This window comes from Brevundimonas sp. ZS04, from assembly GCF_001956865.1.
Classification (GTDB): Bacteria; Pseudomonadota; Alphaproteobacteria; order Caulobacterales; family Caulobacteraceae; genus Brevundimonas; species Brevundimonas diminuta.
In genome coordinates this window covers 1-56,203 of sequence record NZ_MTHE01000008.1, presented here as the reverse complement: position 1 = coordinate 56,203, position 56,203 = coordinate 1, and the positions used below count along the sequence as shown (strand labels likewise).

At 65.4% G+C, this 56,203-nt stretch carries 54 protein-coding genes and 1 tRNA gene (1 of these 55 cut by a window edge); 21 read left to right on the top strand and 34 right to left on the bottom strand.

The window, feature by feature from the left end; translation table 11 throughout:
• From BJP32_RS11455 to BJP32_RS11435, 5 genes are all read right to left on the bottom strand, one after another.
• Positions 1-498 carry the 5' portion of an SDR family NAD(P)-dependent oxidoreductase gene (locus tag BJP32_RS11455; protein ID WP_076224144.1) on the bottom strand. It extends 255 nt beyond the left edge of the window, so only the first 498 of its 753 coding nucleotides appear in the window; the start codon lies at positions 496-498; its stop codon lies off the left edge, out of view.
• 43 nt (positions 499-541) lie between these two features.
• Entirely contained in the window at positions 542-1,828 is a 1,287-nt protein-coding gene (locus BJP32_RS11450; protein ID WP_076224143.1) for an MFS transporter, read from the bottom strand.
• A gap of 47 nt (positions 1,829-1,875) precedes the next feature.
• Positions 1,876-4,083, bottom strand: a complete 2,208-nt coding sequence (locus BJP32_RS11445) for an alginate lyase family protein (protein WP_083673973.1) — start codon at positions 4,081-4,083, stop codon at positions 1,876-1,878.
• The gene (locus tag BJP32_RS11440) at positions 4,083-6,242 is read right to left on the bottom strand and encodes a polysaccharide lyase 6 family protein (protein ID WP_076224140.1); all 2,160 of its coding nucleotides are present in this window, start codon (positions 6,240-6,242) and stop codon (positions 4,083-4,085) included. Before BJP32_RS11440 ends, BJP32_RS11445 begins: the two co-directional genes overlap by 1 nt.
• A 135-nt stretch (positions 6,243-6,377) precedes the next feature.
• Positions 6,378-7,118 carry a FadR/GntR family transcriptional regulator gene (locus BJP32_RS11435; protein ID WP_076224138.1) on the bottom strand — a complete coding sequence of 247 codons (741 nt, stop codon included), beginning with the start codon at positions 7,116-7,118 and terminating at the stop codon, positions 6,378-6,380.
• 303 nt (positions 7,119-7,421) lie between these two features.
• Here BJP32_RS11435 and BJP32_RS11430 point away from each other — a divergent pair, with 303 nt between their 5' ends.
• Positions 7,422-7,742 (top strand): hypothetical protein, encoded by a 321-nt coding sequence (locus BJP32_RS11430; protein WP_076224137.1) that lies wholly within the window; start codon positions 7,422-7,424, stop codon positions 7,740-7,742.
• Between the two features lie 416 nt (positions 7,743-8,158).
• On the opposite strand, the gene BJP32_RS11425 is transcribed toward BJP32_RS11430, so the two are convergent.
• The 6 genes from BJP32_RS11425 to BJP32_RS11400 all read right to left on the bottom strand — a co-directional run bounded on the left by BJP32_RS11425 (position 8,159) and on the right by BJP32_RS11400 (position 14,886).
• A complete protein-coding gene (locus BJP32_RS11425; protein ID WP_076224135.1) occupies positions 8,159-9,478 on the bottom strand; it encodes a sorbosone dehydrogenase family protein in 1,320 nt (439 codons plus the stop codon).
• A complete protein-coding gene (locus BJP32_RS11420) occupies positions 9,475-9,891 on the bottom strand; it encodes a DUF2231 domain-containing protein (protein WP_076224134.1) in 417 nt (138 codons plus the stop codon). Before BJP32_RS11420 ends, BJP32_RS11425 begins: the two co-directional genes overlap by 4 nt.
• Positions 9,888-10,112: a hypothetical protein gene (locus BJP32_RS11415; RefSeq protein ID WP_076224132.1), complete on the bottom strand. Its 225-nt coding sequence runs from the start codon at positions 10,110-10,112 to the stop codon at positions 9,888-9,890. Before BJP32_RS11415 ends, BJP32_RS11420 begins: the two co-directional genes overlap by 4 nt.
• Positions 10,113-10,235: 123 nt before the next feature.
• On the bottom strand, positions 10,236-11,357 hold the full coding sequence (locus BJP32_RS11410) for an osmoprotectant NAGGN system M42 family peptidase (protein ID WP_198398644.1): 1,122 nt from the start codon (positions 11,355-11,357) through the stop codon (positions 10,236-10,238).
• 18 nt (positions 11,358-11,375) lie between these two features.
• Positions 11,376-13,121: an N-acetylglutaminylglutamine synthetase gene (gene ngg / locus BJP32_RS11405; RefSeq protein ID WP_076224129.1), complete on the bottom strand. Its 1,746-nt coding sequence runs from the start codon at positions 13,119-13,121 to the stop codon at positions 11,376-11,378.
• A complete protein-coding gene (locus tag BJP32_RS11400; RefSeq protein WP_076224128.1) occupies positions 13,111-14,886 on the bottom strand; it encodes an N-acetylglutaminylglutamine amidotransferase in 1,776 nt (591 codons plus the stop codon). Before BJP32_RS11400 ends, ngg begins: the two co-directional genes overlap by 11 nt.
• Positions 14,887-14,950: 64 nt before the next feature.
• Between BJP32_RS11400 and BJP32_RS11395 the strand changes: the two genes are divergently transcribed.
• Positions 14,951-15,433, top strand: coding sequence for a MarR family winged helix-turn-helix transcriptional regulator (locus BJP32_RS11395; RefSeq protein ID WP_076224127.1), 483 nt, complete (start codon positions 14,951-14,953; stop codon positions 15,431-15,433).
• A 307-nt stretch (positions 15,434-15,740) separates the two neighbouring features.
• On the opposite strand, the gene BJP32_RS11390 is transcribed toward BJP32_RS11395, so the two are convergent.
• The 10 genes from BJP32_RS11390 to BJP32_RS11340 form a co-directional block, all read right to left on the bottom strand.
• The gene (locus BJP32_RS11390) at positions 15,741-17,375 is read right to left on the bottom strand and encodes an alkaline phosphatase (RefSeq protein WP_076224126.1); all 1,635 of its coding nucleotides are present in this window, start codon (positions 17,373-17,375) and stop codon (positions 15,741-15,743) included.
• An 83-nt stretch (positions 17,376-17,458) separates the two neighbouring features.
• Complete coding sequence (locus tag BJP32_RS11385) at positions 17,459-20,512, bottom strand: TonB-dependent receptor (protein WP_083673972.1); 3,054 nt, start codon at positions 20,510-20,512, stop codon at positions 17,459-17,461.
• 92 nt (positions 20,513-20,604) lie between these two features.
• Positions 20,605-21,693: a hypothetical protein gene (locus BJP32_RS11380; protein ID WP_143255460.1), complete on the bottom strand. Its 1,089-nt coding sequence runs from the start codon at positions 21,691-21,693 to the stop codon at positions 20,605-20,607.
• Positions 21,694-22,037: 344 nt separating this feature from the next.
• Positions 22,038-22,427, bottom strand: coding sequence for a hypothetical protein (locus tag BJP32_RS11375; RefSeq protein ID WP_083673971.1), 390 nt, complete (start codon positions 22,425-22,427; stop codon positions 22,038-22,040).
• A gap of 2 nt (positions 22,428-22,429) precedes the next feature.
• Positions 22,430-23,257 carry a TIGR02587 family membrane protein gene (locus tag BJP32_RS11370; protein WP_076224122.1) on the bottom strand — a complete coding sequence of 276 codons (828 nt, stop codon included), beginning with the start codon at positions 23,255-23,257 and terminating at the stop codon, positions 22,430-22,432.
• A 44-nt stretch (positions 23,258-23,301) separates the two neighbouring features.
• Positions 23,302-24,102, bottom strand: a complete 801-nt coding sequence (locus BJP32_RS11365; protein ID WP_076224120.1) for a Crp/Fnr family transcriptional regulator — start codon at positions 24,100-24,102, stop codon at positions 23,302-23,304.
• Between the two features lie 88 nt (positions 24,103-24,190).
• Positions 24,191-24,511: a general stress protein gene (locus BJP32_RS11360; protein WP_076224119.1), complete on the bottom strand. Its 321-nt coding sequence runs from the start codon at positions 24,509-24,511 to the stop codon at positions 24,191-24,193.
• Between the two features lie 520 nt (positions 24,512-25,031).
• A complete protein-coding gene (locus tag BJP32_RS11350) occupies positions 25,032-26,300 on the bottom strand; it encodes an NAD(P)/FAD-dependent oxidoreductase (protein WP_076224115.1) in 1,269 nt (422 codons plus the stop codon).
• 155 nt (positions 26,301-26,455) lie between these two features.
• Complete coding sequence (locus tag BJP32_RS11345) at positions 26,456-27,367, bottom strand: manganese catalase family protein (protein ID WP_076224113.1); 912 nt, start codon at positions 27,365-27,367, stop codon at positions 26,456-26,458.
• A 23-nt stretch (positions 27,368-27,390) separates the two neighbouring features.
• Complete coding sequence (locus tag BJP32_RS11340; RefSeq protein WP_076224112.1) at positions 27,391-27,909, bottom strand: ferritin-like domain-containing protein; 519 nt, start codon at positions 27,907-27,909, stop codon at positions 27,391-27,393.
• Positions 27,910-28,088: 179 nt separating this feature from the next.
• On the opposite strand from BJP32_RS11340, the gene BJP32_RS11335 reads away from it, so the two are divergent.
• Positions 28,089-28,787, top strand: coding sequence for a hypothetical protein (locus BJP32_RS11335; protein ID WP_128719703.1), 699 nt, complete (start codon positions 28,089-28,091; stop codon positions 28,785-28,787).
• Here the strand turns inward: BJP32_RS11335 and BJP32_RS11330 are convergent.
• From BJP32_RS11330 to BJP32_RS11305, 6 genes are read right to left on the bottom strand one after another with little or no spacing between them, the layout of a single operon-like run.
• Positions 28,784-30,211, bottom strand: coding sequence for a UdgX family uracil-DNA binding protein (locus BJP32_RS11330; RefSeq protein ID WP_076224108.1), 1,428 nt, complete (start codon positions 30,209-30,211; stop codon positions 28,784-28,786). The two genes, BJP32_RS11335 and BJP32_RS11330, sit on opposite strands and share 4 nt — an antisense overlap.
• Positions 30,211-31,452, bottom strand: a complete 1,242-nt coding sequence (locus BJP32_RS11325; protein WP_076224106.1) for a putative DNA modification/repair radical SAM protein — start codon at positions 31,450-31,452, stop codon at positions 30,211-30,213. The genes BJP32_RS11330 and BJP32_RS11325 overlap by 1 nt, the downstream gene beginning before the upstream one ends.
• Before the next feature lie 54 nt (positions 31,453-31,506).
• Positions 31,507-31,803: a hypothetical protein gene (locus tag BJP32_RS11320; protein ID WP_076224105.1), complete on the bottom strand. Its 297-nt coding sequence runs from the start codon at positions 31,801-31,803 to the stop codon at positions 31,507-31,509.
• Positions 31,800-34,346 (bottom strand): cbb3-type cytochrome c oxidase subunit I, encoded by a 2,547-nt coding sequence (locus BJP32_RS11315; protein ID WP_076224103.1) that lies wholly within the window; start codon positions 34,344-34,346, stop codon positions 31,800-31,802. The genes BJP32_RS11320 and BJP32_RS11315 overlap by 4 nt, the downstream gene beginning before the upstream one ends.
• Positions 34,343-35,293: a cytochrome c oxidase subunit II gene (gene coxB / locus BJP32_RS11310; protein ID WP_076224102.1), complete on the bottom strand. Its 951-nt coding sequence runs from the start codon at positions 35,291-35,293 to the stop codon at positions 34,343-34,345. Before coxB ends, BJP32_RS11315 begins: the two co-directional genes overlap by 4 nt.
• Positions 35,283-35,642 (bottom strand): cytochrome c family protein, encoded by a 360-nt coding sequence (locus BJP32_RS11305; RefSeq protein ID WP_233126817.1) that lies wholly within the window; start codon positions 35,640-35,642, stop codon positions 35,283-35,285. Before BJP32_RS11305 ends, coxB begins: the two co-directional genes overlap by 11 nt.
• A 137-nt stretch (positions 35,643-35,779) precedes the next feature.
• Here BJP32_RS11305 and BJP32_RS11300 point away from each other — a divergent pair, with 137 nt between their 5' ends.
• Together BJP32_RS11300 and BJP32_RS11295 are read left to right on the top strand one after the other, a co-directional pair.
• Positions 35,780-36,511, top strand: a complete 732-nt coding sequence (locus tag BJP32_RS11300) for a c-type cytochrome (protein ID WP_143255459.1) — start codon at positions 35,780-35,782, stop codon at positions 36,509-36,511.
• Positions 36,512-36,583: 72 nt separating this feature from the next.
• Positions 36,584-37,030, top strand: a complete 447-nt coding sequence (locus BJP32_RS11295) for a DUF305 domain-containing protein (RefSeq protein WP_003164271.1) — start codon at positions 36,584-36,586, stop codon at positions 37,028-37,030.
• On the opposite strand, the gene BJP32_RS11290 is transcribed toward BJP32_RS11295, so the two are convergent.
• Positions 37,027-37,743 (bottom strand): cytochrome b, encoded by a 717-nt coding sequence (locus tag BJP32_RS11290; RefSeq protein WP_046654582.1) that lies wholly within the window; start codon positions 37,741-37,743, stop codon positions 37,027-37,029. The two genes, BJP32_RS11295 and BJP32_RS11290, sit on opposite strands and share 4 nt — an antisense overlap.
• On the bottom strand, positions 37,740-38,462 hold the full coding sequence (locus tag BJP32_RS11285) for a cytochrome c oxidase assembly protein (protein ID WP_076224096.1): 723 nt from the start codon (positions 38,460-38,462) through the stop codon (positions 37,740-37,742). Before BJP32_RS11285 ends, BJP32_RS11290 begins: the two co-directional genes overlap by 4 nt.
• Before the next feature lie 110 nt (positions 38,463-38,572).
• Here BJP32_RS11285 and BJP32_RS11280 point away from each other — a divergent pair, with 110 nt between their 5' ends.
• Both BJP32_RS11280 and BJP32_RS11275 read left to right on the top strand, forming a co-directional pair.
• A complete protein-coding gene (locus tag BJP32_RS11280; protein ID WP_076224271.1) occupies positions 38,573-39,352 on the top strand; it encodes a nucleotidyltransferase family protein in 780 nt (259 codons plus the stop codon).
• Positions 39,336-40,127 carry a metallophosphoesterase gene (locus BJP32_RS11275; RefSeq protein ID WP_198398627.1) on the top strand — a complete coding sequence of 264 codons (792 nt, stop codon included), beginning with the start codon at positions 39,336-39,338 and terminating at the stop codon, positions 40,125-40,127. The genes BJP32_RS11280 and BJP32_RS11275 overlap by 17 nt, the downstream gene beginning before the upstream one ends.
• 2 nt (positions 40,128-40,129) lie before the next feature.
• On the opposite strand, the gene BJP32_RS11270 is transcribed toward BJP32_RS11275, so the two are convergent.
• Positions 40,130-41,023: an SDR family oxidoreductase gene (locus tag BJP32_RS11270; protein WP_076224095.1), complete on the bottom strand. Its 894-nt coding sequence runs from the start codon at positions 41,021-41,023 to the stop codon at positions 40,130-40,132.
• 127 nt (positions 41,024-41,150) lie between these two features.
• Between BJP32_RS11270 and BJP32_RS11265 the strand changes: the two genes are divergently transcribed.
• The 5 genes from BJP32_RS11265 to BJP32_RS11245 all read left to right on the top strand — a co-directional run bounded on the left by BJP32_RS11265 (position 41,151) and on the right by BJP32_RS11245 (position 44,208).
• Complete coding sequence (locus BJP32_RS11265) at positions 41,151-42,248, top strand: flavodoxin family protein (protein ID WP_076224093.1); 1,098 nt, start codon at positions 41,151-41,153, stop codon at positions 42,246-42,248.
• A gap of 71 nt (positions 42,249-42,319) precedes the next feature.
• A complete protein-coding gene (locus tag BJP32_RS11260) occupies positions 42,320-42,514 on the top strand; it encodes a hypothetical protein (protein ID WP_233126816.1) in 195 nt (64 codons plus the stop codon).
• A gap of 130 nt (positions 42,515-42,644) precedes the next feature.
• Positions 42,645-42,884 (top strand): hypothetical protein, encoded by a 240-nt coding sequence (locus BJP32_RS11255; RefSeq protein ID WP_003164263.1) that lies wholly within the window; start codon positions 42,645-42,647, stop codon positions 42,882-42,884.
• Positions 42,885-42,902: 18 nt separating this feature from the next.
• Positions 42,903-43,499, top strand: coding sequence for a DUF4142 domain-containing protein (locus BJP32_RS11250; protein WP_233126815.1), 597 nt, complete (start codon positions 42,903-42,905; stop codon positions 43,497-43,499).
• 208 nt (positions 43,500-43,707) lie between these two features.
• Complete coding sequence (locus BJP32_RS11245) at positions 43,708-44,208, top strand: ferritin-like domain-containing protein (RefSeq protein WP_046654575.1); 501 nt, start codon at positions 43,708-43,710, stop codon at positions 44,206-44,208.
• Between the two features lie 47 nt (positions 44,209-44,255).
• Here the strand turns inward: BJP32_RS11245 and BJP32_RS11240 are convergent, their stop codons facing one another.
• Entirely contained in the window at positions 44,256-44,984 is a 729-nt protein-coding gene (locus BJP32_RS11240) for a Crp/Fnr family transcriptional regulator (RefSeq protein WP_046654573.1), read from the bottom strand.
• Positions 44,985-45,425: 441 nt separating this feature from the next.
• Between BJP32_RS11240 and BJP32_RS11235 the strand changes: the two genes are divergently transcribed.
• Genes BJP32_RS11235 through BJP32_RS11225 form a run of 3 tightly spaced genes read left to right on the top strand, consistent with a single transcriptional unit; the run spans position 45,426 to position 48,017 of the window.
• Entirely contained in the window at positions 45,426-46,187 is a 762-nt protein-coding gene (locus BJP32_RS11235) for a Crp/Fnr family transcriptional regulator (RefSeq protein WP_076224091.1), read from the top strand.
• A gap of 56 nt (positions 46,188-46,243) precedes the next feature.
• Positions 46,244-46,945, top strand: a complete 702-nt coding sequence (locus BJP32_RS11230) for a Crp/Fnr family transcriptional regulator (protein WP_052748118.1) — start codon at positions 46,244-46,246, stop codon at positions 46,943-46,945.
• Between the two features lie 58 nt (positions 46,946-47,003).
• On the top strand, positions 47,004-48,017 hold the full coding sequence (locus tag BJP32_RS11225) for a DNA topoisomerase IB (RefSeq protein ID WP_046654570.1): 1,014 nt from the start codon (positions 47,004-47,006) through the stop codon (positions 48,015-48,017).
• Here BJP32_RS11225 and BJP32_RS11220 read toward each other — a convergent pair.
• Positions 48,014-48,619 (bottom strand): cysteine hydrolase family protein, encoded by a 606-nt coding sequence (locus BJP32_RS11220; RefSeq protein ID WP_046654600.1) that lies wholly within the window; start codon positions 48,617-48,619, stop codon positions 48,014-48,016. The genes BJP32_RS11225 and BJP32_RS11220 overlap by 4 nt on opposite strands.
• Before the next feature lie 215 nt (positions 48,620-48,834).
• Here BJP32_RS11220 and BJP32_RS11215 point away from each other — a divergent pair, with 215 nt between their 5' ends.
• From BJP32_RS11215 to BJP32_RS11200, 4 genes are read left to right on the top strand one after another with little or no spacing between them, the layout of a single operon-like run.
• On the top strand, positions 48,835-52,218 hold the full coding sequence (locus tag BJP32_RS11215) for a response regulator (protein ID WP_076224089.1): 3,384 nt from the start codon (positions 48,835-48,837) through the stop codon (positions 52,216-52,218).
• 8 nt (positions 52,219-52,226) lie between these two features.
• Positions 52,227-53,051: a protein-glutamate O-methyltransferase CheR gene (locus tag BJP32_RS11210; RefSeq protein ID WP_076224088.1), complete on the top strand. Its 825-nt coding sequence runs from the start codon at positions 52,227-52,229 to the stop codon at positions 53,049-53,051.
• The gene (locus BJP32_RS11205) at positions 53,048-53,623 is read left to right on the top strand and encodes a chemotaxis protein CheB (protein WP_046654565.1); all 576 of its coding nucleotides are present in this window, start codon (positions 53,048-53,050) and stop codon (positions 53,621-53,623) included. Before BJP32_RS11210 ends, BJP32_RS11205 begins: the two co-directional genes overlap by 4 nt.
• Positions 53,620-54,759 (top strand): hybrid sensor histidine kinase/response regulator, encoded by a 1,140-nt coding sequence (locus BJP32_RS11200; RefSeq protein ID WP_076224086.1) that lies wholly within the window; start codon positions 53,620-53,622, stop codon positions 54,757-54,759. Before BJP32_RS11205 ends, BJP32_RS11200 begins: the two co-directional genes overlap by 4 nt.
• A 3-nt stretch (positions 54,760-54,762) precedes the next feature.
• On the opposite strand, the gene BJP32_RS11195 is transcribed toward BJP32_RS11200, so the two are convergent.
• Complete coding sequence (locus tag BJP32_RS11195; protein ID WP_076224084.1) at positions 54,763-55,050, bottom strand: SemiSWEET family sugar transporter; 288 nt, start codon at positions 55,048-55,050, stop codon at positions 54,763-54,765.
• A gap of 211 nt (positions 55,051-55,261) precedes the next feature.
• On the opposite strand from BJP32_RS11195, the gene BJP32_RS11190 reads away from it, so the two are divergent.
• Both BJP32_RS11190 and BJP32_RS11185 read left to right on the top strand, forming a co-directional pair.
• A complete protein-coding gene (locus BJP32_RS11190) occupies positions 55,262-55,501 on the top strand; it encodes a hypothetical protein (protein ID WP_046654561.1) in 240 nt (79 codons plus the stop codon).
• Between the two features lie 207 nt (positions 55,502-55,708).
• Positions 55,709-55,927 carry a hypothetical protein gene (locus tag BJP32_RS11185; protein ID WP_003164248.1) on the top strand — a complete coding sequence of 73 codons (219 nt, stop codon included), beginning with the start codon at positions 55,709-55,711 and terminating at the stop codon, positions 55,925-55,927.
• 194 nt (positions 55,928-56,121) lie between these two features.
• Here the strand turns inward: BJP32_RS11185 and BJP32_RS11180 are convergent.
• Positions 56,122-56,198 (bottom strand) — tRNA-Met (locus BJP32_RS11180).
• Between the last annotated feature and the right edge of the window lie 5 nt (positions 56,199-56,203).

Sequence of the window (56,203 nt, the reverse complement as noted above, 5' to 3'; positions counted from 1 at the left end):
GAAGGTCATGACCGCCGCCTTGGACGCCGCATAGAGCGACGCGCCGGGGCCGCCGCCGTCACGCCCAGCCTGAGAAGCGAAGTTCACGATGGCCGCGCCTGAAGACATGTGCGGCACGACCGCCCGCGTCGTCAGGAAGGTCGAGCGGAAGTTCACATCCATGACGGCGTCGTAGAAGGCGTCGTCGATCTCCAGCAGCGGCTTGCGCGCCACCATGCCGCCGGCCGTGTTGACCAGGATGTCCACGCCGGGGCCGAACGCAGCCTGGGCGGCCGACACAAGGCCGTCGACGCCCTCGGGCGTGGTGACGTCGGCGCGGTGCAGCACCGCGGTTCCGCCCGCCGCCTCGATCATGTGCAGCGTCTCTTCCGCGCTGGCGGCGTCGTTGGCGTAGTTGACCACGACCTTGGCGCCTTCGGCGGCCAGCTTCAGCGACACCTCGCGTCCGATGTCGCGCCCGCCGCCCGTGACGATGGCCACCTTGTTGTTGAGTTTCATCTCGCTCTTAATCCTTGAAAGCAAAGTGATGAGTGAAGGGGGATCAGCCGCGCGCCGACGGGACGTCGACCTTCTCGATCCGGCCGGTCACGACCCAGATCGCGACCAGGCACAGCGGCACGAGCGCGGCCACGAGGATGAAGATCGGGGCGTAAGAGACCTTGGTCATGACCGGCACCAGCCAGGTGGTGATCAGGGTTCCGGCCACGGCGGCCATGCCGCCGACGCCCGCCAAAGAGCCGACCGACTTGCCGTGGAAGACGTCGCCCGGCAGCGTCTGGATGTTGCCGATGGCGACCTGGAAGCCGAACAGGACGGCGGCGATGGTCAGCACGGCCACGGTGGGATCATTGGCGAGAACGGCGCCCAGCAGGGCCGGCGCCATGATCACGCAACCCAGGGTGATGACCCATTTGCGAGCGCGGTCGACCGAGCGGCCCGAAGCGATCAGACGCCCCGACAGCCAGCCGCCGAACAGGCTGCCCAGCATGGCCCCGACGAAGGGCACCCAAGCGAAGATGCCGATCTGCTTGATGTCGAAGGAGAAGGTCTCAGCCAGATAGATCGGCAGCCAGGAGACGAACAGCCACCAGATCGGATCGAGGAAGAAGCGGGCCAGGACGATGCCCCAGCTCTGCCGGTGCGACATCATCTGCTTCAGGCTGGGGGCCTTGGCCGGTTCGGCCTCAAGCGTCGCAACCGTTTCAGCCGGAGCATCCAGGATCAAGGCGCGCTCGGCGGCATTGACCCAAGGGTGCTTGTCCGGCCCCGCGCGATAGATCACCAGCCAGGGCAGCACCCAGATGAAGCCCAGGGCGCCGATCAGCAGGAAGGTGCCCTTCCAACCCAGCGACAGGAAGAGCAAGGCGATCAGCGGCGCCGAGACGATAGCCCCGATCGAGGCCCCGGCGTTAAAGATGCCCTGGGCGAAGGCGCGCTCCTTGGGCGGGAACCACTCGGCGTTGGCCTTGACCGCACCGGGCCAGGCGCCGGCCTCGCTGACGCCCAGCATGGCGCGGAAGATGCCGAAGGAGGCGATGCTGCTGGCGGTGGCGTGCAGGGCGATCGAAATCGACCACAGGCCGATCGACCAGGCAAAACCCAGGCGCGTGCCGATGCGGTCGAACAGCCGCCCGAAGGCGAACTGGCCCGCCGCATAGAAGAGCATGAAGATGGTGACCAGGAGGGCGTAATCCTCCTTGGTCGCGCCGATCTCGCCGGCGATCTCGGGCCACATCACCGCCAGGGCGTTGCGATCGATGTAGTTGATCACCGTGGCCACGGCGATCATGGCGATGATGGCCCACCGGACGGCGGATCTCTTTTGCATGTCTGGTCCTCCCCTTGTCGGGCCGGTCGCGCGCGGCGCCGGCCTCTCTATTGATCCAGTCGCGCCCAGGCCCCGGTCCACCGCCAGGTCCGGCCGTTCGCTGTGACGGCGTGGGCGGCGCGGGGCGACGGATCGTCGGCGACGCCCAGAACCACCGTCTTGCCCGAGGCGAGCGTCACGACGACCACCTCGGCGTCGGCGCCCCGCACGCTGCTCAGGTCACGGATGGCGCTGTCGGCGCCGACCACGGTCTCGGCCCGGCCGTCGTAGCGGCCGTGCGGCTCCAGCACGCCGACGAAGGTCGCGTCCTTCTGGCCATCGGCCCGCAGGATCAGAGCCGGCTCGCGGCGCAGGTTGAAGTTCGGGTCGTTGGCGCCGCTCTCGGCCAGGATGGCCTGGGCCGGGACGCTCGTGGCGAAACGCCAGGTATAGAAGCGGCCGTCCAACAACCAGGTCAGGCTGCGGCTGTCCCTCGACGGCTGGGAGACGGCGTCGACCCACAGGTGCTGATAGCCGTCGGCCGCGCCGAGGACGGGGCGGTCCGCCACCATGCGTTCGGCCTCGAAGCCCAGCTTCATGATGTGGCCGTTATAGTGCAGCGGCAGGTCGTAGCGCGCCGGGCGCTCGCCGGAGACGCGCAGCAGGTCGATGACGACCGGCCGCTCCAGTTCAGGATGCTCGACCAGGGCCTGGGTGCGCGTGAAGGTCACCCCGTCATAGGCCTCTGTCTGGCGCGCCGAGACGATCTGCGTCCCCTCGGCCCTGTCGAAGAAGAGGACTTGAGGCGGGTGATCCTCGCCCGTCTGCCACTGGCCGCCGAACTGGTTGCGCTCGTTCACCACCAGGGTGTTGTGGGCCACCGTAGCCTTGGCCCAGCTGTTGTTCTCGGGCAGGTAGATGCCGCCCGCCTTGGCCTCGATATTGAGGAAGCGCGCGGCGCCGTAGTCGGTCACCACCGTCTGGCCGTTGTCGTAGAAGAGCCAGTTCAGCTTGTCGAAATGTCCGTGGCCCATGCCCATGGCGGTCGCCTTCTGGACCAAGGCCTGACCGTCTTCGCCGCCAGCACGGATAATGGCCAGCCCGCCCCGCGTCCCGTCGGGGCCGTCGCTCAGCAACACCGAACGGAAGGCGTAAGGTCGCGCCGCGCCCGAGGCCGCCGCCTCGGCCACCTTCAGACCTTCGGGCGACAGGAGGGTGCGCCCCTGCCGCTGCGCGATGGACAACAGCCCCGCGTCCTGAGTGCGCGCATAGACGGAGGCCACGCCCGTCACGAGCTCCTCGGTGTCCAGCCCCTTGTCGAGGATGGCGTCGTTGATCGGGATGAAATAGCCGCCGTAGCTGGACTGGATCAGCGTATCCACGGCCTTGAGCAGCACCCCGTCACGACGCTGGAAGATGCCGCGTCCCGGCTCGTTCCGATCGATTGCCCCCGCGAAGATAATGAAGGGCGCCAGAGCGTAGCGCTGATAATAGGGCCCCTCTTCGTAATAGCCGTCGGGCGAGAAGAGCTGGTCGATCTGGGTCAGGAAGCCGGCCGAGCCGTCCTTCTTCAGCCCGTTCAGCGCCTGGTCGGACAGGTCGCGGTCGCGCAGCACATAGCCGGTCATGCCGACGCCGGCGACGGCCCAGGTGGCGTGGTTGTGGATGCGCTCGAAGTTCTCGGGCGTCTCCGAGGACAGGAAGCTAGCCATGCGACGGAAGACGTCGTCGTCGATGCGGCGGCGCTCCTCGGGCGTCAGGGCCTCGCGGATCGCGTCATAGCCCTGGATCGAATAGACCAGCCAGACCGAATCGTTCAGCGTCTGCCAGAACAGACGGCCCGGAATCTGCCCTCGCCCCGCCGGGTGGGCGCCCAGCGTCGGGTACAGTTTGGCGTATTCCAGCAGCAGGTCGCGGGCGAAGTCGGCGTAGGCCTTGTCGCCAGTCAGGCGATACAGGGCCCCGGCGTTGTAGATGGCCTGATAGTTCCGCTTGTGCTGCTCGTGGGTGTAGCCGCCGCCGGGATCGCGCGGCGTGGGCACGTTCACGCCCTGGGCCATGGCGGCGCGGACCAGGCCTTCGACCCGCTCGCGCTCGACGGCGAACAGCGGATAGGCGGACCCCGCCTCGGCCATCCGCCGCCACTCCTGAGACGTGGTCAGCACCGGCGCGGTCTCGGCCGACGCCGAGACTTGCGCGACAGGCGCGGTCGCCGCCTGGGCGCTCAGGGCGCTGCTGGCGAGAAGAAGAGCGGTCAGAGGCAGGGCGCGCAGCATCAGTATTCCTCCGTCGCCGCGGTGGGCGCGATGTCGGTTTGCATCTCGGGCGTGCGGACCAGGCGGTTCCCGGCCACCGCCAGCACGGGCTCGCCGACGCGGTGGGAGAAGCCGATCGCGCCGCTGTCGGTGAGGGTGTTGTCGACCAGTTCGGCGTGCTGGACGCCTCGCATCAGGATCGACGGCCGTTCGGCCGAGCCGACCCGCTCGAAGCTCGCCCCCTTGATCACCAGGCGCGGCCCGAAGGTGCTCTCGTCCGTGCCGCCGCGATAGAGGTCGACGACCGGACCGCCGATGCGGCTGAAGGCGCCGCCTTCGATCTGCACCAGTTCGGCGTTGTAGGTGCCCCGGTCGTCCGTCTCGGCGGCGGCCGAGATCACCGAGCCGGTGATGTTGTCCACCCGCACGTCGCGCAGCAGCACGCGATCGGCCATGACGCCCTTGCCCAGGGCGATCACGCTGAAGCCGCGATTGACCGTCAGGTCGCGGACCTCGACGCCTTCCAGCACCAGGTCGAAGTTGGCCGCGCTGGAGCCCGGCGCGACGCGGATCACGGCGTTGCCGGTCTCGTCCGGCGCGTCGGCGCCCGTTATCGTCAGACCGGCCAGCTTCAGCGAACCGCCCTTGACCACCTCGAACAGCGAAGGTCGAGAGAAGGCGATCTCGACCCGCCCCTGACCCGACCCGCGCACCGTCAGCGGCGCTCTGATCGTCAGCGTCCGGTCGACTGAATAGCGGCCCGGCGCCAGCACCAGCACATCGCCCGGACGGGCCGCAGCAACGGCGGCCTCCAGCGCGCCTTCAGTCGGTTCGACCGCGATCTCGGCGCCCTGGTCCAGGCGTACGGCCTGTACATCCTTGGGGTACCAAGCCACGCCCGTCTCGGCGCGAGGGGTCATGACGAGATCAGGCGAGGCGCCGGCGCCTTGAGGAGTCACGGGGATCAGCAAGCCGTTGACGCCGCGCACCATGGCGACATCACGCGCCTGGACGTTGTCCGTAAACGCGACGCCCGACAGGTCGCCCAGCATGCGCATCGGCTCGCGCCCGTCCGGGTTGACGATCAGGTTGCGCGCAAAGCGGCTGCCGATCGGCGGGGCCGAGCGCTCGGTGTCCATACCCGCGCCCAGGAAGAGGCTGCGCGCGTCGATGATGGTGTTGTTCTCGATCACCGCGCCCACGACCTGGTGGTAGCGGTTGATGGGGGAATCCGGAACGCCGTGCATCACGCTCAGCGCGGCGGTGAAGCCGTCTCCGGTGATCCCCTCCATGTAATTGTTCCGCACCGTCTGATTGCGGTTGATGACGCGGATTCCGCCGGTGTGAGGCTTGCCTCCGCCGATGAAGACATTGTTCTCGACCAGGTTTCCATCGCCATGGCGCAGAACCATCGACCCACGCGAGTGGTAGAAGACGTTGCCGCGATAGGTGTTGCCGCCCGACTTGTTCGAGACGATCTCGACCTCGCCGTCTGCCCCCTCGAACCAGTTGTTCTCGACCACGGTGTTGGAGGCCGACAGGGAGTCGGCGCTGGTGCCGACGCGAAGGGTCTCGCCGCCGTTAGACCCCAGGTTAGGGCGCGGGCCGAAGTAGTTGTGGTCGATACGGTGGCGGTTATCGAGCCCCTGCTGCTCGTCACGAACGACGACCAGGGTGGTCCCGACATTGTTCTTGCCGGTCAGATGGTTGTGATCGAACCGGTTGTCGCGCCCATACAGCGCCACCCAGTTGTCTGACGTAGCCCGATCGGGCTTGTTGTAGCCGTCGATCACCAGTCCGGTGACTCGGCTTTCGACAGCGCGATGTTCCTTGGAGCGACGGAAGGACACCACCTCCCCCGTCGGCGACCAGCCGTCGCGAAAGACCAGGTCGGACACCACCAGTTGGCGCCCCGCCAGCCTGAGGTTGGACTGGCCCGACAGCACCACCCCGCCCGGCGTCTGAGCAGTCAAGGTGATCGGTTGGCCAGCCTGTCCCTCAGCCTCGAACAGTATCTGAAAGTCGCGCCACACCCCGTCTTTCAGGACAATCACGTCGCCAGGCTTAACGTCGCGCAGAACCCTCTGATATTCCGCCGGGGTCGCCACCAGAGTCGTTGTCTGGGCGGTCGCCGCCCCCGCCCACAGCAGGGCGGCCGCAAGCGCCAATCTCGACAGCATGATCGCCTCCCCCTCCGGCCCGCTTTGGCGCAGACTTGTTCGCGGTTTCGCATCCGCAGGAGAAAGCTATCAGTCAGGCCGCCAATGGCAACCTCTTGGTCGCAAGAAAAAGAACTAAAATCTAGACCAATTGGTCTAAACTGAATGCGTGCTAATCAGGAACCGTTCTCGGCTAGCCGCCATCTGACGCTCCAGGGCCTCAAGCGCCGAGGCGGCGCTGGCGTCCAGCATGGCCGCCAGCAGACGGTTGAAGTGGGTCCGCATGGCGCGCCGCGCCCCCGCCGGATCACGCGCCTTCAGGGCATTGAGAATGGCGGCATGCTCCTCCACCCGCGACGAAGCATCGATCTCGCACACCGCCTGATGCGCAGCGCTGACCTCTGGGACCTCCGTCCGCATCCGCCACAGCGTCTCAATGGTGTGCAACACAGCTGCGTTATTGGCCGAAGCCGCAATCACACGATGAAACTCGCGGTCAGCGGCGTCGGGATCCAGTTCAGGATCGGTCCCGCCCATGGCCGCGACCAGTTCGTCCAGCCGCGCCAGAGCCTCCTCCGTAATAACCGACGCCGCCAAGGCGGCGGCCTCCGACTCGAACAGAGAGCGCGCCTCGGTGACTTCAAAAGGACTGACCGCAGGCAAAACGCCGGCTGGTTGCGGCGCCGAACAGACGAAGACGCCTGACCCTGTCTTGATCGCCAGCTTGCCCTGCGCTTGCAGCGCCACCTCCGCCTCACGCACAGTGACGCGACTAACGCCGAAACGTTCGGCCAATTCGCGCTCGCCGGGCAGCTTGGAGCCAGGCCCATACCCCTCGTCGGCGATGAGCTGGAGAATCTGGTCGGCGACCGCGTGGAAGAGGCGTTTTTGACTCATGATATCCAGTCTAGAGGAACCGAAGCGTCAGGCCAATCGGTCTAACGTGTCCGCCGCGCTCTCCCCCTTCCGACACGCCTCAGATCACATGTCGTTTGTTCGATTGCTTCGAAGCCATAAAATCCATGCGCTTTAAACGCCGCTTTTGCACGAATTGGTGGTTAACGATCTTTCGCGAAGCGACGCACAAATCAAAGCGCAGAGCCCCGGCTGCCTCACAAACAGACTGAGACGATCAGCGCCTCGCTAGAAAGCCCGCCGAAGCAAAATTCGAGTCCTCTTGGTGATCGACGCGCCCCATCCTTGATCCAACTCCACCCGAGTAGCCTGGGAATTCACCACGCCATTGAGGACGATGACGGCGAAGAGGTGCGCACCGAACTGCGTCAGTTGATCGACCGGCAGACCTCATTCCGCTGGAAGGCCCGAGCCAATTCCAAGTGGCACGACAATCTGGCGCTGCTGTTGGCGCTGGATCAGGCGCAGACAGCAGAAAGCCCCGAAGCGTATGCCGTCGGGGCTTTTAAGCTTGGGCTACGGAAGCTCGCAACGCGAGCCATAGCATCAGCAGCACAATGGACATACCTGCATAGCCCGAAGGCGCTGAATCTCGGCACCCTATGACGACCGCCTAGGAACGGTCAGCAATGCTGCCATGTCTGGACGGCTCCCCGTTGGCAAGGGTTGATCTGACGTTCTGCTGAGCCTGGTTGGTGCGGCCATGTGTGCAACCTGGTGGTGCGGTACCGCATGATCGCTGGTTATATTGCCTTCCGCGAAGCTGGATCCCGACCATACAGGGGATAGCTTTCGAAGAACTTCAGCAGCCGCGCTCGCGTCAGCTTCTGTCGAATGACGACGCCGCGCTCAGCATCGACGCCGTGCATCTGAAACACCGACTTCGCGATGTCCAAACCAATCGTGGCTACCTGTGCCGCGAGGCGGAACTGCAGACAATCCGTAGCCGGTGTGAGGATGCGCGCCGCATGTGCTGAAGCGACTCGAAACCGCCGAGGCCCAGCTAGAATGTCCAGGCGCATCTATCGCCCGGGAGCGGCTCCGGTTGGAGCGACGCGCCAAACCGTATTGGACAGGTCGTCGGCCACTAGCAGAATTCGACGTTGGGGATCGAACCAGACGCCCACGGGACGGCCACGGGCTTCGCCCTCGTCCGTCAAAAAGCCTGTCAGGAAGTCGACCGGCGCACCGGCCGGTTGACCGCCTGAGAACGGCACCCAGGCCACCTTGTAGCCCGCCAGATCCTGGCGATTCCAGCTCCCATGCTGTCCGATGAAGGCGCCTTCGGCGAAGGCGCCGCCGAAGCCGCCGTCGCGAGCGAACGAGAGACCGAGAGCCGCCACATGGGCCCCCAGGGCGTAATCCGGCTTCACCGCCGCGGCCACCAGTTCGGGCTTCTGAGGCCGTACGCGCGGGTCGATATTCTGTCCCCAATAGCTGTATGGCCAGCCGTAGAAGGCGCCGTCGCGGACTGAGGTCAGATAATCCGGAACGAGCTGAGGTCCGATTTCATCTCTTTCGTTCACTACGGCCCAGAGGGCGGCGCTCGACGGCTCGATCGCCAGGGCGGTGGGATTGCGGATGCCGCGGGCGATGGTCCGGCGCGCGCCCGTGGCCCGATCGACAGCCCAGACGACCGCCCGCTCCTCCTCCACGGCCATACCACGCTCGCCCGCATTGCTGTTGGAGCCGATGCCGACGTAGAGGGTAGATCCATCCGCGTTGGCGGTCAGGGCCTTGGTCCAGTGATGATTGAGGGCGGACGGCAGGCGCGTCACCTCTTCAGGGGAGGCCGCGATCCGGGTCTGCCCTTCGACATAGGGGAAGCTGACCAGGGCGTCCTGCTCGGCCACATAGATGCGGCCGTCGACATGGGCCAGGCCATAGGGCGCATTGAGACCGTCGATGAAGACCGTGCGGACTTCGGCGCGGCCGTCGTTATCGGCGTCGCGCAACAGCGTGACACGATCCCCGCCCTCGACCTTCGTGTTGCCCTGCCTCTTGATGACCCCTGCGATAACGTCCTTCGGCCTCAAGGCCGGCGCGCCGCCTCCCCGCCCCTCGGCCACGAGGATGTCGCCGTTAGGCAAGACCAGCATCTGACGCGGAATACGCAGGTCCGTAGCGAGGGCCGTCACCACGAAGCCTTCGGGGGCGCGCGGCGTCTCATCGCCCCATCCTACGGGCCGGGCGATACGCATTGGGGGCAGCAGGGTTTCCCTGATCTCCGGCAAGTCGGGCGCCGGCCCGACTTCATTGATTCCTTTTTCGCTTCGACCGCATGCAGCCAAAGCCACGGCGCCGCCCAAGGCTCCGTACAGAAGAAGGTTGCTGCGGATCATCGGCTAGCCTCCTCGTCCAGCATCCCGGAATAGCGCAGCCAGCCTGCAAGCAGGGCCAGAGCGCAGCACAGGCCGGACAGGGTGACGCCGAGCGCGCCCACGGAGCTCCATCCGTCCTGACTATGCTTGAACGCGTTCGCAAGGCTGATCAGGGACAGCGCGCCTAGGACGCCGCTGTACCAAAGCCGCAAGGCGCCACGACGGCCCCAGGCCAAGTCGATCAGGCTCCATACGAAAGCCGCCCCGCCGAAGACCAGACCGCCGACGATCGCCCATGAAGAGAAGTTGCTCCACTGCATCTGCGCGGTCCGGAGATAGGCTGCATCCGTCGCGGTCCCGAGGCTGAACAGGGCGACCGGAAAACTCAGGATCAGTCCCTGGATGGCCCGGCCCAAGCCAGCTGTTCCGATCACGGCTGGCTCTCAGCCAGTTCGACGCGACGGACCGCGACGGCGCCGCGCGCCCTTATTCGCCCTCTCAGCTGTTCACGGATGCTCCAGCCTTCGAGATGCATCAGGTCGCTGATCGTATAGCCTTCCCGGGCAAGCGCCTCACGCACGTCGCTGACCTTAAGACACGCCTGGTCTTGCTCGGCGATTTCGAAAGCTCGTTCGATGACATGGGTCTGATTCATGGCTCCTCCTTGGCCTGACCCAATCGGCCCCAACCCATGCGGTTCCAAGCCTGCACGATATGACGCAGGCGGGGGACGGATTCACAGCAGGCACGAAACCTCGGTCATGCGTCCGACGCAACGTCAGCTCGTCGAGACGACGGGCTGATGCGTGAAACCCCTGACCCCGGTCAGCGGACGCGAGTCCCGTTCGATTTCCACCTCGCTCTGGGCATAGGCGATCAGAAGGCAAGCCAGATCGACCAGAGCGCTGTGATGTATGCGTTCATAGCCGTGGCTGGCGTCCACGCCGAACGTCACCAAGGCCGTGCGAATGTCGGCGCCGGATTCCAGCGCAGAAGCGGAATCGGACCGATAGTAGCGGAACACGTCTTTCTGATGCGGAATGCGGTGATCTCGCGCCAGTTGAACCAGCTTCCGGGTAAGGTGCCAATCAAAGGGTCCGGTCTGATCCGCCATGGCGATGGTGACGCCGAACTCGGACGAGTTCTGACCTGGTGCGGTCGTGCCGTTGTCGACCGTGACCATCGACGCCACATCCGGCACAAGCACGGAGGACGCCCCCACACCCACCTCCTCGGCGATGGTGAACAGCCACCAGGTGTCGACCGTCGGGGTGCGTTTCTCGCGCAAGAGGCATTCCAGCGCCGCCAACATCACCGCCACCCCCGCCTTGTCGTCCAGATGGCGGGAGACGATGAAGCCGCTGTCGGTGAACTCGGGCTGGGCGTCGATAGAGATGATGTCGCCGACGTCCACGCCCAAGGCCAGGGTGTCGGCCCGACCATGGGTCACGGCGTCGATCCGCAACTCGACCTGACGCCAGTTGACCGGCTGAGCATCCACCTCCTCGTTGAACGTGTGGCCCGACGCCTTCAGAGGCAGGATCGTTCCGCGATAGGCGCCGCCTTCCGAGAAGACGGTGCAACGCGCGCCCTCGGCGAAGCGTGACGACCAGTGGCCGATCGGAACAAGCTCAAGCCGGCCGTTCTCCTTCACCGCCTTCACCTGGGCGCCGAGGGTGTCGACATGGGCGACGACAGCGCGCGCCGGACGCGCCTCGCGCCCTGACAGGCGCGCGCGGATCGCGCCGCGTCGCGTCAGTTCGTACTCGAGACCCAGCCGCTCCAACTCGCGACACAGGGCCCAGACGGCTTCGTCCGTGTATCCTGTCGGACTGGGCAGGTTCAGCAGTTCTTCCAGACGGGTGTTCAAATAATCGAGGTCGATTTTCGGAGGGGGCACGGTCGCTCCTGACATGGTTCAGACGTCGGTCCGCGCCGACAGCGGGAACAGCAGGTCGATGAACCGTTCGGCCGTGGGCCGCGGTTCGTGATTGGCCAGTCCCGGACGCTCATTGGCTTCGATAAAGGCGTACTCCGGCTGATCCGGCGCGCGAACCATAAGGTCGATCCCCGTCACCGGCACGCCGATGGCGCGCGCCGCCGAGACGGCGGCTTCGACCAGGACGGGATGCACCTCGTCCGTCACGTCATGGATGGTGCCGCCGAGATGCAGGTTCGCCGCCTTGCGGACGAGGATCTCCTCGCCCTCCCCCGCGACATCGTCCAGGCCATAACCGGCCTCCGCCACGGTGCGCTCCGTTTCTGCGTCGATGGGAATGCTGGATTCCCCTCCTGTGGCCGCGGCGCGCCGACGGCTCTGATGCTCGATGAGGGCGCGCAAGGTCGAGCGCCCGTCGCCGATGACGCGAGGCGGACGCCGCACGGCGCAGGCCACGACCTCATAGTCGATCACGACTAGGCGCAGATCCTCGCCCTCCACCTGCTCCTCGACAAGGACTTCCGGGCAGATACGCCGCGCGCGCAGCAGCGCCGCCTGGATGTCGGCCATCGTCTTGAGGCCCACGGCCACGCCCTTGCCCTGCTCTCCCCGTGCGGGCTTGACCACCAGCTGACCATAGGTCTCCAGCGCGTCGTCGATTGCGCTCAGATCGTTCGGATCGATCCGGCGCGGGACGCGTACGCCGGCGGCCTCCACAATCCTGCGCGTCACCCGCTTGTCGTCGCAGATGCTGAGAGCCACAGCCGAGGTCAGCTCAGAAAGACTCTCGCGGCAGCGCACGGCGCGCCCGCCCCAGGACAGCCGGAACAGCCCCCCTTCGGCGTCTATGATGTCGGCCTGAATGCCCCGGCGCCGCGCTTCGTCCACAATGATCCGCGCATAGGGATTGAGCATGTGATCATCGTTGGGACCGACGAACAAGGCTTCATTGATCGGGTTCTTGCGCTTCACGCCGAAAAAATGGACACGCCGGAAACCCAACTTCTCATAAAGAGCGATGGCCTGGACGTTGTCGTGCATGACCGACAGATCCATGTGGGCTAGGCCGTGCGTCTTGAAGTGCTCGGCCAGGCGGCGGACCAGAGCCTCCCCGATCCCCGGCTGGGTCGCCTGAGGATCGACCGCCAGGCACCAGAGAGACGAGCCGTTCTCGGGATCCTCAAAGGCGCGCACATGGTTCACCCCCGTCACAGTGCCGATCACCGCTCCGGTCGCGAGATCCTCTGCAACAAAATAAGAGAGCGTCCGGTCGTCGCGACGCGACCAGAAGAAGTCCGGCGACACCTGGACCATCCGACGCTTGGCGTAGATGTCATTGACGGCATGAGCGTCCGCTTCCGACGTCAGGCGGCGGATGGTGAAACCGCGCGGCTGACGGCGGCTGGCGCGATAGGTCGCCAGGTCCAGCCGATAGGTATGCGACGGGTCCAGGAACACTTCCTGAGGCGCAGCGGCCAGCAGGACGTGAGGGTTGCGAACATAGAAGGCGATGTCGCGCCGGTCGGGTCCTTCCGCGCGCAGGGCCTCGACGAGCGGCGCAGCGGTCTCGAAGGTCTGGGCGAACAGAAGCCGGCCCCATCCGCAGTCCAGCACGGCGTCGCGCATCGGCTCTTGTCCGGACTGCACCAGGGGCTTCAGTCCTTCATGGCGCAGGCGTTTCAGCCGGTGCGCCTTGGGGCGCGTGACACGAAGATCAGACGCCATGTTGCTGCATCCACATTTCAAGGACCGCGACCTGCCACAGCTCCGAACCCTGCAGCGGGGTGATATGTCCCGTGGGGTCGGCGAACAGCCTGTCCAGATAGGCCCTGTCGAACAGGCCGCGATCGCGCGCCGCCTGATTGGTCAGGGTTTCGCGCACGAGATCGAGATAGGGGCCCTGGATGTATTTGAGCGCAGGCACCGGGAAATAGCCCTTCTTGCGGTCAATCACCTCTGAAGGAACGACGAGGCGCGCCGCCTCCTTGAGCACGCCCTTGCCGCCCTGAGCGAGCTTGTGTTCCGGCGGGATCCGGCCGGCCAGTTCGACGAGCTCGTGGTCCAGGAAGGGCACGCGCGCCTCAAGTCCCCAGGCCATGGTCATGTTGTCGACCCGCTTCACCGGATCATCGACCAGCATCACCTGGCTATCCAGCCGCAGCGCCTTGTCGACAGCCGTCTCCGCCCCGGCTTGCGCGAAATGCGCCTCGACTAGAGCCCGGCTGACGTCGACGTCAGCAAAATAGGCGCCGTTCAGCTGGGTTTTCAGAGTTTCGTGGCTGCGGTCGAAGAAGGCTTGGGCGTAAGCATCGACCGGATCGGCGGCGTCGACCATGGGCGGGTACCAGTGATAGCCGCCGAAGACTTCGTCCGCCCCCTGCCCGGATTGGACGACCTTGATGTGTTTCGAGACTTCCTGGCTCAGCAGGTAGAAGCCGACATTGTCATAGCTGACCATCGGTTCGGACATGGCGCCGATCGTGCCCGGCAGCGCCTCCATCAGCCGCTGGTGCGGCACGAAGATCTGGTGGTGCTGCGTCCCATAGTGTCGGGCGATCAGGTCGGAATAGACGAACTCGTCTCCCTTCTCTCCGTTGGCCTCCTCAAAGCCGACCGAAAAGGTCATCAGATCCTTCTGGCCCAACTCCGCCAGCAGGCCGACGATCAAACTGGAATCCACCCCGCCCGACAGCAGCACGCCGACCGGCACATCGGCGACCATGCGACGTTTCACCGCCGTGCGCAGGCTGTCCAGCACCCGGTCGCGCCAGTCCTCGGCGGTCAGGCCCGCATCTTCGGCATGGCGCGTCATGTCGGGACGCCAGTAGACTCGTTCGCGCGACGCGCCGTCCGCCTCCATCACCCGTATCGTCGCTGGGGGAAACTTCTTTACGCCCTTCAGGATAGTGTGCGGCGGCGGCACGACGGCGTGGAAGGTCATGTAATGGTGCAGGCCCACCGGATCGATCGTCTTGTCGACATCGCCCGCCGCCAGAAGCGCCGGCAGGGTCGAGGCGAAGCGCAACCGCTTGCCGCGTTCGGCCAGATACAGGGGCTTGATGCCGAAACGGTCGCGGGCGATCACGGTCCGACCGCTATCGCGCTCGTGCAAGACAAAAGCGAACATTCCCTTGAACCGTTCGACGCAAGCCTCGCCCCAGGCCTTCCAGGCCTTGATGATCACCTCTGTGTCGCCGTGCGAGAAGAAGCGGAACCCCAGCCCCTGAAGCTCTTCGCGCAATTCCGGATAGTTGTAGATGCAGCCATTGAAAGCCAGGGTGACGCCCAGATCGGCGTCCACCATCGGCTGCTGCGCCTTCTCGGACAGATCAATGACCTTGAGACGCCGATGACCCAGCCCCACGGCCCCCCGCATCACGATGCCGGACCCATCAGGTCCTCGAGGCGAGAGAGCGTCCGTCATCCGCTGAACCGCGCCGGCGTCGGCAGGGCGCCCGTCGAAGTTGATCTCGCCGCTAAGACCGCACATAGGGCCTCCTTAATTTGTGGATGCAGCGCGTACAAATGGTTAGTTTACGAATGAGTTCAACCCGATGAGCGAAATTCCCCTGCCTTCAGCGGCCGACGCTACGGCGTCTTTGGTCCGCTCAGTCCGCCGCATCGCCCAGGCGATCGACGTTCGCTCCCGCGAAATCGCCCGCTTGACCGGCCTGACACTGCCGCAGCTGCTGGTGCTGCAGTCCATCCGCCATCTCGGCGAGGTCAGCACGCGCGCCATTTCCCGGGACGTCTCCATGTCGCCGCCGACCGTCGTGGCCGTACTGGACCGCCTGGAAGCGCGCGGGCTCATCGTGCGGTACAGATCCACCACGGATCGCCGCATCGTCCACGCGCGCCTGACGGAACCAGGGCACAAGGCTCTGGCTGAGTCGCCGGACCTCCTTCACGCGGATGTTCTGGCGAGGCTCGCCCTGCTGTCGCCCCAAAAGCGACGCCAGATCGCCGGCGCAGTCGCCGCCCTCGCCGATCTCATGGCGCCTCCGGACGCAGGGCTAGAGACGCACCGAGGCGCTTGAATGTCCGGCAGCGCCCGGGATCATGAACTTGACGCCCAGTCACGGCGGGCCCGGAGATCGTCCAGAGGATAGAAGCGACTCAAGCGATGGGTTGGCTCGGGCCTTCGGCGTCCTGCTTGCAGCCGGACGACCTCATTCGCGCAAACCCTCACACGCCCCTTAGGTCTCGGAAGCGCCAGCAGCGACTATGCGGAGTTCCGCCCCTAAGCTCGACATCTCCGGCGCCAGGCTCTTCGAAAGCAGCAGAAAGCCGTCGTGCGGAAATATCTTGTAGTCCGCTCTTTGGGGGCTGAGTGGCGGCAAACCATCAGACCAGAAAACGTCGCCGACCCTTCTCGACCGCCATCCGATGCACTCCAGCGACGGCAGCGCTGCGCGCCTTGATCGTCTCCATGAATATCCACTCGCCGTCGACGCGCTCGGGCGTGATGTCGATCATCATATAGCCGCGTCCACTGGCCTGGGCCCAGTTCATCTCGGGGTTGGCGGCGACGAAGGAGCGGGCGGCGATCGAGGGGGCAACGCCCAACTGTTTTTCGATGCCGTTGGAGGTCACAGCCTGACCGGCGAACTCCACCCCCGCGGGGCGGCCGTCCTCGGAAAGGGAATAGGCCCAGGCGTTGTGGCTGTCGCCCGCCAGCAAGACCAGATCGGCGTCCGCCGCCTGCGCCGCCCTTAGGAAGCGGGAGCGCGCCGCCGGATAACCGTCCCAGCGATCCATCCACATGGGCAGGCCGACCCGGCCCGCCCGTGTAGCGTTGACGAAGGAGCGGACGGCGCCCTCGCTCAGGTCTGGGCGCAGCCAGCTGACGGCGTCTTGGGGCATGACGGTGCGGCCCATGATGGTGCCCATGCCGACCACCTGCCAACCCGTGTTCCGGGCGTTAATCCGCAGTTCGCGCGCCAGCCAGGCCTCCTGGGTCGAGCCCAGCATGGTGGCCGAGGCGTCCTGCCACACGCCGTCGCGGAAGGCAGCCAGCGCCGCTTGGGTTCCCTCGCGGTAGGCCGCGCCGATGTCGGCCTGACGCGTGCGGCCGATCAGGCGCGATTCCGTGCGGTAGAGAGTCGCCAGATCGCCGATCGGATAGGATTTCCAGGGCTCTTCGGAAATCGGCATCCATTCCAGATAGGCTTGGACGGCGGCGGCGCGGCGCGTGCTCCAGTCGCCTTCGGTCGCTGGTTGATGGTTCTGGGCGCCGCCCTCCCAACTGTCGTTGGTCGACTCATGATCGTCCCAGACGCAGACCATCGCCGCCGCCGCATGCAGGGCCTGCAGATCGGGATCTGCGCGGTAGCAGGCGAAGCGCAGGCGGTAGTCGGCCAGCGCCGCCATCTCATGATCGTGGGCCGGCAGGACGACGCGTTCAGCGATCCTGTCGTCTGCGGCGTAGGAGCCGATGCCGTATTCATAGACATAGTCGCCGACGTGCAGCCACAGATCGACGTCATCGCGCGCTGCCGCATGGGTATAGGCGTTAAACCATCCCATCGGCAGGTTGGAGCAGGAGAACAGTCCGATGCGGAACCGCTCTGTCGGACCGACCGGCAGGGTCCGCGCCCTGCCCGTCTGCGACATCGACCCATCCGGACCGATGAAGCGATACCAATAGGTCGTGCCGGGGTTCAGCCCGTCCAGGGTGATCTTGGCGGTCCAGTCGCGCCAGGGACCGGTGCGCACCACGCCCCGCGCCGCCACCTGACGAAAGTCGGGATCAAGGGCGATCTCGGCGTCCAGTCGCACTTCGTCGGCGCCGCCCGATAAAGCATAGCGGCTCCACAGCAGCATGGAATCCGGCCCCGGCTCGCCGCTGGCCACACCATGCGTGAACCCGGACGCCCCCAGCAGTTGTTGCGCCAGCGGCGCCCCGCCCGGCAGGGCCAAAGCCGCCAGCCCCAGTCCGCCGCCCATCACCAGCCGCCGCCGGTCAAGCCTCAAGGTCATGGAATGTCCCCTGGAAATGCAATGGATGGCGGCCGCGTCGTCGCATAACGACGCGGCCGCCGGTCTTCAGACGCGCAGGCGGATCAGAAGACGCCCTTAATGCCGATGTTCCACATCGATCCGTAGACCGTGTACTGCTGCACCCGATCACGCTCGTTGGAGTAAATGACGTCCGGAGAGTTGAAGATATTGCGGCCCGCCAGCATCAGATCGAAGCGGTCATTGATCTTGTAGTTGACGCTGACGTTCCACAGCTCGCGCGGCGAGTGGTACAGGATGCCGTTGTTCGGCGTGGTCGGCGTATTGTTCAGTCCGCTGACCCGATACTTCGACTGCCAGTTGCCGTTCAGCTGGAAGTCGAAACGGCCGATGTTGTAGCGGACGCCCCAGTTGGCCGCCTGTTTCGGCGTACCCTGACGCTCGCCGTCCGGGTCCAGATAGGTCACCGAACCGTGCAGGCCCAGACCGCGCCAGGCGCCCGGCAGGAAGGTCAGTTGCTGGTTATACTCCAGCACCACGCCGCGATTGGTGCTGGTGCCGTCCAGGTTCTGGGCGCTGCGGAAGGTGTAGCCCGCATATTCGGCCGGATCGAAGCCGACGTCTTCCGGGTTCACCGTCATGCCGGTGACCTGCATGTCGTTCATGTCCAGCTGGTACGCGGACAGGCCGATGATGCCCGATGGTTCCAGATAGTATTGCAGGCTGGCGTAATACTTGGTCGACCGCTCCGGCTTCAGTTCGGGATTCGGCACGGTTACGATCATGGTGTCGTCGTTGATCGACACCACCCCGCCCAGATTTCCATAGTCGGGGCGCAAGATCGCCTGGCTGAAGGAGAATTGGCCGACCAGCTTGTCCGTGAAGTCGTATTTGACGCCTCCGCTCCAGAACCAATCGTCATAATCGCCTTCGCGATCCTGGTAGGTTCCGTTGTTGTACTGGTACATCAGGCCTTCGACGGTGCCGACCGACAGCCCCGCGTCCGTGACTTCCTTGACGGGGCGAAGGACGGCGACGCGCGCCGCCGTCTCGGTCTTTTCGTAGCGCAGTCCCAGATCGAAGCGCGCGCGACCGGCGTCGGCCTGGACCTCGCCATAGGCCGAGGTGATGTCTTCCTTGACGCGCTTATTGTTGTCGAGGCGGCGCTTCAGGTTGCCGACCTCGTCCGCCACGAAATACTCGGGGTGGTCGCGATAGATGTCATACATCCCGTAGTGGCTGTCGGCGCGCCAGCCCTGGGCGTTCATATTGCCCGCATCGAAGCCGATCATCTCGAAGCGGTATTTTTGGGTCCACGGAATGACCGCCTCGGCCGCCGTCTGGGTCAGATCGCCGGTCGGGCCGACATATTTGAACTGCTGGTTCGAACCTTCATCCGTACGCCAGTCGTTGCTGCGCGCGCCCAGTCCGCCCATGAGGGTAAAGTGGACATCGCCCATACTCAGGCGTTTCTTCACATCCAGGTTCAACGAATACATGTCGTTGATGGCGTCCGACTCCGCCGTGCGGATGTTGTTGCCGATGGAGATGTCGCGGTTGAAATTCGTCGGATCGCTCCACGAACGGCCCGCCGTCTGACGCAGATACCAGGCGTTCGAGGCCGTGGAGTCGCGCTCCATCTCGAAACCGATCCCTGTCAGGTGGTTGTCGGTGCGCTGGAAGAAGCCCTTGCTGGTGTCGCGGAAGTTGAACTCCGCCGAGGAATAGCTGGCGCGCAGCGCCGCTTCCCAGGTCTCGCCCTTATATTCCAGCTTCGGCGCGATCAGATAGGTCGGCGTCCCCGCGTAACGATGCGAATAGCCGGTATGCAAGCGGGTGTTCTTGCCGTCCGGATTGACCACGATGTGCGTGCCGCTCGAGTCAGGCGTCGCATAGGATTTGGTCGAAGTCCCGAACGTCAGATAGGTGTACTGGTTGAAATACTCCACATCATAGAAGGAGTAGTTGCTGCGCAGCGAGAAGATCAGGTCTTCGGTGAACTTGTAATCCAGCGCCAGATTGGCGGCCGTGCGGCTGGTCAGTTTCGGACCCGGGCGCCACATGACCTGATAGGGCAGCACCCGGCCGTCGGCCAGATAGGACCAGTCGGTCTGGATGCGATCCTGCTGCACATAATTGGCGTTGTGGCTGGCGCTGAAGGCCACGCCCAGACGGCCGTCCATGAAGACGTCGGCATAGGAGAACTGGGCCGAGGGGTAGAGGCTGGCGTGCTTCTTGTCGTCGGGCATGTAGTGGCGCGACAAGGCCGAGTCCGAGGTCGCCACCCCGCCCAACTGGAAGCGCAGCTGCCGCTCCGGCAGTTGGAAGGCGTATTTGCTGCGCAGGTTGATGCTGCCGCCGGGCGAATCCGCATCCATGCTGGCCAGCAGAGTGTGGTTCAGTTCGATCGTCTCGATGCCGGTGATCGACATCTGCTCGAACGAGTTCTGACGGCCCGAGTTATTGTTCGAGGTGGCCGTGGCCATGCGGGCCCCGTCCATGGTGAAGGTCGAATATTTGGGCGGCAGGCCGCCGATCCGCACCGCGGTGGCGTCGACCTCGGTGTAGTCGATCGACAGGCCCGGCATGGACTTCATGAACTCGCCGACGTCGCCCATGGTCAAAGCGCCGAAATTGTCGGCCGGGACCACGTTCTTGGCGTTCATCGCCACGCGACGCTCCATCAGCGCCTTGGCCTGACCGCCGCGCGCGGCCGTCACCACAATGTCCGAGACCGAGGCCACGTCATCGGCCACGCCATACGACGGCGCTTGCAGTTCGACGTCGACGACTGCCGTCTGGCCCGCACTGACGCCGGCGACCACGCGCGCCTCCTGCAGACCAGCATAGCGCACCACCACCACGACCTCGCCGCTCGGCACGCCGCTCAGACGGAAGACGCCGCCGTCCCCCGAATAGGCGACCAGACTAGTCCCCTCGACCCGAACTTCGGCGTTGCGAAGGTATTCGCCGCTGGCCGTGTCGAACACCCGGCCGCGCAGGGCGCCGGACGCCGCCTGCGACTGGGCCGTCGCTTCGCCAGCCGTTTGCGCGACGGCGGCCTGCGGCGCGACGGTCGCAAAGGCCGCCGCCACCAGCGGATACAGCAACAGGGCTCGCGGGCTGGCGCTGGCGAGGTGACGTGAACGAACTCTCATGGAAACTTACTCGGGAACTGAGGAGGAAAAAAGCGAAAGGATGCGGGCCACCGTGCAGCGACCCGACAGGGAGCTCAGCCGTCAGACATGGTTCAGGGGGTGGAGATCAGTTGCTGACGCTGGTCGGCGTTGACGGGGGCGAACGGCGCCTGCGGATCGCCTGTCCATCGCATCAGGGTGATGTCCGCTGTCTGGGCGCCCTTGCCGCCGGAATTCTCGGCCACATAAAACAGGCCCCGTCCCAGCGGCTGAAACCCGACGTCCGCCTTCCAGCGCCAGCCGCGCACGCCGGTGGCCGGATCTTCCAGACCATCCGCCGCCAGCGGCAACAGCAGACCCTGCTCCCATCCCTCGCTCGATGCAGGAGACACGCCGATCAGATCGCCGCACGCGGGCTGGGCCTGAGCGTCGACAGCGAACAGCAGATAGTTCGGGAAGGCGGACTTGCGACCTTGATAAACGCCCATGAACCACCGGCCTGCTTCGGCGTCATAGGCGAGATTCTGCACGCCATAGGTCGTATTGCCGGTACGAACGAAATACTTACCGTCGACGGCGGCAGGGCCTTCGCGGTGCGGAGCCGCCTCTGACAGCGGACGGGCGTATCGGTCCCAGTCGGCGATATCGTATTGCAGCAGAACCTGATGGTCGTTGTCGGTCCGCGTCACGTCGCCATAGACGCCATAGCCGACGGTCAGCATCACCGGTCCATCGGTGCGCCCGAAGCGCGGGCCGAACGTCACGCCGTCGATGCCCGAGGCGCCGTAGCGATGGTCGCGCGTGTCCGCCGTATCGCCGTCGAACCGTCCGTCGCCGTTCATGTCAGCGGCATAGTCTCTAGCGACTTCGGCCAGATGCACCGTCTGGAACAGGACGCTTTCGCTCGCCTCCACGCCGATGCGGTCCAGTCCGGCGACGTCGATTACGGCGATGTAGAAGGCCTCATCCGCCTTGTACTCCAGCGAGCCGTAGAGCTTGCCGTCAGCGGGGTTGAACGCAAGGTCGCCCAGATGGCCGGTCCAGCCGACCAGGGTGCCGATCAGTCGGCCCTCGAGGTCGTATTTGGCCAGAAGATTGGTGAAAGAGTAATAGATATAACCGCTGTCCAGATCGACGGCGACGCCCTGGACATGGCCGGCATCCCACGTCCCGCCGTTCTGGGTCAGAGGCAGTCGGGCCAAGGCCTGTCGGTCGACCTCGTTGGCTATCGTGGCCAACGCGTGGCCGGGAGCCAAGACAACCGGAGCCGCGGCCGCCAGCGCCATGCTCGCAGCGACCATTGGAACGGTCGCACGCCGCAAAACACCAAACTTCATCCTTACCTACCCCCTTGCGACGGCGACGGGGTCTAGGTCGAGTTCATGATCGATCGCTCACGCTTCAGCTACATTGGCGCTAAGTTTGAATGACGTTAATTTTGGGATTGGTGCGCAAACGGACAGACCATGCAAAACCCGTCGCGACCGAACATCCGTACCCACAGCGTAGGACGATTTCATCATTCAGCACGCCATCGTTCGGCGTGTCAGGGCTCCGACCATCCCTGCACGCGAAGGGTCGCAATAGGTCTTTGCGGGCCTGAAAAAACCAGGCTGGCCTTCTTCTCTCCCCGACCGGGCACGTAGTCGAGCGAAGCCCCTGAGCGTTCTTCGCCGACTTGGCCCTCGATGTCCACGGCGGCGGCGGCGAGGTCGCCCTGGTTGGAGACCACGACGTCGACCACCCATCCGCCGGACGAAGGTCGAACCGCCTCGCTTCTGATCATCAGCGCCGCCGGCGAAGGAACTGAAAAGGCTGCTCGCGCCAGTACGCCCGCCGCGCCGAGCGTGATGAGCAGCCCAACCAGGGCGCAGGCGCACTGCAGCCGCGACACGCCCTTCTTTCCTGTCTTCTTCTGTTGCTCCTTGGCCGTCACGGCTACACCAGTAGCCGCGCGGCCGCGGCCCCGATCGCCGCCGGAAAGGCGAGGATCACGACATTGGCCATGAGCGCCTGGAGCCCATGGCCGTCCGCTCCGCCGAACACCCACAACATGGCGAGGCTGGCCAGCAGGCACAGGGCGTAGCCCGGCAGGGTGAAGTCGAAGAAAGCCCGAACCGGCGTTTCCGCCTCCTCCTGCCCAGCGAAACCCGCCTCGAAGACGATCAGGTGCAGCAGGATCACCGACAGGACGAGCACGCCCAGCGCGCCCAGCGGCGTGGTCATATAGGCGATCAGCCGCATCTCCTCGGTCGGGGCCAGGTTCATGGCGAAGTAGAGGGCGCCGGCCAACATCAGGAACAGCTCGCCCGGATAGGAGGCCTCATCCTCATCGCCCTCGTCCGGATCGCCCGACAGCTGGCGTCGCGCCGCCAGGGCGCCCAGCGCGGCGGGCACCGCCTGAAGGGACATCTGCCCCACAGCGGACGCCGGCGAACTCAGATCCAGCACGTTGAAGACCAGCAGAAGCCCAGCGGCGGTGACGAAGCCCACGGCCAGGGCGACCAGGGTGTCCAGCGCATTGTTGACTAGGCCCCGGCGGGCCGAAAACCCGGCATAATGCGCCAACCCGAACAGCACCGGCAGCGCCGCCAGGAGAAAGACGAGACGCCGCTCCGGTTCCGCAGCAAATCCGAGAGCCCACATCTCCATCGTCATCAACAAGGGCAGGCTGAACAGCAGCGCGCCGCCGAAGGCTCGGCCCAGATCGCGGATATAGGCGCTGTCTTCCCCTCGCGCGGCGTCCTGCATCGTAGTCATGCCCATGCAACGCCGCCGTTCGGTTTCGGCTCCCGCATGGTTGCGGCGCCTCAGTTCAACCGATTGCGGAGGCGCTGTTCCGCAGCGCCGTCCGCCAGTGCAGCGTCGCAATCGCAGGCCGCCAGCGAAAGCTCCTCCTGGTCAAGGACGACCAACCGCGCCCGACGAATCCGGAGAGCTCCCCGGTCCTGCAGGTGGCGGCACGCCGCGTTGACGCTGGTGCGCTGCAGGCCGAGCATATCCGCCAACTCGCCTTGGGTGATGGAGATCCCTCTCTCCTCACCGTCGGCGGCATGGAGGCGCGCGATCCATTTCGCCAGGCGCTGGAGGGCCGTATGCCGGGCGTTGCAGGCGGCCTCGACCCCAAGCGCGCGCGCCCGCGATGCGGCATAGGCGGCGAGAAACTGGTGAATCCAAGTGCTCTTCAACAGGGTTCGAACGGAATTCAGCGGCGCGATATAGCCCACGGTCGGCAGAATGGCTCGCGTGTTATGAGCCTCAATGGTCACGCCGATAGCGCCTTCCCATCCGAGAACGCTGCCCGGTGGAACGACGCCCACACAGATCCGCTGATCGGATGAAAAGAAGCCCAAGGCGCCATTCAGGACGAAATAGAGCGCGTTGCTTGGCGGCGCCTCGCCCGCTTCCAATGAAAGACGGCGCGCCGACTCCGTCAGCCCGACCTGAACCTTCTGTGGCAGCACGGCGTAGACGGGATGGTCCTCCAGTCTCGTCCTGGTGCGCGGAGGCGCACGCCCGCTTCCGACATCGGCGTGAAACCCGGTCATGTTTTGATCCAGTGAGAGCTGCTGGACTTGGCCAGCAGCAACGAACGATTGCGTTCTGATCAATTGTAAACCCCTGCCTGCGCGACGGTTCCTCCAAATATGAAAAAGGAGGCCGCCGTCGCGGCCTCCTTCTCACCCGAACGCAAAGGGATCAGCGTTCCCCGCCCTTTCGTCCGGCCTCCGAAGCGCGTTCGGGATCGTCGGCGAAATTGCCGCCGCCCGCCGAGCCGCCGCTGTCATCGCCCTGGCGCGTGGCGGACGCTCCGTCGCCTCCCTGCGAAGCCTGTCCGCCCTTCCGACCCGCTTCGGCGGCCAGCTCATGGTCCTTCGAGAAGCTGCGATCTTCCGGATCGACGCTGGCCCCCCCCTTGCTGGCGATCTCGCGCTGTTTGTCCTCGTCCATGGCGGCGAAGCCGCGCTTCGACGACGACGAGCCTTGCTGTTGCTGACCCTGTTGCTGGTTCTCAGCCATTGTTCACTCCCTCATTTTCATTGCTCGCCCCGAAGGGCTCCCCTCCAACCTGCCCGCCTTCGCCGGGTTCATCCTTCGCCTGCCATTGACCGCCACCCGACAGAAGGCGGTCGCCCCGTCGCCGACGGGAACAATTTCAGGCGCCGTCCTCTCCTCAGTGCAAAGCCATGACGGGAGAGTCCGATGGGAAAACAGAAGCAATCCGAGGGTCGGGAGCGAAACGCCGCCATCCCCGGCGGCAAGCCCGACGCCGACACGCCGGATGAAGCCGTGCGGCGCGTCGGACGCGAATCCCGCCGGCGGGCGGGGCCGGACGGTCCTGACGCGCGAGAGATCGGCGACACCTTCAAGAAGGGGTCTGCTCCCCCTTCGGGCGCAGCCCACCAAAGTGCGCCTGAGCGGCGCCGCCGGACGTTATAGCCACCACAATCCTCTCCGTCGCCGGGAGGGATACGGATGTGCATGATCCACCCCGTCGCCCTAGCCAAGCTGCGCGCACCTGAACCATCCTCAAAAGCCGTCAGTGCAGTTTGAGCCGCCCGGACACGCGGCGCATCAGCAGGCGGGACAGGGCCAGAAGCGCCGTGCGCCGCAGGCCGATCACCGCGCGATAGTGGTCAAGGTGCAGACCCATATAGGCCTGACGCGCCAGCCAGCCCTCGATCAGGAAGTTCGGCCCCACCAGACCGCCCATCAGCGATCCCACGCCGCCTTCGCTGCCCAGCGACACCAGGGAGCCGCGGTCGCGATAGACATAGGGGCCCGGATCGCCCGCCTTGAGCAGGGCGCGAGTCAGGTACCTCGCCTGCTGGGCCGCCGCCTGCGCCCGGGCCGGGACGAAGCCGTCGGCGCGCGGGGCCTGGGCGCAATCTCCCATGGCGTAGACGTCCGGGTCGGACGTCCTGAGACGATCGTCCGTTACAAACTGGTTGAGACGGCCGGTCTCCAGTCCGAAGTCGCGATTGCGGGGCGACGCCAGGACGCCCGCCGCCCATACGGTCAGATCCGATCGAATCCAGCCCCGGCTGGTCTGCAACCCGTCCGCCGCAACCTGTTCGACCTTGGCGTTCACGGCCAGGGTCACGCCCCGGCGCTGCAGCTCGCGCGCCGCCTTGGCGGCCACGGTTTCGGGCAGACCGCCGAGAATGCGCGGCCCCGCCTCGACCACCGTCACCCCCAGATCGAACTTCTGATGCGCCCCCAGACCGGCCGACAGGGCTCGGTGGCCTTCGATCAACTCGGTCGACAGTTCGACCCCCGTAGCGCCCGCCCCGACGATGGCGATGTCCAGCCTTTGGCCGGGCGCATAGGCCGAGGCCAGGAAGGCGGCGGTCAGGCGCCGGTTGAAGGCTTCGGCGTCCGCCACGTCCTCCAGCAGGTGGGCGTGCTCGGCGGCCCCGGGCGTATTGAACAGATTGGAGCCGCTGCCCGTCGCCAGCACCAGGCGGTCATAGGCCAAGCTGCGCGCCGGAATCAGAACCCGGCCGTCGTCGTCCCGCACTTCGGCCAAGCTTAGGCTCTTTTCAGCAACGTCCAGTCCCTCCAGGTCTCCGAAGGCGAAACTGAAGTGATTGCGCCGGGCCAGCAGCGGATAGGCCAGGCCTTCCTGATGCGAATCCAGCGAGCCGGCCGCGACCTCGTGCAGGGAGGGTTTCCACAGGTGAAAGATGGTCCGGTCGATCAGCAGCACGCGTCGCGGACCTTCCTTGCGGCCCAACGCGCGCCCCAGCCGTGCGGCGAGCTCCAGGCCGCCTGCGCCGCCGCCGACAATGACAATCTCATGGTCCATGTTTTCTCCTCTCGGAACGAAGGCCGACAACACTCTTGAGGCGGATATGGATACGGCCGACGCCTGACGCGCCGGCCGCTCCGCGGATGCGACGATGTTTCGTATCGTCCGTCCGCAAACCCCCGCTTCCCCTTTTTGATGTGAAACCCCAGCGCCTAGCCTGGCGGAACGGCGGGGATAGGCCGCGTTCGCCCCGCCCCTGGGCCGGCCCCGAGGTCTGCGCCGGTCAGCGGATCGGATTCAGGTTCGGAACGCGTGCGGGCGGCGAATGTCTCCACCGCCTTTTCTTCGTCGGCCGGAAGCGCCACCTCGGCGCGGCCGTCCCCGCCGTCGACAGCCATTTGAGCTTCGCGCTCGTCGACTGTGTCCCACTGCTCGCCCGTGTTCCACGGTCCGGATGCGTCGCCCTCGCCCTGGGACATGTTGTAGTATTTGTCGGCGAAGTCCGGATGGCCCGGCAGCTTGCCCGGCGGGAAGTTGGCGGGGATGGCGTAGAGCGCCTTCTCGAACGACTTCTGATGGGCGACCTCACGCGTCATCAGAAACGTCAGGGCGTCCTTGATCCCCGGGTCGTCGGTGACGTTGATCAGCCGCTCATAGACGATCTTGGCCCGCGACTCCGCCGCAATGTTGGAGCGTAGGTCGCAGGCCGGATCGCCGATCGAGTCCACATAGGCCGCCGTCCAGGGCACGCCCGCCGAATTGATCAGGGCCGCGCCGCCTCCATACAAGATGGACGTGGTGTGGCTTTCGCCCCCCGAGGTCATGCTGGCGTAGAGATCGGCCTCCTCCTCCGCCGCCTCGGCCAGACGCCCCTTGGCGCCGCGGTTCAGCATGGCGACGATCGAACCGATGATTTCAAGGTGGCTGAGCTCCTCGGTCGCGATATCCATCAGCATGTCGCGGCGGCCGACGTCCTCGTCCGCCAGACCCTGCGTAAAGTAGCGCATCGCCGCCGCCAGTTCGCCCTGCGGTCCGCCGAACTGCTCCAACATCAGGGTCGCTAGGGCCGGATTGGGTTCCGAAACCCGCACCGTGTACATCAGCTTCTTGTTGTGCATGAACATCTCGCGTCTCCTTGCGACGGCGATCAGCGGCTGGGGTTCTCGCCTGCGCGCTTCAGCATGAGGAATTTTTCGGTGAGGGCCGGCAGGCTCTGGTCCACCCAGGCCGCCATGCGCGCTTCTTCGTCCAGCGAGGCGTTTAGCGGGTCCAGGGCGACAGAGTAGCCGCCATGCTGGGCCAGGACGATCAGTCCCTTATAGGCGGCGACCTCATAGTTCTCGAAAGCGAAGTTGGCGAAAGCGTTCTTGAGGATCTCATCCTCGGCGAAGGTGTGACCCAGGGCGGCCATATTGCCGCTCATGCACATGGCGGCGTCCTTCAGACCTGACGGGCTCTCGTCCAGACCCGAAAGGATTTGCTCAAGCCGTGAAATCTGCTGCTCGGTTTCGAGCCGGTGCGCCTTCAGCTTCTCCGCCACCTCATTGAAATTCCTGGCGCGGTCGATCTGCCGATCCATCAGGGCCAGGGCCTGATGCTCCACGGCGTGGGCGTTCTTCAGGCCGTTCACGAACACGTCGCGCCAGACGTCGTCGTTGTTGATCATGTCGATCTCCTTCGGTTTGCGGGTCTCTGGCAAACCAGCGGAGCGGCTCAGGGGTCCGGCTGTCGGATACCCGTCACTTCATCGATCTCCGCAACGAACCCGCCTTCGGTCCATTGGCCCTCGTCGCGGCCATGGTCGCTCTGGCTGGCTGCGCAACCACGCCGCCGCCGAAGGTGCGGATGATCCCCACGGCTGATCACGGCGTGGGCGTTCGTTTCTCGCGCGGCAACGCCCTGATGGTGTCGAACGGGCCGTCCAGCGCGATCATGCTTTTACCTGTGCGCTACAACGACACCCAGAAGTTCTTCTTCTCGATCGCCGCCTTCAACACCTCTAGCTATCCGATCAACATCGGCTCGGAGGACGTGCGGCTCTATCTGGATGGGCAGCTCTACCGCGTCCAGGACTTCGACTATCTGCGCCACACGGCCCGTATGTCTGCCCGACGCGAGACGAACCTGGCCTGGGCCGACGCGGCGGTGGATTACTTCCTCACCCTCCAGGAGATAGAGGACCATCCGCGCCGCCACGATATCGCCTACCGCAGCGCCTCGAGGCAGTTGCAGGCGTCGCACGACCACATCCAGCGACGTCTGCGCAGACCATCGCCACTCTGGGCCGGACCATGCTGGAGACGACGACCATCGACCCCGGCACGCCCCACGGCAGCGCCATCTTGGCGGGACAGACGGAAGTACACGGCAGCCTGGCGGCACTGCTGGCTCTGGGTCAGGCCCGAAACGCAAAAAACCCCACGGCTGGAAGCCATGGGGTTTCCGCAGATCAGAGCCTCACGTCCGGATGTGATGCGGGAGCAGGATTTGGGCGATACCTCACACTTAACTTCCTCACCTGAGATTTTAGCCGACAGACTCTAAAACTCGGCCGATGCGACTCTGAGGTCCGCCAGGAATTTGGCGCGTTCGCTATCCCTCGCAGCAGGATCAGGCAGGCGCAGCAGATAAGCAGGGTGAACAGTAAGAAACACGCGCGCGCCGTCGTCCGCCGTGATGACCCGGCCCCGCTCGGCCTGCACGGCGGGTTTCCGGCCAAGCACCGCCAGACCCGCCGTTGCGCCCAACGCTAGGATCAACCGAGGCTTCACCAGACGTCGTTCATGATCCAACCACCAGCGGCAGGCCTGAACCTCGCTAGGGCTTGGCGTTCTGTGCAGTCGGCGCTTGCCGCGCGGTTCGTGCTTGAAGTGCTTGACCGCATTAGTCAGATAGAGGTCACGACGATGCAGGCCCGCTTCTTCAAACGCCGCGTCCAGCAGGCGTCCAGCGGGACCGGTGAAGGGTCGTCCGACCAGATCCTCCTGATCGCCGGGCTGTTCGCCTACCACCATCAGAGCCGCACGCTTGGGGCCCTCGCCGCAGACGCCCTGGGTGGCGTCGCGCCACAAAGGACAGCGGCGGCACCCCTGAACGCCCCGCGCCAGCTCATCCAGATCGTCAGGAACCAGATCGTCGGTCGGCGCGCGATCGACGGAAGGTGCGCGGACGCGCTGGAAACGCTCATTGGGTTTCGGTGCGGACTGCGTCACCATGGCTTCGGTGCGAACCGACGCAGCGGCGGTCAGTTCCGGTATCAGCGCCGCCTCGGGCAGGTTCTTCCAGTAGCGCTTGGGCATTTCCGACCGCATCGCCTGAAGCCGCAGCCGTGCGGGATTGAAGGTCGAAGCGTAATAGGTGCGCCAGAAGTCCTCCACGGCGTCCTCGGCCGGGGCCTGCGCCTGTTCGCCGGCAGGGCCGAAGGTCAAGGTCTCGCCGTGCCAATGAGCTGAGCCGTCCGGCGTCAGGATCGTCCATCGCATGGCGCTGAATCGCCGGGCGAAGAAGGGCGCGGTCGCCTGCAACACGCGATGCGCCGGCTCGAACCAGGCGACCCAGTGATCGCCTGCCTCATCCTCAGCCTGTCGGAATCGGACGAAGGCCTTCATCTTGTGGGCGGCGCGGCGCACCGCCTTCACCCGATCAGCCGCCTCGGCCACATCCCGATCCGACAGGACGGCCAGCAGGTCAGGCTGATCCTTCAAGCGCCACAGCAGGCGATACATCAGATCAAAACGATCCTCGGATCGATGCTGGATCAACTGCGCCGCCGTCTCCATGAAGGCGCGCGGGGCGTTGAATGCGCCCTCGACTTCGGGAAGAGCCGCCGCCTCGTCGAACAGGTCGCCACGCGAACGGCCCACGGCGAACCGCACCTGGGCCGGCTCGACGCCCGCCAGCCTCAAACGCCGGGCCGCCTCGCGCCAGCTGTCGAAATCAAGCGGATCGGCCAGGACAAGGGTCCGCATCAGAACAGGCTCAACTGTTCGGCCTTGCGCCGGGGGGCCAGGCGCGCACGCAGGTCCGCCGCGTCGGTCAGGCCGCCGGGCGTCCAGTCCAGGGCGGTGATCCACGGCCGCACCGCCTCGATGGAGCGCGTCAGCCGGCCCACGTCCTCCAACCGCAAGGTCCGATGCCGCCGCACGGACAGGATGCGGTCGACCGCCTTCACACCCAGTCCCGGCACCCGCAGCAGCGCCTCACGCGCTGCACGGTTCACGTCGACGGGAAAGGCCTCGCGCCGACGCAAGGCCCAGGCCAGTTTGGGATCGACGGCCAGATCCAGCATTCCATCGTCCGTCCCCTCCCCGATCTCGGGCGCGGTGAAGCCGTAGAATCGCATCAGCCAATCGGCCTGGTAAAGCCGATGTTCCCGCATCAGCGGCGGCTTGGTCGGCGGCAACAGGTTGGAGCCGTCGGGGATAGGACTGAAGGCGGAATAGTAGACCCGACGCAGGCCGTAACCGCCATACAGGGCGGCGCTGCGCGCCATGATCTCCGTGTCCGGCGCCCCGTCGGCGCCGACGATCAATTGGGTCGACTGCCCCGCTGGGGCGAAGGCGGGCGGGCGTTTTCGGTCCTTCTTTTCGGGCCGGGCCGCTTCCAGCTTCAGCCGCACCTGCCCCATGGCCTTGCGGATCGTTCGCGCGTCCTTTTCGGGCGCCAGTCGGCCCAAGGCCTCGTCGCGGGGCAGTTCGATGTTGGCGGACAAGCGATCGGCATACAGGCCCGCCAGCTCGACCAGCCGTGCGTCCGCCTCGGGGATCAGCTTCAAATGGATGTAGCCGCGAAAGTCGTGATCTTCGCGCAGTCGCCGCGCGACCTCGACCAGTTGTTCCATGGTGTAGTCGCCGTTGCGGATCACCCCCGACGACAGGAACAAGCCCTCGATATAGTTGCGCTTGTAGAAGGCCAGGGTCAGGTCCACGACCTCCTGCACCGTGAAACGCGCCCGCTCGACGTTCGATGACACCCGGTTGATGCAATAGGCGCAGTCGTAGATGCAGAAGTTGGTCAGCAGGATTTTCAGCAGGCTGACGCACCGGCCGTCCGGCGTATAGGCGTGACAGATGCCCATGCCCTCGGTCGAGCCGATCCCGCGACCGCCCAAGGAATCTCGTTTAGCCGAACCCGATGAGGCGCATGAAGCGTCATACTTCGCCGCATCCGCCAGCACCGCCAGCTTTCGTCTCAAATCAATCTGCGCCATTTGTTCATGATATGTTCCATTCATGGGAGGATCCAGCTTGGCTGGAGCGATTTCTCAGAACGCCAGCGGTGCGGTCTGCCAGGTCACGCCGACGGCGGCGACCAGAGCGCCTGTTAAGGCGACACGCCGCTCCCAAAGAGCCGGCCCCTCCGGCGCCGGACGCCGCGCCATGGCGAAGGCCGCGGCGGCGATCAGCGTCAGACATAGAAGGCTGAAACCCAACCCGATCCAGCGACCGGCGGCCGCCTCGGTCGAGGACCACACGTCTGCGGCGCTGGCCAGCAGGTAAAGCCCCAGAAAATGCGCGGCCCAGATCAGCAGCCCCGCCGTCATGGCCAGCCAGCGCCTCATGCGCCGGAGCCCGGAAACAGTCGGATCAGCAGCATCACGATCACCGCCTGCGCCGCCGTATAGATCATGAAGAGGCCGATCAGGTCTACCGTCGACGGCCGCTCGGCCGACAGCCGCCTGAACGCCCGTCGCAACAGGATGTAGAGCCCCATTAACATCCCGATCCCGGCGAACGTCGCCGACCAGCCGAGCAGGGCGAAGACGGCGGCGCCCTGGCTGGTGGCGTCAGGCTTGAGCCCCGCGGTCCACCAGGCTTGGAGCTCAAGCCCTATCGCCGTTGCGGCGCCGATGGCGCTGATGACCAGAAGAACCGTAGCGAGCGTCTCCGCTCCCTTCCCGGTCCGGCGCAGAACGCGCGGCGCCGCTGCGGCGCACAGCCCTCCTAAGGCCAGACCGCCCAGATGCAGCATCATCGACGCCGTCTCCGGCGGCGCCTGCCACAGATCCGGCCGCCGGCTCCACAGGAAGATGTAGGAAAAGCCGGCCAGCAGGCAGACCATGCCGCCGACGATCAGCACGATCACCATGGCCCACCAGCCGTGGCTGGCCGGACCGGAGACATAGTTGGGCACGCGAACGCCCGCTCCGATGTCGGTCGTCTTGCGGGTATGCGGCGCGTCCAGAAACCAGCACCAGCGCATGATGCAGTAGATCGCCAGCACGCCGCTGACCACGGCGGCGACATAGGCCTGGATGGTCAGGATCAGGAAGAAGCCGGCCGTGAAAAGAGCGCCGAACACGTGCCAAGGCGATGGGCGCGGGAGGCGCAAGACATACTGCGGCTCAGCGTTCAGAGGGCTGGTGACCAGCGTCTGGCGCTCGCCTCCCGCCGCGCCGGGCAAGAACCAGCGCCCCTCCTCCACCTCCTTCGCCAAGCTCTTCTGTTCCCACAGCGGATAGAGGCTCTTCACCACGGGGACGGAGCGCACGGAGTAATAGCCGCTGGGCAGCCACTCCAGTCCTGGGCCGTCGTGGATATTGCCCGCCTCGCGCGGGCCGAAGGGGCGGAAGTTGCGGATCATGTCGACGACCCACAGCAGGACCGCCAGGCCGAACAGGAAGGCCCCGACGGTGGAGATGAAGTTGGGCAGATCCCACCCCCGCCCCGGCAGATAGGTGTAGACTCGACGCGGCATCCCCATCAGCCCAGTCAGATGCATCGGCATGAAAGCGATGTTGTGCCCGGCGAACATCAGCCAGAAGACCCATCTGCCCATGCGCTCGCTCAGCGGCCGGACGCTGGACATGGGCAGCCAGTAGTAGATGGCCGCGAACATGGGAAAGACCATGCCGCCGATCAGGACGTAATGCAGGTGGGCGACGATGAAGTAGCTGTCGTGGGCCTGCCAGTCGAAGGGCACCATGGCGACCATGACCCCAGTCAGCCCGCCCATGACGAAGATGACTAGGCCGCCCACGGCGAACAGGCCGGGCGTGGTGAAGCGCATCCTTCCGGCCGCTATGGTGGCGATCCAGGCGAAGACCTGCACACCGGCGGGCACGCTGACCGCCATGGAGGCGGCGCTGAAGTAGTTGATGCTGATCTGCGGCATGCCGGTGGTGAACATGTGGTGCGCCCACACGCCGAAGCTGATGAAGCCGGTCGCCAGCATGGCCATGACCACGAGGGGATGGCCGACCAGCTTCGTGCGCGCCATTGCGGGGATGATGGTCGACATGGCCCCGGCCGCCGGCAGGAAGATGATGTAGACCTCCGGGTGGCCGAAGAACCAGAACAGGTGCTGCCACAGCATGGGATCGCCGCCCTTTAGCGGGTCGAAGAAGGGCCAGCCCAGCGCCCTCTCCAGTTCCAGCAGCAAGGTCGCCAGGATCACCGAGGGAAAGGCGATGATGATCATGCAGGCGAAGATCAGCATGGCCCAGGCGAAGACCGGCAGCTTGTCCAGCGTCATGCCGGGCGCGCGCGTCTTGAGCACGCCGACGATGATCTCGATTGCTCCGGCGATGGCCGAGATCTCGATGAAACCGATGCCCAGCAGCCAGAAGTCGGCGTTGATCCCCGGCGAATAGGTCATGCCGGTCAGCGGCGGATACATGAACCATCCCCCGTCCGGCGCCAGGCCGAAGAACAGGGAGCAGAAGAAGGCCAGGCCGCCGATCAGATAGGCCCAGAAGGCGTAGGCCCCCAGGCGCGGAAACGGCAGGTCTCGCGCCCCCAGCATCTGCGGCAACAGCAGCACGCCCAACGCCTCGACCGCCGGCACGGCGAACAGGAACATCATCACCGTACCGTGCATGGTGAAGATCTGGTTGTAGGTCTCCTGCGGCAGGAAGCCGGTCATCGGCAGCGCAAGCTGGGTGCGCATCAGCAGCGCCAGCACCCCCGCCAGCACGAAGAACAGCATGGCCGCGCCGACGTAATAGACGCCGATGATGTTGTTGTTGATCGCCGTGATCCACTCGCCGGGACGGCGCGGACCGCACCAGGCGGCCTCCAGTTGCTCCAGCTCGCCGTCAGGACGCGGCTCTTCGGTGGGAAAGCGATCGTATTTGCGGACGTCGAAGCCGGTTTCCGACGTCATTTCAGACTGTCCAGATAGGCGGCCAGGTCGCGCAGCTCGCGCCCGGTCAGCACTGGATAGGACGGCATGCGATTGCCCGGCTTTATCCCCTGGCTGTCGGCGATCCAGCCCGCCATCGTGCCCTGATTGTTGGGCAGGATGCCCGCGCCCAGCGTCTGGCGCGAACCGACATGGGTCAGGTCCGGCCCGGCCAGGCCGTTGGCCTCCGTTCCGCGTATGGTATGGCAGGCGCCGCAGCCCGAGGCGCCGAACACCGCCGCGCCCGGCAGGGCGGACGGCGCGGCGGGCGCGGCCTGCCTGGCCCGCCAGGCCTCGAAGTCGGCCTCAGCATGGGCGACGACGACGAAGCCCATCAGGGCGTGAGGTCCGCCGCAATACTCCGCGCACTGTCCCGCATAAACGCCCGGCTTGTCAGCCTGCAGGCGCATGAAGTTGCGACGGCCTGGGATCATGTCCGTCTTGCCGCCCAGGCGCGGCACCCACAGGCTATGGATGACGTCGGCGCTCTCCAGTTCGACCACCACCGGGCGGCCGACGGGGATGTGAACCTCATTGGCGTCCTGGACCTTTTCGCGGCCCTGGTCGTCCAGATAGGCCACGCGCCACCACCACATCTCCCCGGTGACGCGCACGCGCATCTCGCCGCCGCGCGGCGCATCCGACACGCGCGCGGTGACGCTGAGGCCGTAGATCAGCAGGCCCGTCAGCACGACCACCGGAAAGGCCAGGCCGCCGATCCAGACTAGGCGCTCGCCGCCGACGCGACGTTTCCACTTCCTCGGCCCGAACAGGGCGACGCCCAGCGCGATCAAGACGACGGCCAGCACCACCGCGCCCATGACGAACAGCACCCAGGCGACGACCGTCACCGGCCCGGCGAACGGCCCAGCGGGGTCCAGCACCGGCGGCGGCCAGCCGCCCAGCATGTCCGGCGTCTCAGTCGTCATCGAGCGTATAGAGATAGGCCGCTATGTCGCGGGCTTCGGCTTGTGTCAGGGGCATGGGCGGCATGCCGGTGTCGGGCAGCAACGACGGCGCGTCGCGCACGAAGGCGGCCATGACCGCAGGCTGGTTCGACAGTCGCCCGGCGATCATCGGCCGCGCCCCCACGCCCGCCAGCGATCCGCCGGTCCGCCCCTCGGGCCAGGCCACGCCGGGAATGACGTGGCAGGCGCCGCAGCCCTGGGTCCGGATCAGGCGCAGCCCCTCGACCGCGTCGGCGCCCGCCAGGTCGCGCGGCGCCCCAGCCTTGTCCGCGCAGGCGGCGAGGCCCAGCAGGCCGGCGGCTGAAACCACAGCCCCTATCTTCCCCATCGTCGCGACATGACAGCATCCGGCCCCTTTCCGCTTCGCCAGAACCAATCCGCCGGGCGGCCAGGGGTTCCGAGGCGGAACCGGCGCCGCAAAGCCGGTGTTGGATCAGGGTGCGCGCCTTGCTCCTCGTTTTTCTGGGATTGCCCCTCGCCGCCTGCGATACGACGCCGGGCGTAACTGATCGCGCCTTTCAGGCGTCCGGCGAGATCATCGCCATGGGTGGCGGCGCGGGCGGCGCGGCCAAAGCCTGTTTCACCTGCCACGGCCTGAAGGGCGAAGGCGACGGCGTCTCGACGCCGCGTCTGGCCGGTCTGGACCAGGGCTATCTGCAGAAACAGATGGAGGACTACGCCAGCGGCCTGCGCCCCGACGACGTCATGACCCGGGTGGCCAAGGGTCTGGATCAGGACGCGCGCCGGACCGTGGCGGCCTGGTACGCCGGACTGCCCGCGCCCGCCGTGCGAGCTTCAACCGTATCCCCGCCTCCGATCTGGCTGACCGGAGACGCGGCCCGCGGCGTCACCGCCTGCGCCGCCTGCCACGGCGTTGACGGCCAGGGCGCGGGCGAAGGTCAGCCGATCGTGGCCGGGCAGCCCGCCGCCTATACGCTGGAACAGATTGACCGCTGGAAGTCCGGCGAGCGGCGAAACGACCCGCGCGGCGTCATGGCCGCCGCCGTCCAACGGCTGACGGACGACGAAGCCCGCGCCATCGCCGCCTGGCTGTCGACCCAGCCGCCCTCCCCGGTCCGCGCCGAAGCGTCGATCGCCCGCGCCGCCTCGGTCGCTGCTGCGGCGCGCCCGGCCGCGTCGCGCGAGATTCGCCGCCCGGCCCGCTCCGATGGCGGCTGAACTCATCGGGAACAGGCCACGCGCCCAGCGATTGGTTGTCTCACGACTAGAACAACCCGGTGGAGGCCGCCGATGCACGCCCACAGCTATCGCAATCTCGCAATCGAACTGCTGATCGACTTCGTCATCATGTATCTGGTGATGTTCACCATGATCGCGACGCTCGATCATTTCCGCTTCAACCTGAACAACGTCTATATGACGCTGATGATGGTCGCGCCGATGGCCGTGGTCATGCTGCTGTCGATGCGTTCGATGTTCCAGAACAGACGCGCCAACTGGATCATCATCGGAGTCGCCGCCGTCGTATTCGCCGCCAGCTTCTACGCCATGCGCACCCAGGCGGCCATTAACGACCAGGAACTGATCCGCGGCATGATCCCCCATCATTCCGGGGCGATCCTGATGTGCGGAAAGGCCAAGTTGACCGACCCTGAACTGATCGCCCTGTGCGATGAAATCATCGTCGCTCAAGAGCGGGAGATCGCCCAAATGCAGGCGATCCTGGACCGACTCTAGACCTGGGAGCGGGTGCGGCCGCGCCGCAGCCCCCGAACGGTCGTCGCGATCCTTTTCTCCAGCGCGCGCCATCGTCGCTGCCATCGCGTGCGGCGCGGCCTCAGTTGAGGCACGACCGGCAGCATGGCGTGAAAGACGTCGTCGCGGTCGATCAGGTGATGCTTCAGCGCCGCCCCCGCATGGATCGGGATCATCAGCAGAAGAGCGACAATCAACGCCCAGTGCATCCACTCCGCCGCAGCCTCGACCGCCCACAGCTGGCGGTTCGACAAATTCTGCATCGGCAACAGCGGCCATGGAATGAAGCCCGCCGCCTCCAACTGGGTGTTTCGCGCCGTCGCGGAGACCATCGCCCAACCCGACAACGGCAGGCCGAACAGACAGACGTAGAACACATAGTGGGTGACGCGGGCCGCCGTGCTTTCCCACCCCGGCTTGTCTGCGTCATTGATCAGGTCCGGCGCGACCAGCCGCCAGGTCAGGCGGCCGATCACCAGCAACAGCATCAGCACGCCGACGGCGAAATGGACCTCATAGGCGGCGACCTTCTCGCCGCCGACCGGCAACCGCCCCATCCACCAGCCCCAGCCCAACTGGAACACGACCAGACCTGCCATGATCCAGTGAAACCAGATGGCCACGGGGGAATAGCGCCCCTCATCATGATGACCGGCTGCCCACTCCAGCGCCTGGGCGATCAGCCGGTCGATCATGCCGCCGCCTCGCCTGCCGGCTTCAGCAGACCGTGAATCCGCCACAGGGCGACCAGGAGATAGGCCGCCGCCGCCGGCGCCCACATGATGAGCCCGGCCGCCTGCTGGTCCTCCAGCGGCGTCATGTTCCAAGCCATGGTGCTGGCGAAATGCGGCGCATAGAGGGGCTGGCCCGCGAACACGATCAGGGCGCCCAGAAGCCCCATCAGCAGCATGGCCGCCAGCAATGCGGCGACGGCCGCATGGCCTCTGGCGCTGCGCACGGCCGCCCAGAACCAGACTGCGCTGCCTAGAATAGTGAACTGCATCAACCAGTAGATCGCATCATGCGACAGGGCCTGGGCATAGAGGCCCGGCGCATGCCAGGCCCAGAAGATCACCGCCTGCGCGGCCGTCGCCGTCGCCAGCCTCGGCTTTCTCATCGCCGGCACACAAAGGGCCAGCAACGGGGCCGCCGCCAGCATCAGAAGCAGGTGGTGCAACGTCCGTGCGGTGAACAACGCCGAACTCAGCGCGCACAGAGGCGAGATGAAACCGATCACCAGCACGGTCATCGCAGCCGTATATCGCCCCCTTTCCGGCCCGCGCAGCAGAACCAGCCCCGCGACCGTCGCAGCCGTCAGAACGACCCAGAGAATCGGATCGCCGTTCCAGCGGCTCAGCGCCTCGATCGGATCGGGCGCGGGCCCGCAATAAGGTGTCCAGACGGCATCGACCATCCTGGGCCAACGCCTCCGCGCAGCGACGGTTCACCGCTCCTGCTGGCTCAAACGACGCGGAACCCGGTTTCGCCATGCGCCGTTTCCATGCCCTGTTCAGGAACCCGCTCATGTCCGATACCGTCGCCGACCCCGCCTTCGAGCCTCCCGCAGAAGCCCAGGCCTTTTATGAAGAGTCCTTGCGTCTGCTGAAGGAATCCGGCGTTCCTTTCCTGCTCTCGGGCACCTACGCCGTGACGGCCTATACCGGAATCCGTCGGCCGACCAAGGATCTGGACGTCTTCTGCAAGCCCGGCGACTACCCCCGGATTCTGGCCTTCTTCCAGGCGCGCGGCTATCGCACCGACGTCGAGGACGAACGCTGGATCGCCAAGGTCTGGAAGGACGACAAGCACTTCTTTGACGTCATCTTCGCCATGTCGAACGGCACCATCGCCGTCTCCGACAGTTGGTTCGGGCCGGATCGCATCACCGTCTACGGGCATGAGGTGACGATCACCCCGCCGACCGCCCTGATCCTGTCCAAGGCCTTCATTCAGGACCGCTATCGCTACGACGGCGCCGATGTGAACCACGTCATTCTCAAGCAGGCCGACGCCATCGACTGGAAGTCGCTTCTGGATCAGATGGACCTCTATTGGGAGGTGCTGATGGCGCATCTGCTCAACTTCCGCTTCGCCTATCCCACGGAGCGCAGCCTGGTGCCGGCGTGGCTGATGACGGAGCTGATCGGCCGCCTTCAGGCTCAGGTCGATCTGCCGGCGCCGCGCGTAAAGGTCTGTCGCGGTCGCCTGTTCAGCCCCAGAGACTACATCGCCGACATCTCCGAATGGGGCTTCGGCGACGTGGTGGGCAAGGGCCTGGAGGAACGCCATGACCCCGTCGCCTGAACCCGCCGGCCCCGCCGCTGAAAGCCAGACGCCTCAACCCGGCATGGAAGCCGGACCGAAGAAGAAGCTTCGCGTCGCCGCCGTCGGCGATCTGCACGTCGGCGAGACCTCGCATCGCGCCTATCGCGACCTGTTCGACCGGGTGCATGAAGATGCGGACGTGCTTTGCCTGTGCGGCGACCTGGTCAATTTCGGCAAGACGGTCGAGGTGGAGAACCTGCTGGAGGATCTGCGCGCCTGCCGCATCCCCATGGTCGGCGTGCTGGGCAATCACGAGCACGAGTGCGGCCAACCTCTTGAGGTGGCCCGCATGCTGACTGAAGCCGGCGTGAAGATGCTGACCGGCGAGGCCTATGAGATCGACGGCGTCGGGTTCGCCGGGGGAAAAGGCTTCGTGGGCGGCTTCGGCCGCTACATGCTCAGTTCGTTCGGCGAGGCCTCGGTGAAGACCTTCGTCAATGAGGCGGTGGAGGACGCCAACCTCATCGAGAACTCCATCCGCACCCTGCGCACCGAACGGAGCGTCGTGCTTCTCCACTATGCGCCGGTGGTCGACACGGTGATCGGCGAGCCGCCGGAAATCCACGCCTTCCTCGGCTCATCGCGGCTGGCTGAGGTCGTCGATCGCTATGAGAACGTCAAGCTGGTGGTGCACGGCCATGCGCATCGCGGGGCGCCGGAAGGCCGCACTGCGCGCGGCGTCCCGGTCTACAACGTCGCCCTGCCCGTGCTGCGGGCGCTGGGCGACACGCCCTATCGCGTATTCGAGGTCTGAGCTCAGGCGATCCCGGCGCCGCCGGTGACGCCCCAGACCTCGCCCGTGACGAAGCTGGCTTCCTGCGACGCCAACAGAACGTAGACGGGCGCGATCTCGACCGGCTGGCCCGGGCGGCCGAAGGCGCTGTGAGCCCCGAATTTCTCGACCTTCTCCTGAGGCTGGCCGCCGCTGGGCTGCAGAACCGTCCAGAAGGGCCCCGGCGCCACGGCGTTCACCCGCACGCCCTTCTCGATCAGTTGCTTGGCCAGGGCCTTGGTGTAGGTGACGATCCCGCCCTTGGTGGTGGCGTAGTCGAGCAGGATGTCCGACGGTTCATAGGCTTGGATCGAGGCCGTGGTGATGACCGCCGCGCCCGGCGGCAGGTGCGGCGTCGCCGCCTGACACAACCAGTGCAGGGCGTAGAGATTGGTCTTCAGCGTGGCGTCGAAATCCTCGGTCGAGACCTCGCCTACGTCCTCGCGGAACTGCTGGCGCCCCGCGTTGACGACCAGGATGTCCAGGCCGCCGAAGGCCTCAAGCGTGCGCGCCACCATGGTCGCATTCCACACCTCGTCACGCACGTCGCCGGGCAGGGCCAGCGCCTTGACGCCTTCGGCCTCAATCAGGGCGATCACCTCGCGCGCGTCGGCCTCCTCGGAGGGCAGATAGGAGACGGCGACATCGGCCCCTTCGCGGGCGTAGGCGATGGCGATGGCGCGGCCGATGCCGGAATCGGCCCCGGTTATCAGAGCGCGACGCCCCTTCAGCCGCCCGTGGCCGCGATAGCTCTCCTCCCCATGATCGGGACTGGGCTCCATCTCAGCCGCCAGTCCGGGCGCCGGTTGCGGCTGCCGCGGAAATGGCGGACGCGGATACTGGTGACGGGGATCCTGCATTGTCAGACGGTCGGACATGACGGCTCCTGTAGACGTTTGAAGGGCGTGCCTTCCTAAGTCGCCCTCTGTCCGCGCGTTCCCCTCCTGCGGCGGAACGTCGTCTTCAGACGCGACGTTTCCGACGCACCCGAGCCGGAGAAGCCGCATGCCAGATTCTGTTCCCCACGCTCCAGCCGTCCCTGAACCGCGCAAAGGCATGCCCAGCCCGGAACTGGACCGCGCAACCTTTGAAACCCGCTTCCGCAGCCGGTTCGCGGACCCCGCCTTCGATCCTCTGCGCGACGAGATCGACCGCCTGGCCGCCGCAGCCTGGGACGGCTACATCGGGGGTCGGAAATCGCCGCTGACGCGCCCCGCCGGTCCGAGCTTCGCCGAGCCGGACTATGAGTTGGCGCTGGACTGGCTGGACGCCCACAAAGCTCTCCGCGCCGCCGAGGCGCAGCATGACGACGCCGCCATGCCCGCGCGCATCCTGATCATCAACGCTTCCAGCCGTTCCGAGCACACCTGCCCCGGCGAAATGTCCAAGAGCTGGCGTCTGGTCCAGATCGCCCGCCAAGTTGTGGAAGGTCACGCGGGCGTGGAGACTGAAGTTCTCGACCTGTCACGCCTGGCGTCGGAATACGGCCGGGAAATTCATCCCTGCAAGGCCTGCTTCTCCACCGCAGCGGCCCTCTGCCATTGGCCGTGCAGCTGCTATCCCAACTACAACCTGGGCCAGGTCCACGACTGGATGAATGACATCTATCCGATGTGGGTCCGCGCGCACGGCGTCCTGATCGTCACCCCGGTCAACTGGTATCACGCCTCCAGCCCGTTCAAGCTGATGATGGACCGGCTGGTCTGCGCCGACGGCGGCAATCCCGACCCCACCACGACGCACGGCAAGACCGTTCCGATGGCCAAGGCGCTGGAGTTAGCCGACTGGCCCTATCCCCGCCATTTGGCGGGTCGGCGTTTCGCCCTGGTCGTTCATGGCGATGCGGAAGGCGCCGAGAACGTGCGTCGCTCTCTGTCCGACTGGCTGGTTTCGATGGAGCTGTCGCCGGCCGGCGCCGAGATCGATCGTTACATTGGCTATTGGGAGCCTTACGCCACCAGCCATGACGCCTTGGATCGCGATCCCGCCGTTCAAGATGAAGTGCGGCTGACGGCCGAGAAACTGACCCTGGCCGTGCTGGCCCGGGGCAACCGCCCCTCAAAGCCCTTTGAATCTAGCCTAAAATCCCCGCGGCAAAAATAGGGACTGACCGGCGCCGTATGGAACAGGCTCGGCGTCGTTTCCTTCTCCTATCAATACGAAAGGAGTTCTCTTTGCCGCTTGCAAACAAGGAAAAACCGCCGATTTTGCGACGCCCGCGCCAGCTGTTGATGCTCGTCGGAGCCCTTCTGGCCCTGTTGTTCGTCGTCTACCTGGCCACGGCGGCGACCGGTTTTCTCCGCACACAAACAAAAACTCCCGATGCACGAATGACCGGCGCCGAAGCTCCGCTGGAACGCGCCATGTGACGGCATGTCCAGGCTTGAGCATTTGGAACACCGCCGCGTCCCGCCGCTTAAGCTCCCGTCACAGGGAGGATTAAAGACATGATCGATCGCAATCGCCGCCCCCCGGGCGTCCCCGCGACGGGAGACCGCCATGCGCTTCTATGAAGTCGTGGTCGGCAGCGACAGCGGCCCTCAAAGACGCCTGCGGGTGGCCTCGCCTACCGACGCCCAGGCCATTGACGCCGCTGCCCCGCTGATGCGCGTTCACGAGGCCGTGCTGTCCATCCGCGAAACGCCGGACGACGGCCTTCAGCACGCCGACGCGCCCCCGCCCAAAACTCAGGCGGAAGAACTGGCCCCCGTCACGCCCGGCATGGCCGCCAAGTCCTGATCACCCAAGGAGTTTAAAATGATGATGATGAAGCAAACCGCCGCCGTCCTGGCCGTTTCAGCGGCCGCTCTCACCCTGGCCGCCTGTAATCAACAGCAAGGGTCCGAAGCCGTCGACAAGGCGCAGGACGCCGTTTCCGAGCCAGTGGGCCAGACCTCGGCGGCGACCATGGGCGCCAATATGGTCAGCGCCTATGTCCCGAACGCCGCCATGGGCGACATGTACGAGATTCAGGCCGCCGACATCGCCATGGAGCGATCGAAGAACGCCCAGGTCAAGGAACTGGCGCAGATGATCAAGACGGACCATACAGCCGCCTCGACCGCTCTAAAGGCCGCTGCCGGGCAGGCTGCGCCGGACACGACCTTGCCGACCGAGCTGGATCAGCGCCGCAAGGGCCTGATCGACAACCTGCGCTCAGCCTCGGCGGCGGACTTCGACAAAACCTATATCGACCAGCAGGTCGCCGCCCATGAGGAGGCCGTCACCCTGCATCGCGGCTTCTCGGACAAAACGGACGCCCCTGCCCTGGCGGAGCACGCCCGCACCGTCCTGCCCAAGATCGAAGCCCACCTGGAGCGCGCCAAGCAGTTGCAATCCAACCAGGTCGGCTGACGCCGGCCGAAAGATAAAAAGGCGCGAAGGGGCGGACTGCAGTCCGCCCCTTCTTCTATTCAACGGCTCCCCGCCGCCTTCGGCATTGGCCAGGCCGTCCAATTCGCAAGGGTTCCGTTGCGCCCGCCCCTGTTCATATCCGAACATTAGGAACGCGCATGTGCGCCTGCCGCTTCGCAGGCTCCCCTTTCATATTCAGGAGAGCCCCATGGCTGAGAAAACGCTGCAGACCCTGTTTCACGACACCTTGCGCGACATCTATTACGCTGAGCGCAAGATCCTGAAATCCCTGCCGAAGATGGCGCGCGCCGCCCAGTCGCCCGATCTCAAGGCGGCCTTTGAAAAGCACCGCGAGCAGACGGAAGGGCAGATCGAACGCCTGCAACAGGTGTTCGAGATCATCGGCAAGCCCGCACGCGGCAAGACCTGCGACGCCATCGAAGGCATCCTGGCCGAGGGCGACGAGATCGCCGAAGAGTACAAGGGTTCGGCGGCGCTGGACGCCGGCCTGCTGGCCGCCGCCCAGGCGGTCGAGCATTATGAGATCACCCGCTACGGCACGCTCAAGCGCTGGGCCGAGGTGATGGGGCTGAAGGACGCCGTCAAACTGCTTGATGAAACTCTGCAGGAAGAGAGCCAGACCGACGATGATCTGACGGCCATCGCCGACGCCGCGATCAACGCCGAGGCGTTGAAGCCCGCCGCCTGAATTCCGACGGCCCCGCCGCCTGATCAGCGGCGGGCCGTCATTCGGCGCTAAACCGGCAGCCGCTCCAGCCGCAGATAGGAGGGATTGAATTCGGCCGCGTCCGCCAGACGATCCCATTCCAGGATGCGAACCTCAGATCCCGTCCACTCCAGCCATCCGGCCTCGCGCATGACCTTCAACGTACGGTTCACGTGCACGGCGGACATGCCGAGCAAATCCGCAATCTCGGCCTGTATTATGGGAAAGCGAAAGGCGCCGTCACGCGCCAGACCCACCGCTTCCAGGCGGGCGTAGATTTCGCACACCAGCAGGGCCGTCCGCTCCAGCGCCTCCTGCCGACCCAGCGCCAGCAGCCATTCGCGGTGCATCGCGGCGTCCACCACCGTCTCCAGCCACAGCAAGCGCGTGAGATGCGGATGCTCTTCAGTCAGGTTGCGCAGCCGGTCGTGCGGCGCTTCGGCGATCAGGCAGTCTGACAGCGCACGCACGCCATGATCGACACGCTTGAGAACGAAGCCGTGCAGGTCGATGAAGTCGCCAGGCAGGTTGATCTGGGTATACTGCCGCCTTCCGTCGCTCAGATCGCGATAACGCGCGCAGAAGCCGTCGACGACCAGACTGGAATGATCGACCAAAGCGTCCTGGGAAACGATGTCGCTGCCGGCGGGCTTCAGAACCACATGGGTCAGCACGCTTCGCAAGGCCTGCCGTTCGCAGTCCGTGATGACGTCGCGGCGCTCCAGCTTGTTCTCCAGAAGACGGCTGTGATCGTGCATCTCGCTCCCCTACGTTGGCGGAAACACAACGCCGATTCTTCGCGAATGTTGCGCGGCTGGGGAAGCCGCCGGTGTTCCCGGGGGCCGCAAATGCGACACAGAGAACCGCGAGGCCTGAGCCGCATTGTCTTCCCGTAACAGGGGAGTTTGTATCGTGAATAGAACACCAGTTATCGAGCGCGCCTTCGAGTTGGCTCGCAGCGGGCGTTTCCGTATCCCTAGCGAAGTGCGAAAGGCCCTGATCTCAGATCGGTATACCCAGGCTGAGCTCTTCCAACTGGAAGGCAAGGCCACGTGGAGGCAGCTTCGCACCCTTTGCTCGGATTCCTACTACCGCGCCTAAAAGAGCTCTGATGACGATGTCGCAAGCGTGACGTTCGAGCGTTCCGACTAACCTATGTAAAGAACGAAACACCTCTGGCCGTGCTGTTGGTCAGGGGGATGAAGAATCAGTCTTATCAAGATGATGTAGACATAGCTGCGGCGTCGCTGGAACGTATGCTGTCCAGCTTCGTCGCGCTGTCGCCCGCCGACGTCGATCGGGTCCGCGGCTGGTTCCACGGTCCGGCGCTGGTCCACCCGCCTGGCGGGTCGGTGTCTCTTCATCCCGAACGTCAGGACGCCCGCGTGGTGGCCCGCGGCTGGATCGCGCGCGGTGCCATGCTGGAAGACGGCCGGCGGCAGATCGTGGGCCTCAGCCTGCCTGGCGACGTCATTCTGGCCGCCGACGCCGTGGACGCCGACATGGCGGTCTGGGCCCTTACCGACGCTTCCACCCTCGACGCCTCCCTGCTGTGGGAGGCGATTTCGGAAAGCGTCGACGTCAGCCCCCGATTGCTGGAAGCCTGGCGCCAGGTCCGCTCTGCGGAGCGTCTGCGCCTGGCGCGGCACGTGATCCGTCTGGGGCGTCTCAGCGCCTATGAGCGGACCGCCCACCTTCTGCTGGAATTGTACGAGCGGCAAAGCCGCCTCGGCGCCGCCGAGCCCGGCGTTCTTCATCTCCCTCTGACCCAGGACATGCTGGCGGACATCCTGGGGCTCAGCGCCGTGCATATAAATCGCACGCTGCAGCAGCTCCGACGGGCGGGCCTGGTCGACTACCGGACCGGGCGGGCCATCCTGCCTGACCTGCAGGGTCTGGCCTTGGCCGCGGGGCTCAGCATCGCGGACGATCTCGCGGATGCACCGCCCAGTCGCGACTAACCCATGTAAGTGGGGATCTTAGGCTTCCGTGGCAGGGCTTCAGGTCAGGAGGCCCCATGCCCGCAGATTCAGCCGCCGTTCTCCCCTCGTCCGCACGGCCTATCGGCCGTTCCCGGCCCAACATCCACGACCATCCGGTCTATCGCGCCCTGCCGTCGGACGCCCAACAGCGTCTGATCGCCGAGGGCGTAGAGCTCGACCTGTCAGGCGATGCACAGACCCCGCTGGACAGGGACCACCTCTGGTTCATTCTGTCGGGGGTTCTGGGCGTCTTTCCCGCCGCCAGCGACGTCTGCGTGGCGCCGATCGTCTCCGGCTCCGTCTACGGCTGGGATCACGCCCTGGGCTCCAGCGGCAGCGGCGCCGACGTGCGCCCGCTTTTGGATGTTCGGCTGTTTCGCGTTCCAGCCGCCGCCGTCCGCGAAGCGCTGGGCTACGACTGGCTGTCGCGTTTCATCGCTCTTCAGGCGGTTCAGCGTTTGACGTTTCTGGAACAGGAAGCCGCCTGCAATGCTTCGCACCGCGTGTCGGAGCGTCTGGCGAAATGGTTGCTTCGCCTGCACCACGGCGGCAACGGCGCGTCGCTTCGCCTGACGCAGGCCCAGTTGGCCGCCATGCTCGGCGTCCAAAGAACGAGCATCAACGCCGCCGCCAGCAACCTGCAGACGATGGGCGCTGTGCGCTTCAGCCGCGGCAAGGCGTCTATCCTGGACGCCGACAGCCTCTCAGATTTTTCGTGCCGCTGCGGCGCCGCATGAGGGAGCCGAAGCTGCGCTCTGGCGTTGCCTAGACCCAAACTCAGCCAGAGCCGCAGTGATGCCGACGAGTGCGCCCCAGCCGCCGTCTTCCGACGGACTGATCTGGTCCAGCAACGAGACTCCGGGCCTCACGCGTCGCCGGAGCGGGCGAGGTTTCTGCTACCGTGACGCCAAAGGCCGCCTGGTCCGCGATCAGGGCATCCTCAAGCGCATCCACGCCCTGGCCATTCCGCCTGCGTGGCGGGACGTCTGGATCTGTCCTGACCCGAACGGCCATATCCAGGCGACGGGACGCGATGCGCGCGGCCGCAAGCAGTATCGCTATCACGCCGAATGGACGGCTCAGGCCGCCTCGCACAAGTTCGCCCGCCTGCCTGATTTCGCTCGCCGCCTGCCGCGGCTGCACGCGCGGGTGGAGAACGATCTATCGCGCCGGGGGCCCTGCAAGGAGAAGGTCGTGGCGTCGGCCGTCCGTCTGCTGGAGATCACCCTGATCCGCGTCGGCAACGCCGCCTATGCCCGCCAGAACCGCAGTTTTGGCCTGACGACCTTGCGCAAACGCCACCTGGAAGTCGACGGTTCGGCCCTGATCTTCGAGTTCCGGGGCAAGAGCGGCAAGGAACACTGCGTCAAGGTCAGCGACCGGCGTCTGGCGCGTGTCATGCGCGGGTTGGAAGGCCTGCCCGGCCAGCACCTCTTCAAATACCGCGACGCCGAAGGCGTTCTGAAGCCGATCAGTTCAGACGACGTGAACGCCTATATCCGCGAGGCCATGGGGGATCAGTTCTCCGCCAAGGACTTCCGGACCTGGGCGGCCACCGTGTCCGCCGCCCGCGCCTTCTGCGAGATGGCCCTCCCCACGTCCCAGACCGAAGCCCGGCGCAACGTCACAGCCTGCATGAGAACGATCGCGGGCCTGCTTGGCAATACGCCGACGGTCTGCCGGGCCTCCTATGTGCACCCGCGCGTGATTGAACTTTATGAAACCGGAAGCATCACAACCCTACTGCCTGGTCCAGACGCCCAGAGTTTCGATTCGAGCCTCGCGCGATTGCTGGGCGGCCCCGCCTAGATCCAGGCATCAAGAACTTCGTCGCATTCCGCCGTCTCGATCTGCTGGCCGAAACGGTCGTGATAAAGACCCAGCAAGGCGTCATGCGACTGGTCTGAGGAACTGCACAGAGCGTCCGACACCACCACCACGCGAAAACCCAGATCCACGGCGCCCAGAACGGTCGCCAGCACGCACATGTCGGTCTCGGCGCCCGTCACCACCAAGGTGTCGACCTGGCTCGCCATCAGTGCCGACGCCAGACCCGTGTCGACCCAGGGAGAATAGTGCGCCTTGTCCAGCACCTGTCCGGGCGGAGCGAATGCCTGCAACTCGGGCAGAAGCTCCACCCGTTCCTCCCCCAGATTTTCAAGCGTCATCGAGGCCCATCGCCGCCAATACCGACGCCAGGCTCCCCGCCCCTCATCGGCCGAGCGGGCGGGGATGAACCGGGTGAAACAGGTACGCTCGGCCTTGCGCTCGCACAGATGCACGATCACAGGCAGGACGCGCGGCATCCAGGGCGTGCGCCACGGCGTGTCCTCCGCGAACAGTCTTTGCATGTCCACGCACAGATGGACGGCGTTTGCCGGTATGGGGCCAAAGTGGATGCCGGAAGCCATAGGCAGCCAAAGCTCATGCTCGCAGAGGGTTCCCTTGACGGGCTCGAACATAGGGCGAACAGGCGCCCCCAGCCTCGCTCTTCGCCCAGCCTGTGCGATGAGTCCAGCATAGGTTATTGCACGCTTCGCCCCCGCCTGTAGGCAGGGCGTTCCCGAGGCTCGCCAAGGTTCGCAGATTGATGAAATCGCCACGTCGCCCGTCTACGGGCTCAAAAATGGAAGCCTGGGCGACGCTGGGGCTGGCCCTTGTTCTCGCCTTCTTTTTCGCCACCGGCGTCGTCGCCTGGCGCAACGTGGAAGTCTTGCGGGCCAACAACCAACAGATCATCCATACGCACCGGGTGATCGTCGCGGTCGATGAAGTACTGTCCGCCGCTCAGGATGCGGAGACGGGGCAACGTGGCTATCTGCTGACGGGCGACCTTCAGTATCTGCAGCCCTATGAAGCCGCGAGCCGGGACTTGGCTCGACGTCTGGACGAGGTCGGCGATCTGACGAAGGACAGCCCGACCCAGCAAGCTCATCTGCGCCAACTGCGACGCCGCATCGACGCCAAGATGGCTGAATTGGGAGCCACCCTTCAGACGCGCCGCACCGAGGGGATGCAAGCCGCCCTGGCGCGCATGGCGACGGACCAGGGCAAGCGTGAAATGGATGCGGTCCGCGCCCAGATCACGCTCCTGCGCCAGGAAGAGCAGCGGGTGCGCCAACTGCGCCTGAACGAAATGGACGCCGCCTATCGGACGGCGCTGATCAGCGGCGTGCTTTCCGGCCTGCTGGGAGCGGCGCTGACGCTTGTCGTCTTCATTCTGATCCGCCGCAGCGCGCAAGCGCGCGCCCGCCAGGAATGGCTGCACGAAGGGCAGGTCGGCCTGGCCGCCGCCATGATGGGAGATCAGTCCCTGGAACAACTCGCGGACAGCATCCTCGCCTATCTGGGGCGTTATGCCGGCGTGCAGGCCGGCGCGCTGTTCAAGGGCGAAGGCGGCCTCTACCGGCGCGTCGCCGCCCTCGGCGTGCCGTCTGACGCTCCCATCGCAGAGCGCTTCGGTCTGCGTGAGGGGCTGCTCGGTCAGGTGGCGGCTGAAGGTCAGGTTCTGACCCTGTCCGACGTGCCTGAAGGCTATCTGACGATCGGTTCAGCTCTGGGCCGCGACAAGCCTCGGCACCTGGTGCTCGCCCCGGCGCGAGCGGACGGAGCCGTCAATGCGGTTCTGGAGCTCGGTTTCCTTCACGCGCCTGACGAACGGCTCATGGCGCTGCTCGAAGAGGCGGGCCCCGCCATAGGCACGGCTTTGCGATCCGCTCGCTACCGCGCCCAGTTGCAGAACATGCTGGAGGAAACCCAACGCCAGGCCGAAGAACTTCAGGTCCAGAGCGAAGAGCTTCGCGTCTCCAATGAAGAGCTGGAGGAGCAGGGCCGCGCGCTGAAGGAGTCCCAGACGCGTCTCGAGCAGCAACAGGCGGAGCTGGAGCAGACCAACAGCCAGTTGGAGGAGCAGGCCCAACTTCTGGAGACCCAGCGCGACGATCTGGAGCGCGGCGCCTCGGCTTTGACGCTGAAGGCGCGCGAACTGGAACAGGCCAGCCAGTACAAATCCGATTTCCTGGCCAACATGTCCCATGAGTTGCGCACCCCGCTCAACTCGCTGCTGATCCTGTCCAAGCTGCTGGCGGACAACCCGGAGGGGACGCTGTCTGAGGACCAGGTCAACTACGCTCGCACCATTCAGTCGTCCGGCAATGACCTGCTGGCCCTGATCAACGACATCCTCGACCTATCCAAGATTGAAGCCGGTCACATCCAGGCGCGTCCCGAAGCGGTTTCGATGCAGCGGTTGACCGAAGACGTGCGCCAACTCTTCCAGCCGGTGGCGGACGATCGCGGCCTGGCTTTCGACATCGAGTTGGACGCCGGAGCCGACCTGATGGAGACAGACCGTCAACGGCTGGAGCAGATCCTCAAGAACCTGCTGTCGAACGCCTTCAAGTTTACGGAAAGCGGCAAGGTAAAGCTGAGCATATCGGCCCAGCCCGGCGACAGGATCGCCTTCGCCGTGTCGGATACCGGCATCGGCATATCGCCCGAGCAGCAGAAGGGCGTTTTCGATGCCTTTCAGCAGGCTGACGGAACGATCAGCCGCAGATACGGCGGCACAGGCCTGGGCCTGTCGATCTCGCGCGAACTGGCGCGTCTGCTTGGCGGGCGGATCAGGCTGGAAAGCAGACTGGGCGAAGGCAGCGTCTTTACCCTTTCTCTGCCGCGCACCTATGACGCAGCGCAGGTCGCCTCTCGCGAAACGCCCGCCCCTGCCCCGGAAATTTCGTCCCCATCGGACGCAACTCCCGAGCGCCGCCTGTCTCATGTGCCGGCAAGCATAGAGGACGACCGCGATCATCTGGCCGGGACGCGCCGCCTGCTGTTGGTGGTGGAGGATGACGACCGCTTCGCCGCCATCGTCCGCGACCTGTCCCGCGAGCTGGGCTTCCAGTGCATTGTGGCGGGCACGGCGCAGGAGGCCCTCAAGCTGGCCAAGCGCCATCGCCCCAGCGCGGTCGTGCTGGACGTGGGCCTGCCCGACCAGTCGGGCCTGACCGTTCTGGATGTGCTGAAGCGCGACGACGACACCCGTCACATTCCGATCCACGTCGTCTCGGCCGAGGATCACAGCCAGACCGCCCTGTCGCTGGGCGCCATCGGCTATCTGGTCAAGCCGGTGAAGCGCGAAGATCTCGCCGAGGTTCTGCGCACCCTGGAGGACAAGCTGACCCGCACCGTGCGTCGCGTGCTGATCGTCGAGGACGACGTGGTCCAGCGCGACGCTGTGAGCCGCCTGCTGGCCTCAGGCGATGTGGAGACCGTAGGCGTGGGCACCGCCGCCGAGTGCCTGGAACAACTCAGAAGCCAGACCTTCGACTGCATGGTGCTGGACCTGACCTTGCCGGACGCGTCGGGCTTTTCCCTGCTCGAGACCCTCAGCCGCGAAGGCGGCCACGGCTTCCCGCCGGTGATCGTCTATACAGGACGCGATCTATCGCCCGATCACGAGCAGCAGCTGCGCCGCTATTCCAGCTCCATCATCATCAAGGGCGCAAAGTCGCCGGAACGCCTGCTCGACGAAGTGTCCCTCTTCCTGCACCAGGTGGTGTCGGAGCTGCCGCCCGAGCAGCAGAAGATGATCCGCAAGGCCCGCAACCGCGACGCCGTGCTGGAGGGGCGTCGGATTCTGATCGTCGAGGACGACGTCCGCAACGTCTACTCCCTGACCAACGTCCTAGAACCGCGCGGAGCCATGATCGAGATCGCCCGCAACGGCAAGGAGGCGCTTGAGGCCCTGGAGCGATCCTCGACCGACCCGTCGAAGGCCGTCGACCTGGTGCTGATGGACGTGATGATGCCGGTCATGGACGGTCTGGCGGCCACGCGCGAGCTGAGAAAGGATCCGCGCTGGAATACGCTGCCGGTGCTGATGCTGACCGCCAAGGCCATGCCGGACGACCAGGAACGCTGCATGGCGGCCGGGGCGAACGACTACATGGCTAAACCGTTGGACGTGGACAAGCTGCTGTCCCTGGTCCGTGTCTGGATGCCCCGCTGAGTTCCGCCATGACGAACGAGATCGAGGACATCGAGATCGGGCTTCTGCTGGAGGCGCTGTTTCAACGCTACCACTATGACTTTCGCCATTATGCGCGGGCGTCGATCAAGCGCCGCCTGCTTCAGGCGCGCAGCCATTTCGGCATGCCGAGCCTGACGGCCCTGCAGGAACGCGTGCTGCACGACCCCGAAATGTTGCCGCGTCTGCTCGCCTTCCTGACCGTTCAGGTCAGCGAGATGTTCCGTGATCCCGACTATTTCCGCGCCCTGCGCGAGCAGGTTTTACCCCACCTGCGCACCTATCCTTCGCTCAAGGTCTGGATCGCGGGCTGCAGCGCTGGAGAGGAACTCTACTCCATGGCCATCCTTTTCCGTGAGGAAGGCCTGTTTGACCGCACCCTCTTCTACGCCACCGATATCAATCCTGACGCCCTGCGCGCCGCCGAAGCCGGGATCTATCCCCTCGATCGCATACGCAAGTTCACAGAGAACCATCAGAAGTCCGGCGGGCGATCGTCGCTGTCCGACTATTATACGGCGGACTACGGCCGGGCTGTCTTCGACAAGTCGCTGCGCGCCAATGTCGTCTTTTCGGACCACAGCCTGGTTACGGACGCCGTCTTCGCGGAGATGCAGCTCATCTCCTGCCGCAACGTCATGATCTATTTCGACCGGGGGCTTCAGGATCGCGCGGTGGGCCTGTTCCAGGATTCCCTGGCGCGCAACGGCTTTCTGGGCATCGGATCAAAGGAGAACCTGCGCTTCTCGCGCCATGCGGCCGCCTTTTCGGAGTTCGTCTCGGCGGAGAAGATCTACAGGAAACGCGAACCGTGAGTCCCTCCCCGGACCAGGCCGTGGCGATCGGCGCCTCCGCCGGAGGCGTGCAGGCGCTGCTCACTCTTCTGCCGACGCTGCCGGCGGACTTTCCCTGGCCGATCTTCATCGTCCTGCACGTCCCGGCCGACCGCGGCAACGTGCTGGCCCCTCTGTTCGAGGCCAAATGCCGGCTTGAGGTCAAGGAGGCAGAAGACAAGGAGACCGCCCGTCCCGGCGTGGTCTATTTCGCCCCTTCGGACTACCATCTGCTGGTAGAGAGCAACGGCGATCTGGCCCTGTCTTCCGACGAAGCCGTCAACTACTCCCGCCCCTCCATCGACGTGCTGTTCGAGAGCGCGGCGGACGCCTACGGCGCCGGCCTCACCGGCGTGATCCTGACCGGCGCCAACGAGGACGGCGCCGCAGGACTGAGCGCCGTCGCCGCTGCGGGCGGGATCGCCCTGGTGGAGGAGCCCGCCGCCGCCTACGCCCAGGCCATGCCCCAGGCCGCCCGCAACGCCTGCGACGCAGCCCTCGCCCTGCCGCTCGAACGCATCGCCGAACATCTGAAAGGTCTCGGAAAAGCATGACCAGCCCGGAACAGCCGATCCATCTTCTGCTGGTCGACGACCTTGAAGAGAACCTGCTCGCGCTGGAGGCGCTACTGAAGCGTGAGGGCGTGGTCTGCCTGAAGGCCCGCTCGGGCGATGAGGCTCTGGAATTGCTGCTGGTTCACGACGTGGCCCTGGCGCTGGTGGACGTGCAGATGCCGGGCATGGACGGATTCCAACTGGCTGAGTTCATGCGCGGCAATGTGAACGCGCGCCACGTCCCCATCATCTTCGTCACGGCGGGAAGCGCGGACCTGCAGCGTCGCTTCAGGGGCTACGAGGCCGGCGCGGTGGACTTCATCCAGAAGCCGGTCGAAACGGACATCCTGCGCAGCAAGGCGAAGGTCTTCATCGACCTCTATCGCCAGCGGATGGAAATCCTCGCCCAACGCAACGAGTTGGAGGCCTCCGCCAACGCCCTGCGCGCCGCCGATCGGCGCAAGAACGACTTCATCGCCATGCTGGGCCATGAGTTGCGCAATCCGATCATGGCTCTGCGGGCCGGCCTTCAACTGCTGGAGCGTCAGTCTGACGAGCGGGTGAAAGCCGGCATCCACGCGCGCATGGAGGTTCAGGCCCACCACCTCTCGCGCCTGATCGAAGATCTGCTGGATGTCGCCCGGATCGACCAAGGCAAGATTTCCCTCAAGCGCGAGCGCATCAGCCTGCAGAGCATCATCGAGTCCGCTGTCGACACGAGTCGCCCCAAGATCGAGGCCGGGGCGCATGACCTCACGGTCGCCCTGCCTGCCCAGCCCCTGTGGTTGAAAGGGGACTTCACGCGCCTCTCGCAGGTGGTCAGCAACCTGCTCACCAACGCCGCCAAATACACGCCGCCTGAAGGTCAGATCCGCGTCTCGGCCGACGTCGATCAGGACCACGTGCGGATCGACATCGCCGACAACGGCGTGGGCGTGGCGCATGACATGCAAGGTCGCATCTTCGATCTGTTCACCCAATCCAAAGGCCCCGACGATCGTTCGCGTGAGGGCCTCGGCATCGGCCTGGCGCTGGTCAAACAACTGGTCGAGATGCATGACGGCGCGATAGAACTGGCCAGCGAAGGCCCCGGTCAAGGCAGTTGCTTCACGGTGCGCCTGCCTATCGCCGCGTGATGTTCAGGGCGGCGTTGCGCCCGGCTTTCTGCCTCTGAAACGCCATTTCATGAGCAAAACGCCTGACGCCATGAACAAGGCGCAGGCGTTGGCGAACGCTACCGGCCAAGCCGAGACAATGACGCCATAGATCGTCCACAGAATGAAACAACTGACGGTCAGCGAATAGGTCTTCAGACTGACTGCCGATGCATCACGCTCCCGCCAGATCTTATAGCCCTGAGGCGCAAAACTGGTGATTGAGCAGAGCGCCGCAGCCGAGCCTATTAAGTTTGCGACATCTTCAGCCATGATCAGCCAACGTGACGCCTGCAGGGCTGTTCCAAGGGGCTCCCGCCGTTTCAAAGCAAGCATCGTCGAATGACGCCGAACTGTCCGAGCCTGCTGGATGACGTCGACAGAGGCTGAAGCCTGACCGAGAGTCGTGCATCACATGCCCCAACGCGAAAAGGAACATCCCCTTTCCCTTCGTCTTCTCTCCAGACGCCAGAAGGAGAAGACCATGATCAAGCCCCCCTGCGACAAGGGCGCCCCCAAGGTGGAACAGCCAGACGCGGCTGACCGGACAGAGGTCGAGAAGGCGCAACTCGCCCTAGACGACCTCGACACCATGCATGGCCAGGCGACGCGACGATGGGATGAGGAGCTGCAAGCCCTGCGTACGCGATGCGACGACGAGCGACAGGCCTACGAGGCGCAGCGGAAGGCTCTGCAGGAACGCTTGAAGAAGGCGCGTGCTTAGCTCTGACCTCAGTCCTCTTCACCGTTCTCGGCGTCGAAATCGTCAAAGAGCGTCCGCGAATAGGCGCCCTTGCGCCTTCCCAGCGGCTGGCCCGATCCGATTTCACGCTGAGGTTCCGACCGCTTCCCAAAACTTATCGTGTAGCGGGGCCGCAGGAACAGGCTCAGCGCCTGTTGATTGGCTCTATTCAACCAACAGGAGATCATAATGACCGACGTCCAACCCAATGACCCCAACCGTGATCAAGCCGACGCTCCCGATCTGAAGGGCGAAGAAGTCGAGGCTGGTCGTCAGGCCCGGAAGACGGGAACCAATCAAGACCCCTTAGCGAACAATAATCCCGCCGACAGAAACGCCACGCCTTCAACCGGCGGCGATGGAGCCGCCGGAGCCGGCGGTCCCAAGGGCTTCGGCACGGGCACGTAGGCAGCTCGGCGGGGGAACCACTTCCCTGCCGCCCGGCTGAAACAACCGACCCTGTCGACTCCATTAGGAGGAAGGACCAGACCGTAGTCATAAGCAGGCGGATCGCGGGCCCAGAGAGCGAGCCCGTATTCTCATTGTTTAGGGCGCAGACAGCAGAAAGCCCCGGAGCTTTTGGCTACGGGGCTTTGTAAGCTTGGGTGCGGGAGCAGGATTTGAACCTGCGACCTTCAGGTTATGAGCCTGACGAGCTACCGGGCTGCTCCATCCCGCGGCAAG

Coding starts and splice junctions, on each gene's coding strand:
- BJP32_RS11450 (WP_076224143.1), bottom strand. CDS start 1,828: ATGCAAAAGAGATCCGCCGTCCGGTGGGCCATCATCGCCATGATCGCC.
- BJP32_RS11445 (WP_083673973.1), bottom strand. CDS start 4,083: ATGCTGCGCGCCCTGCCTCTGACCGCTCTTCTTCTCGCCAGCAGCGCC.
- BJP32_RS11440 (WP_076224140.1), bottom strand. CDS start 6,242: ATGCTGTCGAGATTGGCGCTTGCGGCCGCCCTGCTGTGGGCGGGGGCG.
- BJP32_RS11435 (WP_076224138.1), bottom strand. CDS start 7,118: ATGAGTCAAAAACGCCTCTTCCACGCGGTCGCCGACCAGATTCTCCAG.
- BJP32_RS11425 (WP_076224135.1), bottom strand. CDS start 9,478: ATGATCCGCAGCAACCTTCTTCTGTACGGAGCCTTGGGCGGCGCCGTG.
- BJP32_RS11415 (WP_076224132.1), bottom strand. CDS start 10,112: ATGAATCAGACCCATGTCATCGAACGAGCTTTCGAAATCGCCGAGCAA.
- ngg (WP_076224129.1), bottom strand. CDS start 13,121: ATGGCGTCTGATCTTCGTGTCACGCGCCCCAAGGCGCACCGGCTGAAA.
- BJP32_RS11400 (WP_076224128.1), bottom strand. CDS start 14,886: ATGTGCGGTCTTAGCGGCGAGATCAACTTCGACGGGCGCCCTGCCGAC.
- BJP32_RS11395 (WP_076224127.1), top strand. CDS start 14,951: ATGAGCGAAATTCCCCTGCCTTCAGCGGCCGACGCTACGGCGTCTTTG.
- BJP32_RS11390 (WP_076224126.1), bottom strand. CDS start 17,375: ATGACCTTGAGGCTTGACCGGCGGCGGCTGGTGATGGGCGGCGGACTG.
- BJP32_RS11385 (WP_083673972.1), bottom strand. CDS start 20,512: ATGAGAGTTCGTTCACGTCACCTCGCCAGCGCCAGCCCGCGAGCCCTG.
- BJP32_RS11370 (WP_076224122.1), bottom strand. CDS start 23,257: ATGGGCATGACTACGATGCAGGACGCCGCGCGAGGGGAAGACAGCGCC.
- BJP32_RS11360 (WP_076224119.1), bottom strand. CDS start 24,511: ATGGCTGAGAACCAGCAACAGGGTCAGCAACAGCAAGGCTCGTCGTCG.
- BJP32_RS11350 (WP_076224115.1), bottom strand. CDS start 26,300: ATGGACCATGAGATTGTCATTGTCGGCGGCGGCGCAGGCGGCCTGGAG.
- BJP32_RS11345 (WP_076224113.1), bottom strand. CDS start 27,367: ATGTTCATGCACAACAAGAAGCTGATGTACACGGTGCGGGTTTCGGAA.
- BJP32_RS11340 (WP_076224112.1), bottom strand. CDS start 27,909: ATGATCAACAACGACGACGTCTGGCGCGACGTGTTCGTGAACGGCCTG.
- BJP32_RS11335 (WP_128719703.1), top strand. CDS start 28,089: ATGATCCCCACGGCTGATCACGGCGTGGGCGTTCGTTTCTCGCGCGGC.
- BJP32_RS11330 (WP_076224108.1), bottom strand. CDS start 30,211: ATGCGGACCCTTGTCCTGGCCGATCCGCTTGATTTCGACAGCTGGCGC.
- BJP32_RS11325 (WP_076224106.1), bottom strand. CDS start 31,452: ATGGCGCAGATTGATTTGAGACGAAAGCTGGCGGTGCTGGCGGATGCG.
- BJP32_RS11320 (WP_076224105.1), bottom strand. CDS start 31,803: ATGAGGCGCTGGCTGGCCATGACGGCGGGGCTGCTGATCTGGGCCGCG.
- BJP32_RS11315 (WP_076224103.1), bottom strand. CDS start 34,346: ATGACGTCGGAAACCGGCTTCGACGTCCGCAAATACGATCGCTTTCCC.
- coxB (WP_076224102.1), bottom strand. CDS start 35,293: ATGACGACTGAGACGCCGGACATGCTGGGCGGCTGGCCGCCGCCGGTG.
- BJP32_RS11295 (WP_003164271.1), top strand. CDS start 36,584: ATGCACGCCCACAGCTATCGCAATCTCGCAATCGAACTGCTGATCGAC.
- BJP32_RS11290 (WP_046654582.1), bottom strand. CDS start 37,743: ATGATCGACCGGCTGATCGCCCAGGCGCTGGAGTGGGCAGCCGGTCAT.
- BJP32_RS11285 (WP_076224096.1), bottom strand. CDS start 38,462: ATGGTCGATGCCGTCTGGACACCTTATTGCGGGCCCGCGCCCGATCCG.
- BJP32_RS11280 (WP_076224271.1), top strand. CDS start 38,573: ATGTCCGATACCGTCGCCGACCCCGCCTTCGAGCCTCCCGCAGAAGCC.
- BJP32_RS11275 (WP_198398627.1), top strand. CDS start 39,336: ATGACCCCGTCGCCTGAACCCGCCGGCCCCGCCGCTGAAAGCCAGACG.
- BJP32_RS11270 (WP_076224095.1), bottom strand. CDS start 41,023: ATGTCCGACCGTCTGACAATGCAGGATCCCCGTCACCAGTATCCGCGT.
- BJP32_RS11265 (WP_076224093.1), top strand. CDS start 41,151: ATGCCAGATTCTGTTCCCCACGCTCCAGCCGTCCCTGAACCGCGCAAA.
- BJP32_RS11255 (WP_003164263.1), top strand. CDS start 42,645: ATGCGCTTCTATGAAGTCGTGGTCGGCAGCGACAGCGGCCCTCAAAGA.
- BJP32_RS11250 (WP_233126815.1), top strand. CDS start 42,903: ATGATGATGATGAAGCAAACCGCCGCCGTCCTGGCCGTTTCAGCGGCC.
- BJP32_RS11245 (WP_046654575.1), top strand. CDS start 43,708: ATGGCTGAGAAAACGCTGCAGACCCTGTTTCACGACACCTTGCGCGAC.
- BJP32_RS11240 (WP_046654573.1), bottom strand. CDS start 44,984: ATGCACGATCACAGCCGTCTTCTGGAGAACAAGCTGGAGCGCCGCGAC.
- BJP32_RS11235 (WP_076224091.1), top strand. CDS start 45,426: ATGAAGAATCAGTCTTATCAAGATGATGTAGACATAGCTGCGGCGTCG.
- BJP32_RS11230 (WP_052748118.1), top strand. CDS start 46,244: ATGCCCGCAGATTCAGCCGCCGTTCTCCCCTCGTCCGCACGGCCTATC.
- BJP32_RS11225 (WP_046654570.1), top strand. CDS start 47,004: ATGCCGACGAGTGCGCCCCAGCCGCCGTCTTCCGACGGACTGATCTGG.
- BJP32_RS11220 (WP_046654600.1), bottom strand. CDS start 48,619: ATGGCTTCCGGCATCCACTTTGGCCCCATACCGGCAAACGCCGTCCAT.
- BJP32_RS11215 (WP_076224089.1), top strand. CDS start 48,835: ATGGAAGCCTGGGCGACGCTGGGGCTGGCCCTTGTTCTCGCCTTCTTT.
- BJP32_RS11210 (WP_076224088.1), top strand. CDS start 52,227: ATGACGAACGAGATCGAGGACATCGAGATCGGGCTTCTGCTGGAGGCG.
- BJP32_RS11200 (WP_076224086.1), top strand. CDS start 53,620: ATGACCAGCCCGGAACAGCCGATCCATCTTCTGCTGGTCGACGACCTT.
- BJP32_RS11195 (WP_076224084.1), bottom strand. CDS start 55,050: ATGGCTGAAGATGTCGCAAACTTAATAGGCTCGGCTGCGGCGCTCTGC.
- BJP32_RS11190 (WP_046654561.1), top strand. CDS start 55,262: ATGATCAAGCCCCCCTGCGACAAGGGCGCCCCCAAGGTGGAACAGCCA.
- BJP32_RS11185 (WP_003164248.1), top strand. CDS start 55,709: ATGACCGACGTCCAACCCAATGACCCCAACCGTGATCAAGCCGACGCT.